We start from the raw sequence: 57,163 nt of genomic DNA on the forward strand, positions 1-57,163 counted from the left end.
GGGCCTCGATGGCGGCCGGCTGAACATCGGCGCCTGCTCGCTCGGCGGCGCGCAGCGCTGCCTCGACGAGGCGATCAAATACACCAAGGACCGCAAGCAGTTCGGCACTGCGATCGCCGATTTCCAGAACACCCAGTTCACGCTCGCCGACATGGCGACCGAACTCGAGGCGGCACGCGCGCTGCTGTACATGGCGGCGGCGAAGGTGACGGCCAATGCCCCAGACAAGACCAAGTTCGCGGCCATGGCCAAGCGCCTCGCCACCGACACCGGATCGTCCGTCGCCGACCGCGCGTTGCAGCTCCATGGCGGTTACGGCTATCTGATGGATTATCCGATCGAACGCTTCTGGCGCGACCTGCGCGTCCATTCGATCCTGGAGGGCACCAACCAGGTGATGCGCATGATCGTCGGCCGGGATCTGACGCGCCAATGACCTCCGATGTCCTTACCCAAGTTGACCGCAAGATCGCCCGCATCCGGCTCAATCGGCCCAAGGCGATCCACGCGCTCAACACCGCGATGTGCGCTGAGATCCTCGACGCGCTGGAGGCATGGCGGACCGATCTCGATGTCGAGGCAGTGCTGATCGACCATGCCGAAGGGCGTGGCTTCTGCGCAGGCGGCGACATCCGCATGCTCGCCGAAAGCGGCGCGAAGGACGGGGCCGAAGCGCGCGAATTCTTCCACACCGAATACCGGATGAACCACCGGCTGTTCACTTATGCCAAGCCGATCGTCGCCTTCATGGACGGTATCACCATGGGCGGCGGCGTCGGCTTGTCGCAGCCGGCGCGCTATCGCGTCGCGACCGAAAACACCCGGCTTGCCATGCCGGAAACCGGCATCGGCCTGTTCCCCGATGTCGGCGGCGGCTGGTATCTCTCACGTCTGCCGGGGCGCACCGGGCAGTATCTCGCCCTGACCGGCCACCGGCTCGACGGCGCGGAATGCCTCGCGCTCGGGTTAGCCAGCCATTATCTGCCGAGCGACCGGCTGGACGAAGCCAAGGCCCGCATCGCCGCCGAGCCGCAGCAGATCGCCGCGATCCTCGACGAACTGGCGACGCCCGCTCCGGACGCCCGCATCGTCGCGCACCGCGATGCGATCGACCGCCTGTTCGCCTCGGACCTGCTGGAAGACATCTTCACGGCGCTGGAAGCGGACTCCGGCGAATGGGCGCAACAGCAGCTCGCCACCCTGCGCACCAAATCGCCGCAGACGATGAAGGTCTCGCTTCGCCTGCTTCAGGAAGGCGCGATGATGCCGACCTTCGAGGACGAGATGCGTCAGGAATATGCTGTCGGCGCGCATGTCGTGCAGCGCCACGATTTCCTCGAGGGTGTTCGCGCGGTGATCGTCGACAAGGACAACGCCCCCCAATGGGATCCGCCCACGCCTGAGGGTGTGACCGATCACGTCATCGACCAGATCTTCGCCCCCTTGCCCGATGGCGAGGCGTGGACCCCCGCATAAGGACTCAACCCATGGCAGACTATGAAACCCTCCTCGTCGAGCAGCGTGGCGCCGTCACGCTGATCACGCTCAACCGGCCCCAGGCGCTCAATGCGCTCAACAGCCAGGTGCTCGCCGACCTGATCGCCGCGACCGCTGCGTTCGACGCGGACGAGAGCCAGGGCTGCGCCGTCATCACCGGCAGCGAAAAGGCCTTTGCCGCCGGCGCCGACATCAAGGAGATGCAGGCCCAGAGTTTTGCCGACATGTACGGCCATAATTTCTTCGCCGGCTGGGAGAAGTTCACCGCGACGCGCAAGCCGATCATCGCGGCGGTCGCCGGCTTCGCGCTCGGTGGCGGGTGCGAGTTGGCGATGATGTGCGACTTCATCCTCGCCGCCGACACCGCGAAGTTCGGCCAGCCCGAGATCAAGCTCGCCGTCGCCCCCGGCATGGGCGGCTCGCAGCGCCTGACCCGCGCCGTGGGCAAGGCCAAGGCGATGGAGATGTGCCTCACTGGCCGGATGATGGGCGCCGAGGAAGCGGAACGCGCGGGCCTGGTCAGTCGTATCGTCCCCGCGGCCGATCTGGTCGAGGAAGCGGTGAAGACCGCGGCTGCGATCGCGTCGATGGCGCCGCTCGCGGTCAAGGCCAACAAGGAAATGGTCAACGCCGCGTTCGAGACGGGGCTCGCGATGGGCGTCCAGTTCGAACGACGCCTGTTCCACGGCCTGTTCGGCACGGCGGATCAGAAGGAAGGCATGGCGGCGTTCGTCGAGAAGCGCCCCGGTAACTGGACGGGAAAATAACAATGGCACGCGTCGGATTCATCGGCCTCGGAAACATGGGCGGCGGCATGGCCGCGAACCTCGCGAAGAAGGGGCATGACGTCCGCGCCTTCGATCTCTCCGCCGAGGCGCTGGAACGCGCCAAAGTGGCGGGCTGCCTGCCCGTGGCCAGCGCGGAAGAGGCGGCTGACGGCGCCGAAGCGATCATCACCATGCTGCCTGCCGGCAAGCATGTAGAGCAGGTCTATACCGAAAGCCTGTTCGGCACCGCCCCTGCCTCCGCCATCCTGATCGACTGTTCGACGATCGACGTCGCCACCGCCAAGCGCATCGGCGAGGCAGCGCTCGCCAAGGGCCTGACCTCGGTCGACGCGCCGGTCTCGGGCGGCATCGGTGCGGCCAATGCCGGCACGCTTACCTTCATGGTCGGCGGCAGCGCCGAGGCGTTCGACCGCGCCGAGCCCTTCCTGTCCGACATGGGCAAGGCGGTGATCCATGCTGGCGACAGCGGCACCGGCCAGACCGCGAAGATCGCCAACAACATGCTGCTCGGCGCGACCATGGTCGCGACCTGCGAGGCGTTCCTGCTCGCGCAGAAGCTCGGGCTCGATCCGCAGAAATTCTTCGACATCTCCTCGGTATCGTCGGGCCAGAGCTGGTCGATGACCACCTATGCCCCGCTGCCCGGCGTCGGCCCTGACACGCCGGCCGACCATGATTATCAGGGCGGTTTCGCCACCGCGCTGATGCTCAAGGACCTGCGCCTCGCCATGGAAGCGGCGGCCGAGGCGCATGCTGACACGCCGATGGGCGCGAAGGCGGCCGAACTCTACGAGAAGTTCGCGGCCGAAGGGCAGGGCGGCCTGGATTTCTCCGGTATCATCAGGATGCTCGACCGGACGCAATAAACTGCCGCCAAAGACAGTTCCGACATCTTGCATGCAATACGAATAACATGCATCCATCCTGCGGCGCGACGGAAGACGCCAACAGGAGGGAGATTGCGATGAAGGTCTTGTTCTATCTCGGCGCGGCGGTTGTCGCGATATCCGCTGCCTGTGTGGTGACGGCACAGTCCGTGCCACAGACCGAACCCATGCCCGCCGGGCCGAAGATCGCGGAGAATTACTGGTCGGCCAAGCCGACCAGGCCGACGCCCTATGTCGCGCCCAACAAGGTCCATTGGAAGCTGTCGGAGATCCTCGCCGCGCATCGCGGCAAGACCGATTGGGTCCAGCCGATCATCCGCAACCAGGAACAGGACGCCGACTATATCTCGCTCGGCGCCGGCAAGAGGACCAAGACGCGCATGTATGCCGACGACCGGGTTGTCTGGATCGTGCAGGACGGGTCGATGAAGGTGACGATCGACGGCGTCGCGCCGTTCGTCGCGACCAAGGGCTTCATGGTCAGCGTGCCGTTCCGCCATCTCTACTCGATCGAGACCGTCGGCGATAAGCCGTCGCTCCGCTTCGAGGTGCGCCAGGCCGGCTCGCCGCCGCTCTTCCCGCTGTCCGAAACGCCAGATGCCTGGCCGGGCCGCACCTATGTGAAGGTGCGGGGAAATCCCGGGCCAGCGACGATCACGACCGGGGGCACCAGCAATCCGATCTGGGTCGACTTCCTCAAGGACGTCGCGGTCGGCGACAAGACCTATAACGGCAAGTTCGTGTGGGACGATCACTTCACCTCGAACATCCTGCGCGGCAAAGCGGCGCCGGTGCCCCCGGCAACCAACAAGGGTCACTTCCATGTCGACTGGACCGAATTCTGGTTCATCATGGAAGGCAAGATCGGCTACCAGATCGAGGGTTTCCCCTATTTCGAGGCGGATCAGGGCGATGTGGTGACCGCCGCCAAGGGCCGCTGGCACCGTGCCGGCAACAGCCCCCTGACGCCGATGTCGACGCGCATTCCGTTCAACCCGCGCCCGGTGATCCTGCACAATTTCGAGCCGGAATGAGGTCCGGCCCACTGCGGTAGTGATGGCGCGGGCGGGTATCACCCGATATCCTGCCCTGAACCCGAAGGAGATCGCAGATGACCGTCCTGATCCTGGCCCTGCTCATCGGCATCGTCGCCGGCCTCCGCGCGATGATGGCGCCCGCCGCCGTCAGCTGGGCCGCCCAGCTCGGCTGGCTGCATCTCGACGGCACCTGGCTTGCCTTTCTCGGATACCGCTTCACGCCCTGGATCTTCTCGCTCTTCGCCCTGGCCGAGCTGGTCGCGGACCAGCTGCCCTCGACCCCGAGCCGCAAGGTGCCGTCGCAGTTCATCACGCGCATCGTGACGGGCGGGCTTAGCGGCGGCGCGATCGGCGTTTCGGCAGGGTCGCTGGTCGCGGGCATTGCCGCCGGGGTGCTCGGGGCGGTGATCGGCACTTTTGGCGGTGCCGCGGTGCGGGCAAAGCTGGCGGCCCTGTTCGGCAGCGATCGGCCGGCGGCGCTCCTCGAGGACGCGGTCGCGATCATCGGCGCCTTCCTGATCGTCTCGGCCGCGGCATGAGCCGCCGGTTCGACGCGATCGTCATCGGCGCGGGCCAGGCGGGCCCGTCGCTCGCCGGTCGGTTGACGGCGGCCGGCATGACCGTTGCGCTGATCGAGCGCGACCGCCTCGGCGGCACCTGCGTCAACACCGGCTGCACACCGACCAAGGCGATGGTCGCAAGCGCCTATGTCGCCCGCGCGGCGGCGAGGGCGGCCGACTATGGCGTGGTCCTGCCCGGCCCGCCTACGACCGATATGGAACGTGTGCGCGACCGCGCGGCGGCGATCGCATCCGGCTCGCGCGACCGGCTGACGGACTGGCTGGCCGGCATGGAAGGGCTGACCCTGATCCGCGGCCATGCCCGCTTCACCGCGCCCGACACGATCGAAGTGGACGGCGAGGCGCTGACTGCCCCGAGGATCTTCCTCAATGTCGGCGGTCGCGCCAATGTGCCGCCGATGCCGGGGATCGATGCAATCGACCCTCTCACCAACGTCACGATCCTCGATCTGGCAGAGCTGCCGCGGCATCTCGTCGTGGTCGGCGGCAGCTATATCGGCCTCGAATTCGCGCAGATCTTTCGCCGGTTCGGCGCTCAGGTGACGGTGGTCGAAATGTCGCCCCGCCTCATCGCGCGAGAAGATGAAGAGATATCCGAACTTATCCGCGCGATGCTGGTCGCGGAGGGGATCGAGGTGCGCACCAACGCCACCTGCATCGCCTTCGCGGCCCATCCGGACGGCGCGTCGGTCAGGGTCGATTGCACCGAGGGCGCGCCCGAAGTGATCGGATCGCATGTGCTGCTCGCGATCGGGCGGCGGCCGAATACGGACGATCTCGGCCTCGACAAGACCGGCGTCGCGACCGACGCGCGGGGCTATGTGACGGTCGATGACCGGCTGGCGACCAGTGTGCCGGGCATCTGGGCGCTGGGCGACTGCAACGGCCGCGGCGCCTTCACGCATACCGCCTATAATGATTACGAGATCGTCGCGGCGAACCTGCTCGACGGCGCGGACCGGAAAGTGAGCGAGCGGGTGTCGGCCTATGCGCTCTACACCGATCCGCCGCTCGGCCGCGTCGGCATGACGGAGGCGCAGGCACGCGATACGGGCCGGCCGCTATTGGTCTCGACCAGGCCGATGACCCAGGTCGCCCGTGCGATCGAAAAGGGCGAGACGAACGGCCTGATGAAGGTCGTCGCGGACGCGGAAACGCACAGGATTCTCGGGGCGGCGATTCTCGGCGTCGGCGGCGACGAGGCGATCCACGGTATTCTCGACGCGATGCACGCCGACCTCGCTTATCCGGTGCTGCAATGGGCGGTGCCGATCCACCCGACCGTTTCGGAGCTGATCCCGACCCTGTTGGGCGGGCTGCATCCGCCACAGGTCTGATGGAACACCTGCCGTATCGGCGCGGGCGTCAGAATCCCGCGTCGAGCCTGACGCCGGCATAGCGGAAGCTGTCGCGTGCGGGCTGCCAGCTGGTGCCGGATGCGGTCACCCCCGGCGCACTGAAGCCCGAGGTCGTGTTGCCGATGCCGACTCCGTAATGCTTGTCGAACAGGTTGTTGACGAAGAGCGTCAGCTTGTACTTGCCGTCATTGCCGGTGAGGCCGAGCGACGCATCGAACACGCCATAGGCCGGCTGGACGGTAATCGGATCCTGGTTGAGCGAGAAGTTGATCCTGTCCTGCCAGCGATAATTGACCGCGACGAGGCCGCCGAGACCGGTGCCGCCCAGCGGGAAATCATATTCGCCGCCGATGTTGAACTTGAACTCCGGCGCATTGTTGAGGCGTTTGCCGGCGAGATTCTGGACCCGGCCGGGGTTGGTGGTGGTGCGCGGATCGAGGAAGCAGCCCTGGGCCAGCGTCTGGCCGCCATAACAGGGGCCGAACGGGAACTCGATGATCTTCGCGTCCATATAAGCGGCCGAGCCGTTGATGCTGAGGCCCCGGACCGGCCGGGCGAGGAAATCCACCTCGACGCCGCGAGTGCGCAGATGGCCGATCGAGTTGAGGAAGGTCAGATAGGTGCCGTCCGGCAGGAACGACTGGACCGAGGTCTGGAAGCCATAATAGTCGGTCCAGAACAGCGTTCCGTTCAGGAACAGGCGATTGCCGAACAGGCTGTTCTTCGTCCCGATCTCATAGTTTCGCGCTGTCTCCGGCGGCACCGGCATGCCGGCCGCGACCCGTGCGTTGAAGGTACTGACCAGATCATAGGCCTGGCCCTTGTAGCCGGTCGAATAGGTCGCATAGATCATGTTGTTGCGGGCGAAATGATATTGCGCGCCGACCTTTCCGGTGATGGCGTTGTCCGAATTATTCCCCGTCAGGGTGAACGCCGCCGGAACCGCCGTGTAATTGCTGAAGGTGTAGTCGATATCCTGCCGGTTCAGGCGGAAGCCCCCTATCAGGGTGAGTTTCGGCGCCACGTCCCATGCCAGATCGGTGAAGAAGGAATAGTTCGTGTTGTGGCTGACCGCGAGGTATTTGACGAACTGCAGCACCGGGCCGCGATCGAGATAGCGGTCGAGATTGTTGTGCGCGTACCATAGCCCGAAATTGTAGCGGAACGGCCGGTCGCCCGGCGACGTGAGGCGTAGTTCCTGAGTCACCGAATTGGCGTGGAAATAGCCGTGGATGCGCGCGCCGCTGTTGATGCCGGAGGGCGCGGCGACGGGGAAATAGAGCAGGAACGGCTGATCGGTGCCGTCGATGTCCTGATAATCGAACATCCGGTAGCGATCGAACGACAGGATGTAGCTGAGTGTCGAACCGCCGAGCAGCCCATCGGGGCCGATCGTATAGTCGGCGCGCAGGGTGCCGCCATAGGTGCGCGAATCGCCGCCCGCGCGTTCGTCGTTGCGCACCTTGACGTTGAACCGGTCGTTGATCGGGATGCCGGCCAGTACCAGCGATTCCGGCAACTGCGGCGCGCCCTGATAGTATAGGCCAGGCGACAGCGACGTGATCGGGCTCACGCAGCAGGTCGCCTGGGTGTCGTTGTAGCGCGGCTGGAGCATCAGCGAGAAATTGTCGGTCGGCTGCCACCGCAACTTGCCCGTCAGGGTGAAGCTCCTGCTCCCATTGAGCCTGTCGCCGGTGGTGATGTTCTCGACAGTGCCGTCATAGACGTTCCGCGCCGCGGTCACGCGAAAGCTCAAACTGTCGGAAAGGGGGCCGGAAATCGTCCCGCCGATGCGCCATTCATGGTCGTCGGTGACCAGGCCGGTCAGATGGCCGGTGAAGCGATCCGTGCTCGGGGCCTTGGTGACGATGTTGAGCACGCCCGCGATCGCGCTTTTCCCGAACAGGGTGCTCTGCGGTCCCTTGAGCGCTTCGATCCGCTCGACATCGATCAGATCCTTGAACGCCGCGGCCTGGAATCCGACGGGCACGTCGTCGATCACCACGGCGACGTCCGACTCCACGGCGATCCCGTTCGAGAAGGTGCCGATGCCGCGCATGTTGATGCTGAAATTGCCTGGCTGGGAACCATAGGTGATGGTGAGACCCGGGACGAGCTTGGTGATGTCCTGTAATTCGCGGACATTCTGCCGCTCGAGCGTCTCGCTCGTCACCGCCGTGACCGATACCGGCACGTCCTGCAGGCGCTCCGACCTCTTGGTCGCGGTGACGATGATGTCGCGTAGCCCGTCGTTGCCCGTTTCGGACGCCGTCTGTGCTGCGACCGGCTGCGCTGCCGACACCGCCACCTCCTGCGCCACGGCAGGCGCGGCAATCGCGAAGGACGCGCAGGAGGCCAGATAAAGGCACCGTGTCGAAATCATTGTCCCACTCTCCTGATCTCTCATTCGGTCGCACCGGCAAGGATGGCGTCGACCGTGTCAGGCGGTTCATAACACCAGCAATGTTGTATGACAACATTTGTCATACAACATTGCCGGTAAAGTCACGGACGGGGTGTGCATTGAGGGAAGGGCTGAGTCCTCAAGGCGCGGTCGGCACCGCGGCAGCCCGGATGGAGAATGCTGGAATAGGGAGGCGGCGTTCGTCTCCGCGATGGCGCTGACTCACGCCATTTGCACAGTCGTTGAGAGCAACCTCGCCTGAACGTCCGCCAGCGCGTCGAGATCGCCCGCGATCCGGGCGATGTCACTCATTGATTATTCCTGGAGTCGTTGGCGGAGTCGATGAAGCACGCGACAGGCGCTCATGTCTCGCGCGCGATCCGCCACAGCTGAAAGGAGCGATCGCCGCTGGAGCACCGGCGAAGCTGGAGATCGCGCCGGTGCCAGGGCTGTCCCGGCGTACGATCGCCGGCTTCGAACTTTTCCTTGCCGACGGTCAGGCATTTGCCCGGGTCGAGCAGGGGGTGGATTCGGCCCGTCCCGTCCAGCTCGAACCGCTGCTCGTCCTTGTCCGAGCAATCGGCCGCCACGATTTGCGCGTCGGTCCGAATCCCCGTTTCCTGAACATGGCCCGGGGCACGGACATTCTTGAACGTCAGCACTTCGGCGCATCGGTTCAGGCGGGAAAAGCGCAGTTGGCGCCTTTCCTTCAGCGCAGAGGCAAGGAACAGCTGGTCGATCGTCGCCACATTGGCATGGTCGATGCGCGTCTTGCAGGTATGAACGCCAAGCGGCCATGTCGATTCGCGATAGTCGGAAACCACGCCGGATGCCGGGAAGCCGGGGAAATCCACGCAAAATCCCCTGTCGTCGCCCAAATTCGAGACCAGCTTGATGAAAGCCTCATCCGGTGTGCGTGGCGCGTAGAGGGGGTTGCCGGCATCCTGGGCCGGAGCGGCCGCCGCGATTATCGCGGCGGCCAGCAGGCTCATTCCATTTCGAGCAAAATGCATGGGCCTCGCTCCTTGCCTGTACGAACGGCGGTGCGGTTCAGAAATGGACCGCGAAGGTGGCGCCGAAGCGCCGCGGCGGACCGAGCAGCTGATATTCGATGCCGACGCCGGCGCTGACGCCTTTGCTCAGGAAATAGCGCTTGTCGGCCAGGTTGGTCACGAACGCGCTGACCTCCCAGAAGGAGTCCCGGGGCACATAGCTAAGCCGTGCCGACAGTAAACCATAGCCGGGGATCAGACCGGAGGGGTCGTTGTCCGGTGTCACGAACGCCTTTGACCTATAGGCATAGTCGATGCTCGGCGTGACCTTGCCGCTATTGCCCAGGTCGACCGCGTAGCGCGCGGAAAGCGAATAGGTCCATTCCGGCGTGTACGGGATCACGCCAGCGGCAGTCACCGGCGCGCCCGGCTGGATCGAGGTGTATTTGTCGGTGGTGTAGCCGCCCGACGCGGCAAGCTCGAGGCCCGGGACGGGAAGGATGGTGAGTTCGCCTTCGACCCCCTTGATCCGGGAGGCGGCCACGTTGCGGATGTCGCTGACGATCCCCGTGCCCACGACGAGGATCTGGCGCTGCAGCTGGATGTTCTTGTAGTCGGCGATATAGCCGGCGACGTTCAGGCGGACATGGCGGTCGAGCAGATCGGCCTTGAAGCCGGCTTCATAGGACCAGACCGTTTCCGGATCGAAGGCGGACAGCGAGGCCATGTTCGACGGGCGGCCGTTGAAGCCGCCGCTCTTGAACCCCCGCGACGCCGACGCATAGACCAGGATGTTGCGGCTGACCTGATAGTCGAGCGCGAAGCGCGGCGTGAGGGCGTTCCAGCTGTCTTCCCGGGTCTGGGGCGGAACATAGATGATCCCGCTTTCCGCGCTTTGCGCGGTGATGACGGCGTGTTTTTCGTCGCTGGTGTAGCGCAGGCCCGCGGTGAAGTTCAGACCCTGCGCGATATGCCACGTCGCCTGGCCGAAGGCGGCGTAGCTGTTCGTCGTCTGCCGGTCGGACGTGGTGCGAGAGATGTCCGTCTGGATGTTGTGCGTGGCCTGATACAGGCCCGGAAGGACGCTGGCCACGTCGAACTGCGACGATGAGTCGTGCAGGTAGAAGCCGCCCAGGATGAAGTCGACCTTGCCGTCGAACAGGCTGCCCAGCAGCTGAAGCTCCTGCGTGAACTGCTTCGCGCGCATGTCCCGCGTCACTTCGAGATAGACGGCCGGGGCCGAATCCGCGTCGCGGGCGAAGGCGTCATGCGATTCCCGATAGGCGGTGATCGATTTGAAGGTCACGCCGCCAAGATCATAGGCAATGGTGGCGCTCGCCCCGCCCAGATCGTCCCGCACGCGCTGGGGATTGAGGGAATAATTGTCATAGTCGCCGGATCGGGCGACCTGCTGGGTCAAAGGCTTCCACGCGGGGGTTCCCACATTGGCGTTGTAGAGAGTCAGGAAATTGGCGGGGAAGACCCGGGTCTGGGACGGCGGCGCGGTGTCGCGATACCGCGTATAATCGGCCGAGAGATCGATCGACAGTGCATCGCTTGGCGTCCAGTGCAGGCGCCCGCGGACCGAGAAATGCCGCCGGTCCCCGAGCCGGCCGAGGAATTTGTTCGTGCCGACCGCGAGGCGATCGCCAAAGCCGTTCTCGTGCAGATAGTCGGCCGCCAGCGTGAAGCCGAGCTGATCGCTCGCGGCGATGTCGGTATAGCCGCGAAGGTGCACCATGTCATAGCTTCCGCCCGACAATTCGATGCGGGTGCCCGGGGACGCGCCCGGCGTGCGGGTGACCAGATTGACCGTGCCGCCGACGGCGTTCTTGCCGAACAGCGTGCCCTGTGGACCGCGCAGCACCTCGACCCGCGCGATATCCGGCAGGTCGATCGCGCCGCCCGCCGCCCGTGCCACATAGACCCCGTCCGCATAGACCGGAACGCCCGGGTCCGAATAGATCGAGGGATCCTGCTGGCCGATGCCGCGAATATAGATGACGGGCAGGGCATTGGTCGGCGCGGTATAGCCCGCGCTGCTGATCGCGAGATTGGGTACGGCCCGGCCAAGATCGGCGAGCGACGTGATGTTCTTTTCGCGCAGGTCGTTCGTGCCGAGAGCGGTCACCGCGAGCGGCGTGCGCTGGAGCGATTCCTCCCGGCGCTGTGCGGTCACGATGATATCCCGCACGCCAGTCTCTGCCTGGCCATCATCGGCTTGCGCGGCGGCGGCTGACTGGGCCTGCGCATAGGCTGTGGCAGGCGCCAGGAGCGCCGCCGATCCGAGCAATAGCGCGACTGCGCGGCGGGAAATTCCCTTGAAGTTAGTCATTTTCCTCTCCCCTCGATATGCTTGTTTTGTCGTTCATGGCCGCCTTGCCGGCGGGCTGTTTTTGCGAAAATTTCGTATCGGCAGGTGCCGAATAGTCCCGATGCCAGCGTGACCCGCACATCCCCCGAGCGCCACGCCGGTTCTATCCTATCGTTGAAACTAGGAGCGGCCGGGTCATTGCCGCCAATTCAAAATAACGACTGCATTGATTGCCAAACCACAATCAACGACCCGGCAATTTCTTGATCGCCTTTCGCGATCAATCGGGCATCGTTTTTGAATTGGCGCGAAAAAGGGATCGGGCGTCTTATGACGTGCGATAATGACGGGAGGGACTCTCGCACGACGGACAGGCCACGTGGCGGCGTCCGTCGCGAAAGGGTTCCCGGGGAGGACAGCGGATGAGCATCGAGAGTCTGGCGCCGACTGACGTAGCGGACGGTGAAGCGAGGATCGCGGGAGGGCTGCTTTCCGAACATCAGCGCCTGCCGACCTCGGGCGCCCGCACCGCGCTGCCGTTCGAACTCGAGGGCGATCTGTTGCTCGCCGTCCCGCAGCTCAGTGAGGATGTGCCCGGCCAGGACGCCCATATGAATGGCGGCAACAGCGATATCGACGCGATCATCTATCGCTGGGAGAATGGCCGGTTCCAGGAACATGAGCGCCTGTTCACGCCTGCCGGGGAGGACGTTCTTCTCTTCACGATCGGGGATCAGCTCTTTCTCGGCACGGCATCCGTCAGGACAGGCAGCGGCCCCTATGACATGAATGCGTTCGCGAACCTCTATCGCCGCGAAGACGGGGCCTGGGTCCCGTTCCAGGCCATTCCCAGCTTCGCCGGAAAGCAGCTCTATCACTTCGCCTTCGACGGCCGGGATTTCCTGGGTCTGGCGCAGGGCGTGACATTGCCGCACGCCCAGCCAACTCATCCCCGGGAATCCTGCATTCTGGAATTCAGGGGGGACCGGTTCGAGCAGTTCCAGGTGCTCGACGGCAAATGGGGCTATAACTGGCATTTCTTCGAGATCGATGGCCAGCGTTTCCTCGCTTATGCCGATCATACGAGTCCGTCGCTGGTGTACCGCTGGGACGGTTCAAGCTTCGCCCCGTTCCAGAATTTTTCCGAACAGGCCGGCCGGGCCTTCACGACCTTCGAGCAGGACGGGCGTTTCTATCTGGTCCATGCCGCGATCCAGGGCGACACGACACTCCACCGCTGGGATGGGGCAGCGTTCGTCGAACAGCAGGTGCTCGGCGGGGCAGGTGGCCGGGAGTTCGAGCTGATCCGCACGGAGGACGATCTCTATCTCGTCCGGATCTGCTTCATCCTTGGGACGCCCGCCGATCCCAAAACCGACCTCCTGTCGCAGATCTATCGCTGGCAGGACGGCGCCTTCGTTGTCGCGGGCGAATTCCCGACCTTCGGCGGTACCGATGCGAACGCGTTCGTTGCGGATGGAGAGCGCTATCTGGCAGTCTCCAACAGCCTGACCCCCGATGTCCGCTTTCGGCAGGACAGCATCATCTATCGTCTCCATCTCTGATACCGATCCATCGAAAGTCGACAGATTGACCTATAAACCCGATCCCGAATTCCAGCGGCTCTACGATGTCTTCACCGGCGCGTCCGACAGCATCGGGGCGCATGTGAACGCCTTTTCGGGCAAGCTCTCGGCGAACGACCCGTTGCTCGTGGTCACCGGAAGCGATTTCGTGATCTTCCCGGGCAATGGCCAGGCGCCGTTGCGGGAGAGTTTCCGCACCTCGATGCGGGGCTTTGTTGAGCTCACCGCGGTCTCGCATCTCGGTGTCGCGGTGCCGTTCCTGATTCGCCTCAAGGAGCTCGGCTTTCCCGAATGGGAAGAGGATGGACACCGTCTCATCGAGCAGACCGAGCGCGTCCGGGCGTTCAATTCCTTATCCTATTGGCGCGACACGGTCGCCGTCGAGGCCTGGCAAGGCCGCGAGGAGAAGATCACCGACCTGGTGGATTATAGCTGCGACGTGACGCTCGATTTCATGAGGAAGGGCTTTGCCGATCCGTCGCGCTTCACCTTTCCCTATCTGCGCGAGCATTTCCTGGACCCCGTCGGATCCGAATCCGTGCCGGTGCCGATGAACGACATGATGGCGGCCACGTTCGCGCTGGTGTTCCTTGATTCCGGCTTCCGTGTGACGCGGTGGTTGCGCGCGCAGGATATCGACTGGAGCCGGCTGATGGTGATCTTCAGCGGGCGCGCTGGGAGACAGACGGCGGGCCTGACCTGGCAGTCCAATTCCCAATGCTATGTCCTTCACAAGGCATCGGGCGAGCGATTGCCGCCCGAGCGCGTCTATATCGCGCCCCACGCGCCGAGCCTGAACCCTTCCGACCTGGCAACGCCGGAAAGCTGTGCCGCGGTCGAAGCCGAGTTCCGCAAGATCTGGTTCAGCACCCGGGCGACAGTGGAAATGGGACGCGCCATGTATGCCGATTATCCCGCTTACCGGCCGATGATCGACGCCGCCCCGGTCGTCGACCCGGCGACCCAGGTCCTGGGGGAATTGCCACGCGTGAAGTCGCCCGAGGATCGGCGCGCCTTCATCACCCTCCTGCGTTTCGTGATGGAGGATCCGCGCCAGCAGCTTGCCAATGCGTCGGCCCATTACATCACCGACCAGCTGATGGAGCATGACAATCAGCCTGAGAAGGTGGTCGTTCCGGGCTTCACCAACACGGTCTATCCCCGCCTCACGAAACGCCATTAGGGGTAGCGACGTGGCGGGCCGGGGCGCGCCGCACTCGTTTCGCGCCGGGGCTGACATGAGAAAGATGATGGACAGTCCAGAGACCATAGCCGCTTCCCCGGCACGCGCAGGCACGGTGCCGCTCGCGCCCGCTGACGCAGGCGGGTTGCGCCTGGTGTTCGCAGCGCTGATGATGGTCCTGATCCTTGCCTCGCTCGACCAGAGCATCGTCAACACCGCGCTGCCCCGCATGAGCAGCGATCTGGGCGGGCTGACCCATATTTCCTGGATCGTGACGGCCTTCATGCTGGCCTCGACGGTATCGACTCCCATCTATGGCAAGCTGAGCGACATGTACGGCCGGCGCCTGCTGCTGCTCGTGAGCATCTCCATTTTCCTGCTGGCGTCGGCGCTGTGCGGCACCGCGCAGACAATGTTGCAGATGATCCTGTTCCGCGGCCTTCAGGGGCTCGGCGCGGGCGGCCTCGTGACATTGACTCAAACGACGATCGGCGACCTTGTCGGGCCTCGCGAGCGGGGCCGGTACCAGGGGCTTTTCACTGGCGCGATCGCGATCAGCAACGTCGCGGGGCCGCTCATCGGCGGCGTGCTGACCACCACCTTGTCCTGGCGTTGGGTCTTTTACGTCAATATTCCCGTCGGTGCCGTGGCGCTGACGCTCATCGCCATCGGCCTCCATCACAAACCGCCCGTCACGTCCCACCGTGTCGACTTTCTCGGCGCGGCGCTCCTCACCGGAGCAACCGTGCCAGCGCTCCTCGCCCTCACCTGGGGCGGATCGGTCATGCCCTGGACTTCGCCCGCCGCCATCGGGCTGATCTTGACATCCTTCTGCCTGGCGACGCTGTTCCTGCTCCAGGAAACCCGGGCCGCCGAGCCGCTGATGAACCTCTCGATGTTCCGGATCCGGAGTTTCGCCACCGGCGTGACGATTGCCGGATGCATGACGTTCGCGATGACGGGCACGATGGTCTTCATGCCTTTATACTTCCAGCTGGTCCTCGGCCTCGATCCTGCGCGTGCCGGGCTGATGATTCTGCCGCAGATCGTGGTGATGATCATCACCTCCGTGATTGGCGGCCAGCTCGCCTCTCGCTCCGGGCTGGTGAAACCCTTCATGGTGCTTGGCGTCGGATGCGAGGCAGCGGCCATGGTCGGTTTTGCCATCCTTGCCTGGTCGGGAGCCGGCATCCCGGCGTTTCTGTTGGCTCTGGGCGTGCTCGGCTTCGGTATGGGTATGGGCATGCCCAATGCGACGGTCCTCATCCAGAATGCGGTTCCGCGCGCTCATCTCGGTGCGGCCACCTCGACCATGGGGTTTGTCCGTTCGCTTGGCGGCGTGATCGGGGTCGCGATCTCGGGCAGCGCGATGGCAGCGCATCTCGGACGCGACGTGGGCGGCGGGCCCCGGGACATCGCTCATATCGACGCCCTGGGCCCCGCCGTCAGCGACGCGACGATCGCCGCCTATCGTCATGCCATCGCCACCAGTTTCTCGATCACCAGCGCCGTGATGGTGTTCGCCTTCCTTCTCGTCCTGACCCTGAGCGCGGCCCGGATCGACGAGCGCCGGAACCCCTAGAGCGCATCCATATTCAACTGCCGGCGGTTCGCGGCATGAGACGCGTCCGACAAATATGGGCGACGTGCTGGCTGTTCCTGGCTGATAATTTTTTGCTGGCTGTTATGTTGGATTTCGGGTCGGGATTTACGGCCTGGTTTCAAGCGTTTGCAGCCATGCTGGCTGTTATCGAATAACAGCCAGCTAACAGCCAGCATGTTGGCTGTTCTGCCGGAAAAACAGCCAGCGCTGATCGTCCGGCATCTTCAAGCTGAGAAAGAGCGGAACGGCGCCCAGCGAGAGCGCCGTCCGATCCCGCCCTGCCATGGCTCGCCGTTAATTTGAATCGACGTGCGACACTCGTCGCTGAAGGCCAATCCAACCTAGCCGGGATTCCGGCGGTGCGCATTCGCGCTCAGGCGCGACGCGGCGAACAGCGCGACGCAGGCGACCAGTGCGGGAATGGCGGCGAACAGGAACAGGACGCCGGATCCGAACCCGGCACCGATCAGAACCCCGCCGAGCAGCGGGCCCACGATCGATCCAACCCGGCCCATGCCCACCGTCCAGCCGGCGCCGGCGCCGCGGACATGTTGCGGATAGAGCTCGACGGTCATGGCGGGAAAGTTCAGCTGGCCGCCCATCACGGCGACGCCCGCCAGGAACAAGAGCGTCATGGTAGCCAGTGTCGAGTGCAGGTTGAGGCCGAGCGCGGCGACCGCGAGCGTCCCGATTCCCACCATCGTCGCGACCGGTCGGTATGGGCCGAAACGATTGATCACCGGCGCGATGCCCAGAGCCCCGGCGATGCCGCCGAGATTGAGCGCGACCCCGGCGAGCGCCGCGACACCGGGCGTCGCACCGCTCGCGACAAGGATGCTCGGCGACCAGCTCACCAGGAAATAGACCAGCATCATCAGGCAGAACAGGCCGAGCCACAGCGCCAGCGCCGGCCATAACCGGCCCTCGGCGAATTGTTCGGTAAAGGTCGAGGTCAACCGCTGCAGCAAAGGCTGGCGGACCCGGGTACCGCGCGGCCGGTAGGTCTCGGGCAGCAGGAAGGCGATGGCGAGGGCGAAGGCGCAGGCCATAGCGGTCGCCATGAAGATCGCCGGCCAGCCATGATGCAACATTCCGGCCGTGACCGCGCCGCCGACCACCGCGCCGGTCGGATAGCCGATATACATGAGGGTGACGGTCCCGCTGCGTTTCGCCGGACGGGCATGTTCGGCGGTCAGCGAGCTGACCGCGGGCAAGGCGCCGCCCAGCGCGATGCCGGCGATGAAGCGGTACAGCATGAGCATGCCGAACGAGTCAGCCGTCGCGCACAGCGCCGTGGCGACCGTGGCGAGCGCGAGAGCGCTGATCAGCATCGGCCGGCGGCCGACCCGGTCCGCCATCGGACCCATGCCGACCGCGCCGATAATGGCGCCGACATAACAGGCCGCGAAGAGGCTGCCGATATCATGGGGCGCGAGGCCCCATCCTTTCGCGATGAGGGGGGCGATGAACCCGACCATGAGCGCGTCATATCCATCGATCATGACGATGAGGAAGCAGATCACGGTGACCCGCACCGAAATGTCCCTTTGGGGTGGGCCGTCTATGGCCGTGTCCACCTGTGCCGACATGATCGTCTCTCCCGGATATTATGTGCGTTGCCGGCCGTCGCGCCCCGGCCGGGCGGGTTGGTCAGGCGAAATCGAACAGCTTGCGCGGATTGTCCACCAGGATGAGCTTGCGGATCGTCGGATCCGGCGCCCAGTCGGCGAGCATGTTGAGCAACTCTCCGGTGTCGCGGTCGCCGTCCGGAATATGGGGCCAGTCGGACCCCCACAGCACCTTGTGCGGTGCAGCCGCCACGATCGCCTTGGCGATGGCGTCGACCGCTTCCACGCTTGAATGCCGGGCAAGCCTATAGGGTCCGCTGAGCTTCAGCCAGCCATTGCCCTCGCGCAGCAGGTCGAGCATCCGGTCGAAGTCGGTGCCGTTCAGCCCGTCCTTCTCGAGCATATAGCCCATATGGTCGATGACGAACTGGATCTCGAGGCCGGCAAGGAAATCGATAAGGTCGCGGATGATCGCGCCCGGCGTGTAGAATTGCAGGTGCCAGCCGAGCGGCCCCACCTTCGCCGCCATCGCGGCGATATAGTCCTTGATCTCGTCGCGGGGCAGTGCCGCGCGCTTGAACAGGTCGAGCCGGACGCCGCGGACTCCCTTTGCATGGAAGCGCTCCAGCTCGGCTGTCGAAATGTTGGGCTCGACCATGACGACGCCGCGCGCCAGATCGGCTGCGGCTGACAGCGCGTCGAGGAGACAGGTATTGTCGGTGCCGTAGAAGGAGGGCTGGACGATCACGAAATTGTCGATGCCGATCACCGGCATCAGGCGCAGATAATGGTCCAGCTTGCCGTCCGGCAGCGTGTAGTTCGGTTCCGGGATACTGGGATACACGTCGCGCGATTCGAACACATGAGTGTGGGCGTCGCATGCGCCGGCGGGAACCTCGAAGACTGGCCGTTCCAGCGTATCGGCCGGCCGGCAAGGCGTACAGACTTCATTGGGCATTCCGGGCATCGTCAATCCTTCCAGGGAAAATAGGCCGCGTCAGCGCGCGAAGCGCGCGCGCCAGTCGGCGGCACGCTGGGCGAGCGCAGCTGCGATCATGTCGGTGTCGATCCCGGCGAACACGAGCGGGGCAAACCCCATGTCGAGCAGCTCGTGCCAATGGTCCGCATCGCCGACGCCGCCGATCACGGCGATCTTGCCGTGGCGGCGGGCCGCCTGTGCGACTGCACGGCACGCATCCATGATCTCGGGCCGTCTAACCTCGCCCGGGCACCCATAATCGGCGGTCAGATCATTGGTGCCGATGCCGATGATGTCGACGCCCTCGACCGCGGCGATCTCGTCCACATTGTCGATGCCCTTGCGCGATTCCAGCAGCACCTGGAGGACCACATCCTCGTTCGCCCGCCGGGTGAGGTCCGATGCGGGCAGCTTCGCATAGCCATATTGCGGCAGGATCGCGATCGCCGAACGCTGCCCGAGCGGCGGAAAGCGGCAGGCGGCGACGGCATCCCGGGCGCCCTCCGCCGTTTCGATCTTGGGGGATATGATCCCGTTCGCACCGCAATCGAGCAGCCGCCCGATCACCCCATATTCGCGCTCCGGCACGCGGACCCAGGAGATCATGCCCAGGTCGGTCGCCGCCGCGGCGATCTGCGCAGCGCAATCGACCGACATGCTGCTATGCTCGAGGTCCACCCAGACCAGATCATATCCGGCACCGCTCGCCATCCGCACGATCTCGGCGGTGCGCGCGTTGCGGATGCCGAGCTGTACGACGGGATCGCCGGCGGCGAGCCGCTCGATCACCGACCTGATCGGCTGCCCCCCATGCTGCGGATTGTAACGAACCACGCCCTTCTATCCTCCCACTTCGCGGAAGCGCGAGCGATCGTCGCGGCGTCGGCGTGAAGCGCCGATCCTGTCGCACACGGGCCCACCAAGGCGCGTGCACCCTCCATCGCCAGATTGCCGCAAGCCTTTGTTGCGTGCTAATTCAATTGGCCTTAGCGATTGATTGGAAGCCAATATCAATGAACCTGCGGCAGCTGCGCTATTTCACTGTCCTTGCCGAGGAACTGCACTTCCGGCGCGCCGCGGAGCGGCTGGCGATCACGCAGGCACCGCTCTCGGTCGCGATCCAGACGCTCGAACGGGAGATCGGCGCCCTACTCTTTCATCGGACCCAGCGGCGGGTCGAACTCACCGAGATCGGCGTGGCGTTTCGAAGTCATGCCGGCGCCATCCTCGAGCGCGTCGATCTGAGCCTGAGCGACGTGCGGGATCTGGTTGCCGGCGAAGCCGGGCAACTGCGGATCGGCTTCACCTCCGCCTCCTCCCTGCTGTCCTTCTTCCCGAGCATGGTCTGCGCGTTCCGCCTGAAATATCCCAAGGTGCAGGTGACATTGCGCGACACGACGTCGGCCAATCAGATCGCGGCCCTGCAATCCCGCGAACTCGATATCGGCATCATGCGCGGGAGAAGCGATCACCAGCCCGCCGACATCTCCTATACGCGGCTGATCCGCGACCGGCTGGTCGTTGCGATGCACGTCGACAATCCGCTGTGCAAGCTGCCAAAGCTGAAGATCGCCGATCTGCGCGACGAGCCTTTCCTGTTCTACCCGTCCAAATCGGGCATCGGCATCTACGACCTGATTCGGGAGCTTTGCGCAAAGCGCGGCTTCTCGCCCAATGTCGTGCAGGAGGTATTCGACTCCTCCGCCATCGTATGCCTCGCGGCCACGGGGCTGGGGATCGCCGTCGTGCCGTCGGAATTGCAGCGGGTGAAGATCGACAATGTCCAGTTCAAGCCGCTGATCGACGGCGATGCGGTGACGGATGTCTGGCTGGTCAGCCGGGCAGGGGAGCCGAGTCCGCTCATCGCAAGCTTCCGGCACATGCTGCTCGCCTCGGTAAAGACCTGGAAGCTCGATCCGCACAACCTTGCCGCGCCGGATGACGATGTGCTCGCCGGCCAGGCGATCGGCACGTAACGCCCGATCTTCTTTGATACCCAATGACCATCAATCTCCCCTTCATTCTGAATTGGAGGCAATGGATCAACCGCGCCTATCATCGCTCTACAATGTGAGAGTCCGCCCTGACCCGCGGAATATCTCGGCAACGAAGCGGATGGGAGGGGACGGTGAAAACGGCACTGGTGATTTCCGCCCTATTCGTTGTCACCACGGCGACAGCCGGCGATGCCCAGGCGGATGCGCGTCGTACCTCGGGTTTCCCGCTCGACTTCGGCCGGCCCAATGACGGACTTCCGCTACCCGACGGGCCGCGCGGGCCGCCGCCGCAACGGGCGCCCTATGCAAGGGGCCCTTCGATGGACCTGGCGCTCGTCGCGGCCAAGGCCGCTGTCGCCGCCTGCAAGGGCTCGAAGGTCGGCGTGAGCATCATCGATTCCGCCGGCATGCCGAAGCTCTACTACATTCCAGACGGGACCACCGGCTATCATGCCTATACCGGCTTTCGGAAGGCCTGGACGGCCCTGACGTTCAGGATGCCGACTTCCGCAGTCGGCGCGCTCACCAGGACGGATCCTGCGGTTCGGGCGCGCATCACCGGCGACAGCAATTTCCTGAGCTTTGCGGGAGGCCTGCCGATCCTCGTCAAGGGCGAGCTGATCGGTGCGATCGGCGTCAGCGGCGCCGAGCCGAGTGCGGCCGACGAACGATGCGCGGTCATCGCGCTCAAGACGATTCAGTCGCGGCTCCGATAGCGCGATTCAATGACAGGCCGGCGGAAGACCGGCCTGGCCCAGATCCCCGAAGACGATCGGTCTGCAAGGGGGCGACAGGGCAACGACAAACCCGGGAGACGAGAAAATGACGACATTCAAAACGGCGACACGACTCAGAACGGCATTGTTGCTGGGGTCGACTTCATGCCTGATGCCGGTTGCGGCCTTCGCGCAGGCCCAGCCGACGACACCGCCCGCCGAGGCCCAGCCTGCTGACCATGATGGGGGAATCGCCGACATCGTCGTGACGGCGGAGCGTCGCTCGAGTTCGGTGCAGGATACGCCCATCGCGATCTCGGCATTCACCGGGACGGCCCTGGCCGAACAGGGGATCGTGAGCGTGGAGGGCCTCTCCGAGGTCACGCCAAGCCTGCAGATCTACGCCGAGCAGATCAACAACGAGGAATATACGATCCGCGGCATCGGTCGGTCGAACGAGGATCTGACGACCGACTCCGGCGTCGCGGTGAACATCAACGACGCCTATCTCGCCCAGCCGAGCGAGGCGAACGCGGCGCTGTTCGATATCGAGCGCGTCGAGGTGCTGCGCGGACCACAGGGCACGCTGTACGGCAAGAATGCCGTGGGCGGGGTCATCAACGTCATCACCCGCAAGCCGACCGACAAGCTCGATGGGCAGGTCTCGGCTGAAGTCGGCAGCCTTGGACGACGCCAGTTCGAAGCAGCGGTGGGGGCACCGCTGATCGATGGCCTGTTGTCCGGAAGGATCGCCGGCTATTCGCTGCATACCGACGGCGCCTATCGAAACCTGACCACCGGAGAGCGCGCGAACGGCCAGGACGTCCAGGCGCTCAGGGGTTCGCTCCGGTTCACGCCCAGTGAAAAGCTCGAAATCAACCTGATCGGCGATTATTCCGACATCACGCAGGACGGGGTTCTCAAAAGCGTCATCGTCGACACGCCGGGCCTGCCTTTCATCCTCAAGGACTTCTTCGCAGGACCTTATCCCACGCAGGAAATCGATATCCGCAGCGGCCGAAGCAACATGAACGGCGGGCAGGGTATTCGCCAATGGGGCGGGCTGTTCCGCGCCGACTACAAGGCCGATGCGGGCACGATTTCGTTCCTGAGTTCGTACCGGAAGGAGCGCAGCTATAATTTCGAGGATGTCGACCGCACCGCGGCGCAGATCAACGACTTCTTTGCCCGGCAGCGCACCTGGGCGACCAGCCAGGAATTGCGCTTCGTTTCGGATGACGACGGCCCGCTGTCGGCCGGGGGACGGCTGCACTGGTCGGGTGGCCTCTACTGGTTCCACGAACAGGGTTGGCGCAATCAATCCATCTATCTCACCGGCCGAATCCCTTCGAGCCAGCCGGGCGATCCCGACAATCCTGATGACGGCTTGGTCGGTCCCGGTTCGCCCGACGCCCAGGACAGCACGGCAAGCTTCCTGCAGCATCTGAATACCGACAGCTATGCCGCTTTCGGTCAGGCGAAATACGACATCACCGAGAAGCTCGGGCTTACGGTGGGGCTGCGCTACACCAGCGAGAACAAGGCCTTCACCCTCGACGCGTCATCGGTGGCGAACACGCCGGGGGGCGACCCCTATGCGCTGTTCCAGCCGGACGGTCCCTTCACCGCGTCCAACGCCAAGACCTTCAACAAGCTCACGCCGAAGGTCGTGCTCGAATATGAGCCGAGCGCCGACATCCATGCCTATGCGAGCTATGCGCGCGGGTTCAAGAGCGGCGGCTTCAACGGCCAGGCCGGCACACCGGCGGATCTCACGCCCTTCGCACCCGAAGTCGCCGACAATTATGAACTCGGCATCAAGACGGACCTGTTCGATCGCCGGCTACGCATCAACGCAGCCGCCTTCTTCATCAAGTTCAAGGATCTGCAGGTCAGCGGAGTCAATGCGCAGGGGCTGATCATCACCGAGAACGCCGCCGATGCGCGGATCAAGGGTCTTGAGGTCGAGGTCACCGCGCGGCCCTCGTCAGCGCTCACTCTGAGCGGCGGGCTGTCGCTGCTCGATGCCGAGTACAAGGACTATTTCATCGAGACGTTCGATCCCACGATCCAGGGCGGTCCGCCTTTCGTGACGCTGGATCTGAACGGCAAGCGGATGACCAGCACCCCCGTCTATTCAGCGACGGCGGGGGCCGATTATGTCGTCGATCTTTCCGGTGGGTCGAACATCAAGTTCAGCGTCGATGCGACGTTCAAAGGCGACACTCTTTCCAACGAACTGACCTTGCGCTCCAATGCCTATGCCGTCGTCAACGCCAGGATCGGCTGGACCTCGCCCAATGGCCGCTGGAATATCGCGGGTTGGGTGCGCAATCTCACCGACGCGGTCTATTATCGCGGCGGCGGCGCGTTGCCCGATTTCAACAAACAGACCTCGCGCATCGGCCTGGTGTCGGATCCCCGAACCGCCGGGGTGACGGTCAAGATCGCGTTCGGCGATTGAGGAACGTTCCGGAAACCGAGGCGTCGGCCGGTTTCCGGATCCTCCAGGCATCGGCCCCAACCCATAGGAATTGCATGACGAATATCTCACTCGATCTCGCGACACGGATCATCGATGCCGCGATGCGCAAGGGCGGCGAACTCGGGCTGAAGCCCCTCAGCATCGCGGTGCTCGATGCCGGCGGTCACCTGATTTCCTTCCAGCGGGCCGACCGCGCGTCGACGCTCCGCCCCCAGATCGCGATCGGCAAGGCGGCCGGTGCCCTCGCGCTCGGCATGTCCTCCCGCAAGATCGGCGACATGGCGGCGGAGCGTCCGACCTTTATCGGGTCGCTCGGCGTGATCGCCCCGGCCGGTATCATACCCGCTGCGGGCGGCGTCATCGTCATCGGCCCGGACGGCGGGCCGATAGGCGCGGTGGGCGTCACCGGCGACACGTCCGACAATGACGAAATCTGCGCGCTCGCCGGAATCGAGGCCGCCGGGCTCACCGCTCAACCATAGGTCTCGGCATCGACAGCCGATGCGCCGCGCCCGCCCGTTCCATTCAACCGGCGCGAGCGGCACGGCCCGGCACCGCAACACAGCCGCAACCCTGCCGCGGATCAGGCAGGCCAAAGCACAGGAAGGTTTGGCAATGCGTTCATTCACTGCGTTCATCGGGGCCGCCACCATCATGGCCACGGGGCTGCTCACCGTCGCCGCAACAGTGCCGGGTACACCCGCACCGGCGATTCCGACGGGAAGCTATGTGCTCGACCAGCACCATGCCAGCCTGGTCGCGAGGATCAAGCATCAGGGCTTCTCCTTCTATACCCTGCGATTCACCGGCCTGGATGCGCGCTTCGACTATGATCCGGCCAAGCTCGATGCGACCAAACTCTCCGTCACGGTGGATGCCCGGTCGATCGACACCGCAACGGGCGGCGACAGTTTCGGCAAGGCCTTCAACACCGAACTGCTCGGCGCCGACTGGCTCGATGGGGGGCGCTTCCCGACGATGACCTTCACCTCGACCTCGATCGACATCGGCGATGGGCGTACGGGAAAAGTGACGGGCGACCTGACGTTTCACGGAGTGACGAAACCAGTCACCCTCGACGTCCTCTTCAACGGCACCGGCAAGGGCGTGCCGGCCGGCGAAACCAAGGCGGGGTTCTCGGCCACCACGACGATCAAGCGGTCCGACTTCGGTGTCACCAAATATGTGCCGCTGATCGGAGACGAGGTGCAACTCGTGATCGAGACCGAATTCAGAAAGCAGTGACTCAGCTTTGGGCCGGCGCGAGGCTCCCTCGGCGGGGCCTCGCCTCTGCTCGCGAGGAAACCACATGACCATTCAGGATGCGGACGTCGTTTCCGCGGCGAAGCCTGGCGCCGCGACTGCCCCGGCCGCCACGATATCAGCGCGCCCCGCGACCTATAGTGGCGTTGCCATTGCACTCCACTGGATCATCGCGCTGGCCATTCTCGGCCAGATCGCCCTGGGATGGCAGCTCCACCGCGTTGCGGAAGGGCCTGCTCGATACGCCGCCTTTCAACTGCACAAATCGATCGGGATATCGATATTGCTGCTCAGCCTGGCGCGTGTCGCGTGGCGGCTCGTTCGCCCGGCCCCGCCCGAGGAAGCGCTGCCGCGCTGGCAGCGTCTGGCGTCGCGCCTCGTCCACTCGGGGCTCTATGCCATCATGATCGGCCTGCCCCTGACCGGATGGATCATGGTCTCGACAAGCCGGCTGCCGATCCCGACCCGGCTGTTCGGCGCGGTGCCATGGCCGGCCATTCCCGGGCTGGCCGCGCTGTCGCCGGAGGTGAAGGCGGGTTGGAACGCTGTCGGTGACGGCGGCCACTCATTGCTTGTCTATGTAACGCTCGTCATGCTCGTGCTGCACCTCGGCGCCGTGTTGAAGCACCAGCTTCTCGACCGCGACCGGGTATTCGCCCGCATGGCGCCGGGGGCTGCGCCTGGCTGGAGGGAATCTCGGCTATGGATCGCCCTGGCATTGGCGCTGGCCGCCATGTTGCTCGGTTGCACTCTCGTCGCTGGAGCAGGTGACCATCGGCATAGTGACGAGCAGGCCGTGGTTCGAGCCGTTCCGACGCCCGCAATCAGTGCGGCCCCGCCAGCGACGACGACCTCCCCCGCCGCGACCGTCACGCCGATAGCGTCGCCGACAAAAGCGGATGCCGGGCCGGTGCGCTGGATCGTGCGGAACGGCACGTTGCGCTTTGCCACGACATGGGCCGATGCCCCGATTGCCGGAGAGTTTTCCCGCTGGACATCGGACATCGTGTTTTCGCCGGATGCCCTGGACCAATCGAGTCTGATGGTCCGCATCGACCTTGCATCGGCTTCCACCGGGGATAGCCAGCGCGACGCGGCGCTGCCAACCGCGGATTGGTTCGACACCGCGACCCATCCGTCCGGGGTGTTCCGCAGCACGCGTATCCGGTCGACCGGAGCACAAAGCTATGTTGCTGCCGGCATGCTCGACTTGCGTGGCATCCGCCACAATATCGAAGTGCCCTTCACGGTCAGGATCAAGGGGAGCACGGCCGTGGCGCAAGGGGCGTTCACGGTGAACCGGACCATATTCGGCGTCGGTCGGGGGGAATGGGCGGCAACCGACCAGATCCCGGCCGGCGTCGCGGTGACATTTGCCATCACGGCCAGGGCTGCGGTCGCCGAATGATCTTGCCCGATCGCAACCTTCGGGATGCGTCCCAATGGACCGCGCAGCCGCAGTGCGGGATATGCATCACTCGCCCAGCCAGGCCATGGCATCTTCCTCCGTCAGGAAGTAATTGAAGCGCGTATCCGGCGCGAGACGCCGGGTCTGGATCTGCAGAAGCACGCTGGTGATGATATGCGCCGATCGGCGAAGCCCCTGATCGATATGCCATTGCATGCGATCCTGCAGTCGCTTCGTATCCTGCTGGGAAATAACCTGTGCTTCACGCAAGTCGACAAGAAGGTCAAATTCCCGCGCATGGCCACTCAGGCTCAATATATGCAATTTGAGTTCTTGTTCATATTGGGCCGCTTGATCGGCGTCGAGCAAGCCAACGATCCTTACCCGGACAAGTCGAAGCGATCGATCAACGCTGATCTCGTACACGGTCGCTCTCCCAAAATTCGAATGCCGCGCCCATGGCTGTTATATGCGGCGGCACGAATATAACTTCTTAATCGGCGCGCGTCGCCATCGGGCTTGACCGGATCAGGCTTGAGCAAGGCGCCATCGCCAAACGGCCTCGGTTCACCCTGCATCCTATCGTTCTCACGAGCCGTCGCCCGCCTGCGACGCGCCACGGTATCGCCGCCACAAATATACCACCAAAAATTGACCAACCGTTCGGTCATCTATTGCGCATCTCACTTCATGATAATATGACTGACCGGTCGGACTGTTAATTAGCAGGCGTTTATCCAGGATCGGGGGAGAGTAAGATGACCAAAGGCAAGCTTTGCGCGACGACGGCATTGGTGCTGGGGTTATGGGCGCCTGTGGCCGCGGCCCAATCTGCAGAGCCGCAAGCGACAGCAACCGGCGTCGCACCTCAAACATCGGACGGAACACCGGCTGACGGCCGACTTGCCGACATCGTCGTGACGGCCAATCGGCGCGAGGAAGCGCTCCAGAATGTACCCGCCGCGATCACTGCGATTTCCGGCGACACGCTGACGCGCGACAATATTTCGGATCTCTCCGGAATCGCCAACCGTACGCCCGGGCTGAGCTTTGCCGCGTTCGCGGCGGGCCAGCCGGAAATCGCGATCCGCGGCGTCGGCACCAAGGAAGACGGCCCGGGCGCCAGCGATTCGACCGTCGTCTCGGTCGACGGCGTCTATATCGCCGCACGGTCAGCCCAGGTGTTCGACCTGTTCGACCTCGAGCGCGTCGAGGTGCTGCGCGGGCCGCAGGGCACGCTCTACGGCAAGAATTCCATCGGCGGCTCGGTGAATTTCGTGACGCTGCAGCCGAGTTCGACCCCACGATTCAAGGCCCGCATCAAGCTCGGCAACTACGGGAGGATGGATGCCGCCGGCCTGGTGAGTGGCCCGATCACCGACAATCTCTTCGGTAAGATCGCCGTCAGTTACCGCTCCAATGACGGCTATCTGCGCAACGTGCTGGTCGGCAGCCCCTTTTACGGCCAGCGCTGGGGCGAGACCGAATCGATCAGCTATCGCGGAACGCTCCGCTGGGAGCCGACCGAGCGGTTCAGCGCCAGCGTCACCATCGATGGCGCGCATGACGATAACGGTGCGACCAACCGCGAGCCGGTGGGCAGCCGGGGTCCGCTGCACAATTGCGGTTGCGCCTCGGATCCCGTCGCGGTCAACGCGGCTTTCGGCGGCGCCGGCAGCCCCTTTACGACGCTTGCCGATGTCGAAGGCTATACCAAACGCAACATCTTCGGTGTGAACGTGCAGCTTGCCTATCAGTTCGAATTCGCAACCCTGAGTTCGATCAGCAGCTATCGCCGCACGAGCTACAACTATTTGGAAGATTCCTCGGGGCTGCCCGCATCGCGCGTCTTCACCGACCTTACCGGCGCATCCGGGAACCCGAACAACGTCCTGCTCTCCCCCGCGACGAACGGCTTTACCTTCAAGATCACCGATGCCGTCAACGAACGGCCGCGCCAATATACCCAGGAAGTGCGGCTGACGTCGCCGTCGGGAGAGAGCTTCGACTGGATCGCCGGTATTTTCCTGACCAAGGAAAAGAATTTCAGGATCGAAGGCTTCAACTTTCCGTCACTGGGCCGGGCCGATCGCCTGCCGAGCATATCGAATTCATACCAGTCCAATGACGGCTTCGCTTATGCCGGCTATGCCCAGGCATCCTATCGGCCGATCGACAAGCTGAAGATCACGGCGGGTGGGCGCTATTCGTACGAGCGGAAGGAGATCACCTCCGAGGCGCGAATCGTGTCGGGCCTTCCCCTTCTCCTGCAGGCCTATCCGCAGGTTTCGGCCAAGGCGAGCTGGTCGAACTTCAGCTGGAAGGTCATCGCGGACTATGAGCTCGCGCCGCGCCTGCTGACCTATGCGAGCGTGTCCACTGGCTTCAAGAGCGGCGGCTTCACCGGCACGGCATCGACCGCCGCGGTCGCGACAAAGCCGTTCGGGCCGGAGAAGGCGACCAACTACGAAGTGGGCGTCAAGAGCGAGCTGTTCGATCGCCGGCTCCGGCTGAACGTCGCGGCCTTCTATACCGACTATCGCAACCTCCAGGTGACCCGCTTCTTCCAGCCGGTCGGCACGACCTTCGGCCAGTTCATCACCGAGAATGCGGGCAAAGCCAGCATCAAGGGCGTCGAGCTGGAAGCGGCGGCAAGCCCGCTCAGCGGCGTCGAGATCGGTGGCACCTTTGCCTATCTCGATGCGCGCTACACCGAGTTCACCGGCACGCCGTCGACGATCGTGACCGGCGCCTTCACGAACAACCGCCTGCGGCAAGCGCCGGAATATACGGCCAGTGCCTATGCAGGATATACCTATCGCCTGGCCGGTGGCGAGAAGATCGCGGTCCGTGCGAACTACAAATATCAGAGCCTCAGCTATTACGACGCCGACAACAATCCGATCACCGTGATACCCGGCTATGACCTTGTCGATGCATCGCTGGCGTTCACGACCGCCGATGGGCATCTCGAAGTGAGCATCTGGGGCAAGAACCTCTCGAATACCGAGTACCGGACTCACGTCTTTTCCCAGCGGGACAGTCGCGTGGCTTTCGCCCTGTTCGGCGAACCGCGGACCTATGGCCTCACGCTGGGATTCAACTTCTGAAGCAGATACCCGGGCATGGCAGGCTGCCATGCCCGGGCCAACGATCCGATATTCACGACCCGGCGCACCGGGAGGATGATCGAAATGACTCGTATGGATGCCCCTTCGCCGCGCGACGTCACCGATCTGATGCGTCGAACCGAAGGCCCCACCCAGCTGCTTGGCATTGCGCTGGACTCAGTGGGGCCAGGTCATGCGACGGCGTCCCTGACGCTTGACGATCGCATGCTGAACGGGTTCGGCAGCGCGCATGGCGGCATCCTGTTCCTCCTAGCCGACCAGGCTTTCGCCTATGCCTGCAATTCCGAGAATATCGCGACGGTGGCCCAGGGCGGCTCGATCACCTTCCTGTCCTCCAGCAGAAACGGCGAACGGGTCGTCGCCGAAGCGCGACGGTCGGGCCAGGCGGGCCGAACCGGAGTCTATGACGTCCAAGTCACCGCAGGCGATGGCCGCGTTCTCGCGATATTCACGGGAGTCTCGCGCTCGCTCGGGCGACCGGTGATCGACACGAACGACGTTCGTCCGGCAGAGGCGCGAGACTGAATATTGGCTCCACTATTTCAGAAGGCTCACCATTGATACCGTAGCGAGCCCATCACGGTCCGTCCGGCGCCGAAATAGCAGCTGTTGCTGAACGGGCAGGCGGTCACATAGCTCTTGTCGAACAGGTTGGACGCGTTCAGCGCCAGTGAAAAACCCCTGAGCGACGGCGTCGCGCGACCAAGATCATAGCCCAGCAAGGCGTCGATCAGGATGAAGCTCTTCGTCGTGAAGCGCTCGAAAGTCGTGACCCCATTCACCACCTTGTAGCTGGTGGTGCCATCCGATCCGCCGACATAGCGAACGCCGGCGCCGAAACTCAGACCGCCGAGCGGCCCGGCGATCCGCTCGCCCTTCCCGAAATCATAGGACAGGAAGGTCGAGGCGATCCATTCGGGCGTGCCGAGCTGTCGCGTGCCGGTGGTTGTCGGCGTGCCGCTGTTGGTCGATGTGGCCGGAACGGCAGGCGCCCCTTGCGTGATGATGGCGTCGGTATAGGCCGCCGCGACCACCACGTCGAAGCCGGGCGTGACTTCGCCGCGCCCCTCGAACTCGATCCCGCGCACGCGGACTTCGCCGATCTGGATCTGCGCGGTCGAGGGGATACCGCCGGTGCCAGCGCGCGGATCGCCCACCGGCACCTTCTGGCGGCGCAGGTCATAGGCCGAGATCGTGAACAGCGCGTTGGTGCCGCGCGGCTGATATTTGATCCCGGCCTCATACTGGCGGCCAGTCACCGGATCGAAGGGAATGCCGTCCCAGGTGGTACCGGTCTGCGGCTCGAACGATTCCGAATAGCTGATGTAGGGCGAGATGCCGGCCGGCAGTTCGTAGAGCGCGCCGAGCCGGGCGGTGAACGCGGTCTGGCCGAACGGCGTGACCGCATTGTTGCGCTTGTTGAGCGTGGTCTGGTCGTACCAATCGTAGCGTCCGCTCGCGATCAGCTGGAGCCGTCCGATCGCCACCTGATCCTGCAGATAGACGCCGACCTGGTCGCGCTTGCTGTAGCTGTTGGTATAGGCGCTCGACAGAGCGGTCAGGTCGGCGGTGGGCAGCGTGCCGCCATAGACCGGATGGTAGAGGCTGAGATTGGGGATGCTGGTGAGTGGGTTGCTCGTCACGCCGGTGTTGAACTGCTGGAAATTCTCGCCCGAGATATGCTGATAGTCGATGCCCGCCAGCACATTATGCCTGAGCGGCCCGGTGTCGAACTTGGCATTGATGCTGTTGTCGAGCGTCAGCGTGTCGAAATCCTCATCCGCGCCACCACCGCCGCGAATGATCGTGGCATAATCGGTATTGCGATTCGTGCCTGTCCCCGTCGTCGCGAAGCCCGCGACATAGAGCTGGCGATAGCTCAGCCTGTTGTTTTGGTAGCGCGCGCTCGACCGGAACGAGAGATTGGCGCTGAAATCGTGGCGGAACAGCGCCTCGACCGATTTGGCGCGATGATCGTAGCGCTCATAGCCGGGATCGCCGGTGTTGATGTCGCGCGGCAGCAGGCCGTTGGGATTGGCGAGCACCGAACCATAAGCGGGAACGCCCGAATAGCCGCCGCCGCTCGGCGAGCGTTGATAGGTCGCGATCAGCGTCAGGCTGGTGCTGTCATCAGGCGCGAAGGTCAGCATCGGGCTGATATGATAGCGTTCGGAGAAGGTGCCCTTGGTCAGCCCGTCATTCTTCTGCCAACCGCCGACGATGCGCGCGAGCAACTTGCCGCCGGCATCGAGCGGCTGGTTGATGTCGCCCACCGCGCGGATCGTGTCGTAATTGCCGGCCTGCAGCTCGAACCGGCCCGACGCGAGCGGCTCGGGCATCTTGCTCGTCAGGTTGACCAGGCCGCCCGGGGTCGAATTGCCGTAGAGCACCGAAGCCGGACCCTTCACCACATCGATGTGGTCGATGCGGTTGAAGTCGATCTGCGGCATCGAATAGGGGCCGGCGAGCAGCCTCATACCGTCGAGATAGACGCCGGGGGTGAAGCCGCGCAGGATGAGCTGGTCGTAGCGCGTGACCATGCCACCGCGCTGGTTCGCCGAGACGCCGGCGACATAGCCGAGCGCCTGGTTGATCGACAGGGCATTGCGGCGGACCAGCTCCTCACTGTCGATCACGGTAATGGTCTGCGGCGTCTCCATCAGCGGCGTGTCGGTCTTGGTGCCCGACCCGGTCTGCTTTTCGCGTAGCCCGGTCACGACGATGTCGTCGCGCACGCCTGATTCCTGAGCTTGAGCATATGCCGTCGTCGGAGCGGTCAGCGCCGACACGAGCAGGATGGTGCGCCCGAGGCGCGAGCGCGGAGAAACAGACATTGAGAGGGCCCCCAATAGGTATTGATAACGATTCGCAATATCTGTTAGGGCGGCCTTGGCGCTCACGCAAGAGGCAAACAAAGGGAATTGGGGGACATGGCCACAGGGCAGCGAAGCGCGGGTCGCGGGCGGCTTGTCGTGCGAATCGCGACCGCGTTGATCGGCGGTTATCTCGCGACGGCGGGCGGCGCGGCACTGGCCGCGCGCCTGCTTCCGCTTGCTCGCGTCGAGGCCACCATCTGGTCGATGAGCCTTTCCTTCCTGTCCTATGCGGCCATCGGCCTCTGGGCATTCCACGAGCCGCGGCTGTCGCGCGTCACCATCGCCGTCTGGGGATTTGCCGGCCTGGCGGTGGCCGGCACCCTGATGCTGGGGGTCAGGCCGTGAAGGGCAACGGGCTCCGGCAATCGATGGCGTGGATCCATGGCTGGCTCGGCCTGCTGGCGGGATGGATCCTGTTCGCGATGTTCCTCACCGGCACGGCGAGCTATTTCCGGCCCGAAATCACCCGCTGGATGCAACCCGAATTCAGGCCGCACCAGGTCGCGCCGGTCGACGCGGCGCGAACCGCGATCGGCTGGCTGCAAGCGAATGCGCCGCATGACGAGCAATGGACCATCTATCTCCCCAATGATCGCACGCTGGCGACTCGCATCTTTTCGCGCGCGCGGCGCAATCCCGTTCCAGCGAGTACCCCGCGCCGGTCCGAAGTGCGGCTCGACCCCGCCACCGGCGTGCCGGTCGAAGCGCGCGATACGCGAGGCGGCGAGTTCTTCTACCGCTTCCATTTCCAGCTGCAGCTGCCCCATCCCTGGGGCCGCTGGCTTGCCGGCCTGTGCGCGATGTTCATGCTTGGCGCGATCCTGTCGGGGGTAATCACGCACAAGCGGATCTTCGTCGATTTCTTCACGCTGCGTTGGGGCAGGGGCCAGCGCAGCTGGCTCGATGCGCACAATGTCTCGGCCGTGCTCGCGCTGCCCTATCACGCGATGATCACCTATACCGGGCTCATCACGCTGATGGTCATGTATATGCCCTGGCCGATCCAGGCGAACTATACCAAACCGGCCACCTTCTCCGCCGAACTTTATGGCGAGACGCCCGGCTCGGCCCCTTCGGGGCATCCCGGCCGGCTTGCCGATATGGGGCGGCTCGTCGAGGCGGCCTCCACCCAGTGGCATGGCGGACGCGCTTCCCGGATCATCGTGAGCAATCCCGACGATGCGTCCTCGACCGTCACCATCATCCGGTCCAGCGACGACAGGCTGAACGCGCGAGGCGCGTCGGTCACCTATTCGGGCGTTTCCGGCGAGCGGCTCTCCGTTTCACCCGCGCCGGGGCCTGCGGCCGAGACCGCCGGGGTGATGCTCGGGCTTCACATGGCCTGGTTCGCCGGCCCGCTGCTGCGCTGGGTCTGCTTCCTGCTCGGCCTTACCGGTAGCGCGATGGTCGCGACCGGCCTGATCCTCTGGACCGCCAAGCGCCGCAAGCCGGGTGCAGAACCCTTTTTCGGGCTGGCGCTGGTCGACCGGCTCAACATCGGCGCGATCGCCTGCCTGCCCGCCGGCATGGGCGCCTTCTTCCTCGCCAACCGCCTGTTGCCCGCGACGCTGCCGGGCCGGGCGGATCTGGAGGTCGCGGCGATGTTCTGGGCCTGGTTCGGGCTGGCCGCACTCTCGCTCGTCCGTCCGGTGCACCGGGCGTGGCCCGAGACCCTGGCGGCAAGCGCGGTGCTGTTCGCGGCCATCCCGATCGCGGATGTGCTGGCCGATCCGGGCCTTGTTACTGACGGCCTGTTCCTCGCCTTCGACGTCACCATGCTTTTCCTGGCAGCCCTGCTCGGCTTCGCCGCGTGGCGGGCGTCGCGTCGCACGGCAAGTGTCGGTCGGCGGATACGCCGCGACGAGCCCGCCAGGCCCGACATCGCGGAGCTAGTCGATGTCGCTTGAAGTCGCGCTGCTGGGCTATGCCGGCCTTGCCAATCTCGCGCGGGCAGCTACCCGCTCCGCGCCGGCATCCCGATTGCTCTTGCGCCCTTCGCGCGCCAGGCTGGCGGGTGGCCTGCTGCTCCTGGTGTCGCTTCTGGCCGCCACGCACCGGTTCGGGCCCTATCAGGCCGTCATCGCCTGGCTCGGCATCGTCTCGGTGAGCGGGCTTGCCCTCATTCTCACGCTCTCGCGCTGGCCGGTGGCAGCCTTGTCGCTCTGGCTTCCCGCCACGCTCATCGCCGCGGTGTTGTGCCTGTTCTGAATGTCGGCCGCGCGATCATAGGACCGGCCGCAGGTCACGAACGTGCGATGCCTTGCCCTGCGAGCGCGCGAGCGCGCCGGGCTGGCGCAACGCCACGCGCGCGCTGATGCCGACATTTTCCTTGATATAGCCCGACAATATCGTCGCCTGTGCCTGGCAGCGCGACGGGTCGATGCCGACGCGCGGCTCCACTTCGATGATCACTTCATCCATGCGATCGGGCCGGGTGACCTCGATCACGAAATGGGGCGCGAGCTCGCCGCATTTGAGGAGCTGTTCCTCGATCTGAGTCGGGAAGACGTTGACGCCCCGGATGATCAGCATGTCGTCCGATCGGCCGACGATTTTCGCCATCTTGCGATGGGGAACCCCTTCGCCGGGCAGGAGGCGGGTGAGGTCCCGCGTGCGATAGCGGATGATCGGGAGCGCCTGCTTGGAGAGCGAGGTGAAGACCAACTCGCCTTCCTCGCCATCGGGAAGCGGTTCGCCGGTCTCCGGATCGACAATCTCGGGCAGGAAATGGTCTTCCCAGATCGTCGGGCCGGATTGTCCCTGGAATTCCTGGGCGACGCCCGGGCCCATGACCTCCGACAGGCCGTAGATGTCGGTCGCGGCGAGATCGAACGCGCCTTCGATCTCGCGGCGCATCGCCTCGGTCCAGGGCTCGGCGCCGAAGATCCCGATGCGCAGCGACGAGCTTCTGGGATCGATCCCCTGGCGCCGGAACTCATCGAGAATCGAGAGCATGTAGCTCGGCGTGACCATGATGACCTCGGGCCGGAAGTCCTGGATCAGCTTGACCTGTTTTTCGGTCTGCCCGCCCGACATGGGAATGACCGCGCAGCCAAGCGCCTCGGCACCATAATGCGCGCCAAGCCCGCCGGTGAACAGGCCATAGCCATAGGCGACATGGACCTTCATGCCGGGCCGCCCGCCCGCGGCATGGATGCTGCGCGCGACCAGCGAAGACCAGGTCCGGATATCGTCGGCGGTATAGCCCACCACAGTGGGCAACCCCGTCGTACCCGACGAGGCATGGATTCGCGACAGCCTGTCCTCCGGCACGGCGAACATGCCGAACGGATAGGCGGCTCGCAGATCGGCCTTGGTCGTGAACGGCAGGCGCGCAATGTCCGACAATGACCGGATATCGCCGGGGCCGACACCCTTCGCCTCGCACGCCGCACGGAATGAGGCTACGTTACGCCAGGCATGCTCGACCGACCATCGCAGCCGCTCAAGCTGGATGCGCGCCAGTTCCTCTTTCGTCGCGGGGCCGTAGTCCATCTCTCCGGTCGATCCTCTCAGAGCGCGTTCATGGTGAGCAGGTCATAGGTCGCGACCATATCGTCGCTGCCGTCGGTCACCACGACCGCCCAGCGGACCTCGCCATATTGCTCGTTGCGCAGTGTCTTGCTCCTCACCGTCAGCGCAACCTTGATGGCTTCGCCGGGCGACACGGGTTTCAGGAACCTCAGGCCCTCGAGCCCGTAATTGGCGAGAACCGGTCCGGGCGCCGGATCGACGAACAGCCCGGCCGCGAACGACAGGATCAGATAGCCATGCGCCACCCGGCCCGGGAAGAAGGGATTCGCCGCGGCCGCTTCCTCGTCCATATGCGCGTAGAAAGTGTCGCCGGTGAAATGCGCGAAATGCTCGATATCCTCCAGCGTGATCATCCTGGCTCCGGTCCGCAGCGTGTAGCCTAGCTCCAGTTCGCCGAAGTGCAGCCGGAACGGGTGCGCGGTCGCTTCCACTTGCGTCCCGCCCGGAAGCCAGCGTCGGGTGATCGCGCTGATCATGCGCGGATGACCCTGAACGGCGCTACGCTGCATATAATGTTTGACGCCGCGGATGCCGCCCATTTCCTCGCCGCCGCCGGCCCGTCCCGGCCCGCCATGGATCAGCATCGGCAAGGGCGAGCCATGGCCGGTGGATTCCCTGGCGCTGTCGCGATCGAGGATGACGATGCGTCCATGGAACGAGCCGGTACCGAGCAGGAATTGCCGGGCGGCCTGCGGATCATAGGTGAAGAAGGAAAGGGCCAGGGAGCCCTTGCCGCGATTGGCGAGAGCGATCGCATCATCGAGACTATCATAGGGCATGAGCGTCGAGACGGGGCCGAAGGCCTCGACGTCGTGCACTTTCCGCGCGGCCCAGGGATCGTCCATGCGGAACAGGAGTGGCGATATGAACGCGCCGGATCCGGGTGCACCGCCCTTGACGTCGACATGGTCGATATCGCCGAAGATGAGCCGCGCCTCGGTCGCCAGCTCCCGCGCCTTTTCGCGGACATCCGCGAGCTGGGACAGGCCGGCAAGCGCGCCCATGGTGACGCCCTCCGTGGCAGGGTCGCCGATGACGACCTTGCCGAGGCGGGCCTTCAACGCCTCTTCAGCGGCGTCGAGCCATTGGCGCGGCACGAAGGCGCGCCGGATCGCGGTGCATTTCTGCCCCGCCTTGACCGTCATCTCGCGCGCGACCTCTTTGACGAAGAGATCGAATTCCGGCGTGTCGGGGCCTGCGTCAGGACCGAGGATCGAAGCATTGAGCGAATCCCGTTCCGCCACGAAACGCACCGACTCGCGCGCGATCACCGGATGGGCCTGCAATTTCATCGCCGTCGCTGCCGAGCCGGTGAAGGACACCACGTCCTGGCAGGTCAGATGCTCGAACAGGTCGCCGACGCCGCCGACGATCAGCTGGACGGCGCCTGCCGGAAGGACACCGGCCTCGATCATGATGCGGAACGCATGCTCAGCCACCTGGGACGATGTCGTGCCGGGCTTCACGATCGCGGGCACGCCGGCGAGCAGGGCCGGGCCGAGTTTTTCGAGCATGCCCCAGACGGGAAAGTTGAAGGCGTTGATGTGGATCGCCGCGCCCTGAAGCGACGTATAGACATGCTGGCCGATAAAGCTGCCCAGCTTGCCGATCGGTTCGAAGTCGCCGTCGGTCAGGATGACGTCGTCGGGCAGCTCCTTGCGGCCCTTTGACGACATGGTGAACAATGTTCCCGCGCCGCCTTCGATGTCGACCCAGCTGTCGTTTCGCGTCGCGCCGGTCGCCGCCGACAGCGCATAGAGTTCCTCCTTGCGGGCGATGATCGCCTGGGCGAGCGCCTTGAGCAGGCGCGCGCGCTCATGGAAGGTCATCGCGCGAAGCGCGGGGCCGCCGACCTGGCGCGCATGCGAGAGCATCGCGGCGAAATCGAGCCCCGTGCTGCCGGCCTGAGCGACGGGATCGCCGGTGAGTGCCGACAGTACGGGCACTGCGTCGGTGCTCCGGACCCACCGGTCGGCGGAATAATTCTCCAGTATCTTCGTCATAAAAGCCTCTGCCAGAGCCTAGCGGCCGGTAAATTGCGGAGGGCGCTTGGCCATGAACGCGGCCACGCCTTCCTGATAGTCGGCGCTCCGCCCAAGCTGGCGCATCAGGTCGCGCTCGATCACCAACTCATCCTCGAACGAGTTCAGCGTCGCATTACGGATGGCGTGCTTGGTCGCGGCAAGGCCGCGCGTCGGCCCGTCCGCAAAGCGTCGCAGGAGGGTGTCGGCTTCCTGCCCGAGCTGCTCGTCCTCGACGCATTTCCAGATAAGGCCCCAGCTCTCGGCCTTCTCGGCGGAAAGCGGTTCGCCCGTCAGGGCAAGTCCCAGAGCGCGCGCCTGGCCGACAAGCCGCGGGAGAATCCAGGTCCCGCCTGAATCGGGGATGAGACCGATATTCGCGAAGGACTGGATGAAGCGCGCGCTTTTCGCGGCGATGACGATGTCGCAGGCAAGCGCGATATTCGCGCCCGCACCGGCCGCCACGCCATTGACCGCGCAAATGACCGGCTTTGCCATGCGCGCCAGCCTGAGGACCAGCGGGGCATAATAGGCCTCGACCGAATGGCCCAGATCGACGGGTTCGGCCCCGGGGGCGATCGAACGATCCGAAAGATCCTGGCCGGCGCAGAATCCCCGGCCCGCGCCGGTGAGCAGCAGCGCCCGGACGCTCTCATCGCCTGCGACGAGGTCGAGCGCGGCCGCAACCTCCTCGTGCATCTGCACGGTGAAGCTGTTCAGCCGTTCCGGTCTGTTGAGGGTCAGCCTTGCGGCACCGGCCCCGATCTCCAGCAGGATCGTGCTGTAGCTCATCCCATCTCCTATGCATTTCTTTTCATAGACTGACCGATCGGACAATTATTGGCAAGGGCAATTTTTGGCTCTAGGAGGTCGCTCATGCCGATCGGATCGGAACAGACCATCGGCGTCTTTGGTGCCGGGATGAGGGGAGCGGAGAAACAATGGCTGAGGCGTTCATCTGCGATGCGGTGCGGACTCCGATCGGGCGATATGGCGGTGCCCTGGCGACGATCCGGCCCGACGATCTGGCGGCGGTTCCGCTCGCGGCGCTCGTCGAGCGCAATCCCGGCATCGTCGGCAATGTCGAAGACGTCGTCCTTGGATGCGCCAACCAGGCGGGCGAGGACAATCGCAACGTCGCGCGCATGGCAGCCCTCCTTTCAGGTCTCGGTGAGGACGCGCCGGGCACGACGATCAATCGCCTGTGCGGATCGGGCATGGATGCGGTCGCCTTCGCCGCGCGTGCGATCAAGGCCGGCGAGGCCGACCTCATGATCGCGGGCGGCGTGGAGAGCATGACCCGCGCGCCGTTCGTCATGCCCAAGGCCAGCCAGGCGTTCGCGCGGGACAATGCCGTCTATGACACCACGATCGGATGGCGCTTCGTGAATGCCCGGCTGAAGGCGCAATTCGGGATCGATTCGATGCCCGAAACGGCCGAGAATGTCGCGCAGGAATTCGGCGTGAGCCGGTCCGACCAGGACCGGTTCGCAGTGGAGAGCCAGCGTCGCGCCGCGGCGGCGCAGGCGAGCGGCCGCCTGTCGCGCGAGATCGTGCCCGTTAGCGTCCCGCAGCGGAAAGGCGATCCGCTTATCGTCGCGTTGGATGAACATCCTCGCGAGACGACCCTGGAGGCCCTTGCCGGGCTTCGTCCGATAAGTCTGGACGGCACGGTCACCGCCGGCAATGCCAGTGGCGTGAACGACGGTGCCGCGGCCGTGATCGTCGCCAGCGCGCGCGCCGTCGACACATATGGACTTCGCCCCCGCGCCCGGGTCCTCGGTGCCGGCGTTGCGGGCGTGCCGCCCCGCATCATGGGGATCGGGCCCGCCCCTGCCAGCAAGAAGCTGCTCGACCGCCTCGGGCTGGCGGTGGGCGATATCGACATCGTCGAACTGAACGAGGCCTTTGCCAGCCAGGGTCTTGCCGTTCTCCGGCAGCTCGGCATTGCCGACGACGCCCCGCATGTGAACCCGAACGGCGGCGCGATCGCGCTCGGTCATCCGCTCGGCATGTCGGGCGCGCGGCTGGTCCTGACGGCGACGGAGGAACTCCAGCAGCGCGGTGCGAGATATGCGCTCTGTACCATGTGCATCGGCGTCGGGCAGGGGATCGCGATGGTCATCGAGCGGGTGTAGGATGGTCCATTCGCCCGGTGCGGATAATTTATTGACCGTCTGGTCGGTTAATTATATAGCCAGGGTACAGGAGATTCGAAATGTATACGACAGAGCTGGATAGGACCGCGGCCATCGCCGTCGTTCCGGTCGAGGCGGAAGATCCGGAGATGCTGGCCGCCTTCGAGGCGCGGGTCGCGGCGGATGAGTTCATCGAGCCAAAGGACTGGATGCCCGAAGCCTATCGGCGCACGCTTACCCGCCAGATCTCCCAGCACGCGCATAGCGAGATCGTCGGGATGCTGCCCGAGGCCAATTGGCTGACCCGGGCACCCAGCCTCAAGCGCAAGACGATCCTGCTGGCCAAGATCCAGGACGAAGGCGGCCACGGCCTCTATCTCTATTGCGCGGCCGAAACCCTGGGCACCAGCCGGGAGCAGATGATCGACGCCCTGCATTCGGGCAAGGCGAAATATTCGACGATCTTCAACTATCCGACGCTCAACTGGGCGGATATCGGTGCGATCGGCTGGCTGGTGGACGGCGCCGCCATCATGAACCAGGTGCCGCTCCAGCGGACCTCCTATGGCCCCTATGCCCGGGCGATGGTGCGCGTGTGCAAGGAGGAGAGCTTCCATCAGCGCCAGGGTTTCGACCTGCTGCTCTCGCTTGTGAACGGCACTGCCGCGCAGAAGGCGATGGCGCAGGACGCGCTCGATCGCTGGTGGTGGCCCGCACTCATGATGCTCGGCCCGCCCGACGACAATTCGCCCAACAGCGCTCAGTCGATCCGCTGGCGGATCAAGCGTGAGACGAATGACGAGCTGCGCCAGAAATTCATCGATGCGACCGTCCCCCAGGCGGAACTGCTCGGGCTCACCATTCCCGATCCGGATCTGCGCTGGAACGAGGAACGGGGGCATTATGATTTCGGCGCGATCGACTGGGACGAATTCTACGCGGTCGTCCAGGGCCATGGGCCCGTGGCGAAAGAACGGATCAACGCGCGCCGTGCCGCCTGGGATGCCGGCGCCTGGGTCCGCGCGGCGGCCGATGCCCATCAGGCGAAGCACGCGCGCTCCGCGGCAGCGGCATGATTGGGACAGGAGTTGCGGGAATGAGCAGGGATTGGCCTCTTTGGGAGGTGTTCGTGCGGGCGCGGGGAGGGATCGAACATCGCCATGTCGGTTCGGTGCATGCGCCCGACAGCGAGCTTGCCGTCCGGCACGCGCGCGATACCTATACGCGGCGGATGGAAGGCGTGAGCATTTGGGTCATCCGGTCGACCGACATCGTGGCCTCCGATCCAGGCAAGTCGGCCGCTTTGTTCGAGCCTGCCGAGGACAAGATCTACCGGCACCCGACCTTCTACGATCTTCCCGACGCCGTGAAGCACATGTGAGGCAGGAATGAACGACCCGCTCTTCCATGCTCTTCTCGAGCTTGCCGACGATTCGCTCATTCTTGGCCAGCGGCTTTGCGAATGGAGCGGGCATGCGCCGAGCGTCGAGGTCGATCTCAGCCTGTCGAACCTCGCGCTCGACCTGATGGGGCAGGCGACCCTCTTTCTCGACTATGCCGGCGACGTCGAAGGGAAGGGGCGTAGCGCCGATCGCCTCGCCTTCCACCGCGATGCCGACGCATTCCGGAATTGCCTCCTGGTCGAACAGCCCAATGGCGATTTCGGCCAGACCATCGCGCGGCAGTTCCTCTTTTCGACCTATCAGCTTGGGTTGCTGGAGAGGCTTCAGGGTTCCACCGACGCCAGGATCGCGGCGATCAGCGCGAAGGCCGTCAAGGAGGTCGCCTATCATGCGGAACTGGCGTCGGATTGGGTCATCCGGCTTGGCGACGGAACCGACGAAAGCACGCTGCGCATGACCAACGGCTTCGACTGGTTCTGGCGCTTCACGGACGACATGTTCGCCCGCAGCGACGCGCAGGCCAGCCTCTATGCTGAAGGCGTGCTGGTCGATCGTGCCGAGTTGCGGGCGGGATTCGACAGCCGAGTCGCCGAAGTGCTGTCCGTCGCGACGCTGCCTCCCCAGCCGGCAGGGCTCTGGCAGATATCCGGCGGTCGCGAAGGGCGCCATACCGAGCATCTCTCGCCGCTTCTTGCGGTCATGCAGGTCGTGCCCCGGGCCCATCCCGAAGCTGTCTGGTGACGGCCATGGGCGTACCAATGCCGCCTGATTCCGACCTGGCCGGTCGTCTCGCCGCTTTGCTGGCAACGGTGCCCGATCCAGAGATCCCCGTGGTCTCGGTGATGGACCTTGGCATCGTACGGTCGATCGAGACGGCGGGTACGCCCAGGGTCACGATCACGCCGACCTATACCGGCTGCCCGGCCACGCTCGTCATCGAGGCTTCCGTACGGGCCCGGCTCGACGATGCCGGCCTCTCCAATGTCGAGATTCGGACCGAACTCTATCCGCCATGGACGACGGACATGATCACAGATGCCGGACGGGAGAAGCTGCTTGCGTACGGCATTGCGCCGCCGGCGAAGAATGCTGCCCTGCATTCGCTGCGCGCTCGCGAGACCGTGCATTGCCCGCGATGCCATTCGGCCGGCACGCGCGAGATCAGCCGCTTCGGCTCGACCCCGTGCAAGGCCCTCTGGCAGTGCGACGACTGCCTGGAGCCGTTCGACAAATTCAAGTGCCACTAGGAGCGACAATGTCCAGCGGGTTCCATGCCCTCGAAATCGCCGAAATACGGCGCGAGACCGAAGACTCGGTCTCGCTTCGCCTGTCCGTTCCCACGTCGCTCCAGGAGGCCTTTCGCTATTCGCCCGGGCAGCATCTGACGCTCCGTGTCGAGCTTGGCGGTGAAGAGGTGCGGAGAAACTATTCGGTCTGCACCGCACCGCATGAAAGCGAGCTGCGGGTCGCCATCAAGCGCGTCGAAGGCGGGCTTTTCTCGACCTGGGCAAACAAGGTGCTCGCGGTCGGCGGCACGCTCGATGCCATGCCGCCGCATGGCAGCTTCACCTGGAGCTTCGATCCGGCGCGGACGGCCACTTATGCCGCCTTTGCCGCAGGCTCGGGCATCACGCCGATCCTGTCCCTGCTCAAGACCGGGCTCGCGACCGAACCGCGCAGCCGGTTCGTGCTGTTCTACGGCAACCGGACCTCGTCCAGCATCATGTTCCTGGACGAGATCGCGGCCCTGAAGAACCGGTTTCTCGGGCGGCTGCAGATCTTCCATTTCCTCACCGAGGAGGAAGACGACATTCCGCTGTTCAATGGCCGGCTCGATTCGAGCAAGCTCGGCGAGATCTTCGACCAGCTACTGGATCCATCGGAGGTCGATGCCGCCTTCATCTGTGGCCCGGGCAGCATGATGGATGCGGTGGAAGGCGCGCTGCTCGCTGCAGGCGTTTCTGCCGAATCGATCCTTTCCGAGCGATTCAATGTCGGCCCGATCAGCGAGGCCGACCGCTCCGCGGCTGAAGAACGCGCCCGCAAGGCGGAGGGCCGGAAGGTCAAGTTGACGCTCGACGGCCGCCGCCGCACGCTGACGTTCGACGCGAAGAAGGGGTCGATCCTCGAGAATGCGCGCGCCGCGGGGCTGCCGGCCCCGTTCGCCTGCAAGGCCGGCGTCTGCGCGACCTGCCGCGCGAAGATCGTCTCCGGCAAGGTCGCCATGCACCAGAATTTCGGCCTCTCAAAGGATGAGGTGGCGCGGGGCTATGTTCTCACCTGCCAGGCCGTACCGCTGACGGACGATGTCGAACTGGACTTCGACGCCTGAGCCTTTTCTGTTTTCCGACAATGAGAAAGAGCGCGCCGCTGCAATCCCGGCACGGGAAGGCATGCCAGATCCCGTGTTCTGGTTGAATCACGCCGGTGACAGGGCCGTGGGGACGAGCAGCAGGAGATATGGGACACCACCTTGTCCCATATCTTCCGCCGCCGCCTTTGGCGCGAGCGTCGCATAATATCATTATATAACAGATATTTAATCAGAAATCGGAGGCCTTGAGCGCCGCCGGTTGCGGGACGCGCGGAGGTTTCAGGGCATCGAGCCTTCCGCGTCAGCTTGCATTGACGGCAAGCTCGAACGCCATATCGGCAATGCTGTCCGGATCGAGCGGGCCAGCCGGATCATACCAGTTCCCGGTCCAGTTGATCATGCCGAACACCAGCATGGTCTTGGCGCGCGCCTTGCCCTTCTGATCGGCCAATGTCGGATCGAGCTCGACCAGCAGGGTCTGTACCGCATCGAGGATCCGTCGCTGTTTCGCGACGATGGAGGTGCGCCGTTCATCGGGCAGGTGCCGCAGGTCGTTGAGGAGGACCTTTTGCGGCGCGGCAGCGCCGACATAGTCGTTCATGAAAAGGCGCAGCAATGTCCTCAGTCGTTGCTCCGGGCCGTTCGGGGCAGACATGGCTTCCTCGACATCCGTGACAAGTCGGTCGATGTGGGACGCCATGACGGCATAAAGGACGTCCTCTTTCGAGGGGTAGTAATGATAGAGTAGCGACTTGGATGTCTGGCAGGCTTTGGCCAGCTCGAGCACCGACGCACCGAGAAAACCATTTTCGGCAAAAAGCTCCGCTGCCTTCGCGACTATCGCCTCGCGCCGTTCTTCGTAATCAGCTGCCTGCGTCCGCGCCATTCCAGTATCACCACCAATCGAGCCACTTTGAGGGACTAGCAGGCGCGACCGCAGCGTCAACCAACCGGCGCGGATCGCGCGTGCGCCGCCGATCGCCTGGAGCCCGGATCGCCGACCTCTCTAAATAATTACGCTTCCATGTCGGTTTACTCTCGCTAGATGGCGCGGCGTGAATGTCCGACACCGCAAGGCAGGAGGGCGGCACGGCAGGGGAGGCAGCGATTGGAAGGAATGACGACACGGCCTTGGGCGCCGGGCGAACCGGGGGCGCTATCCGGCGCGGGCCGATCGGGTGTTGACAAGCCGGCTGTCGAGCGCATCTTAGATGACACAGTGTCATTATGATTAGATGTTCAGTATTCATGTCGTGGCGGAAACGATGAGCGAGGAAGAGAATTTCAGGACGCGGAATGCGCGCATCAAGCGTACGAAGACGCGCGCGCGAATCCTGGCCGCCGCCTTTTCCCTGTTCGAGGAGCGCGGCATCGATGCCACGACCATCGACGACGTCCGCCACGCAGCCCATCTCTCGCGCGGCTCGATCTATAATTATTTCCCGACATTCGACGCCATGCTGCGCGAGATGGCGCAGCATATGATCATCCAGCTCAACAAGGAGCAATCGGCCAATTTCGACCGATTGGCGAGCCCGATCGAGCGGATCTGCTGCAACATTCGCTATTCCATCAGGCGTATTTCCTCCGACCGCGTCGGCGCGGAAATCCTGATGCGTGTCCTGCCGCTGATCGGGCCACCGACGCCCGAGATGCGGCAGCACGCGTTGCACAACATCACTGAGGCCGATGCGCAAGGGCTGGTGAATGTCCCGTCGCTGCAGATCGCGCTCGAAATAGGCTATGGTCTGGTAACGGCGCTTGTCCAGCGCGGCATGACGAGCGGCATCACCCCGAAGGAGATCGATGCCGGCGCGCAGATGCTCCTGCGATCCTTTGGCGTTGCCGACGAGAACGCCCGGCGTATCGCGAACCTGAAGCTGCCGACCCTGCCGGCCGAGCAACTGCGCCGGGCTGTCATAGGCGATCTCAGCGCGGAAGATGTGAAACGCGCTCCCGCCAGAGGCGAAACGACGGCAGACCGGCAAGCACCAGCCCCCCGATAAGCGAGACGTGTTCGATCGCGATCCGCAACTCTTCGGTCCGTTGGGGCTCGGCGAACCGCCAGAAGGCGTGACCATAGGGGATGGTGAGCGCGGTGAAGCCGGCAAGGGCGAAGGCCGCGGCCCATGTAAATCCCCTGATGTTGAAGATCAGAACGATCGGGCCGGCGATAGTCAGCGCAGTCGACGCTGCGGCGCTGAGAGCGGGGAACGGAACGCCCATCTGGCCAAGACCAGCGGCGAAACCCGCCGGTGAAAGCAGACCGCCGACGCCGGCCGAGAGGAAGATCACCGACAGAAGGAAACGGCAGGCAAGCTCAGGCTTGCCTGCCGCCCAACGCTCCCCGGCAGCCGTCATCCGGCTGCCCTGGGCGTCTCCCCCTTCGTCGTCACTTCGGATCATGCAGAAAGCCGACAATGATCTTCATGGTTTGCTTCGACGACCATGGAAGTCCAGCGGTCGGGTCCCCGGCAAAGGCCAGGTCGCCGTGCCCGGCCCCGTCCAGGACATAGCGGGTGCTGGAGACGCCGGCGGTGCGTAGCGCATTGTGCAGCCGCAGCGTCTGGCTCGGCGACACGATCCGGTCGTTGTTGCCATGGAAGATCAGGAACGGCGGATCGGCCCGATCGATATAGGTGAGGGGATTGGACGCTGGCGGGAAGGCCGCTCCTCCCTCGGTCAGGTAACGCGAGATCGGCGATCCCGGTGCGACAAAGCCTGCCATTTCCGGATTGAAATCCTCCGCGACAAGCGCGGTGTCCGACGTGCCGAACTTGTCGACCACAGCCTGGACCGCGCTGCTCTGGTCGAGATTGTCGCCGCGGTCGAAGTCCTTCACTCCGTTCGTCACGCCGGTCATCGCGGCGAGATAGCCGCCGGCGGATTCACCCCAGACCGCCACGCGCGTCGGATCGATGCCGTACTCGGCGGCATGGGCGCGCAGGAACCGGATCGCCGACTTCACGTCGGCGACGCCGTCACGGAAGGTCGCGCCGTCGATGGCCGTGCGATACTGGATGCTCGCCACCACGAAGCCGTTCTCGGCCACGAAGGTGCGCAGGGTCAGCCCGCTCTCCTTCGGCGCGATGACGAAGCCGCCGCCGGTGATGTAGACGACCAGCGGATATTTGCCGGGCGCGGCCGGCGCGAGGATGTCCAGGGCGAGATCGCGCGGTTGGCCGCCGGGGCCGGCAACATGCGCGAAGGCGATATTGGACAGTGTCTTGAGCGCGGTGCGGCCGCACTCGACCTGATCGGCCGGGTCTGGCTTGATCACGATGCTGGTGCTCGTGTCGCCCGGCTTGACGCTGGTCGCCATGGGGATCGGCGGCATGCTCGGCATGCCTGGGGGGATCGGCGTCGCCGGGCAGGCGGTGCCGGCGCCACCGCTCGCTGCCTGGGCGTCCGCCCCGGTCGCCCCACCCAGCGCCAACACGGCCATGCTGCCTGCCACGATCAACCTCTTTCTGTATCGGGTCATGAAACTCTCCAAAATTACTCGGCGGCGTTCGACATGATCGCCAGGGATTCGCGGGTATCGGCCGTGCCGATCATGAAAGGCTCAATTGGTCAGAAGTCGGCGCTCAGCGTGATGCCGTAGGTCCGCGGGGCATCGTACTGGACGATGGCGGAGGTGTCGGACTGGCCAAGCGCGGTGCTGACCGGCTTGTTGGTCAGGTTCTTGCCCCAGACCCGGACGCCGTAGCGCTTGTCCGGCGTCTTCCAGCCGATCGAGCCGTCGAGCAGCGCATAGGCCTTCTGCTCGAGCACATTGTCGGGCTGGCCGAAAAAGCCGCTATTGTAATAGCCGCCCACGTCGAACGACCAGTCGCCCGCTTTGGTCTCGTGCACATAATGCAGGTTGAGGTTGACCGTCGCGTCCGGCGTGATCGGAAGCCGGTTGCCTTCGGCCGATACCGTCGACCGGATCGACCCGCCCAACGGATTGGGGGTGTAGCGGTCGGCGTTCGGGAAGCTGGTGAAGCGATCGTGGAGGACGCTGACGCCGCCGTCGATGGTCAGCCCCTTGGCCGGACGCAGTTGGAGATCGAGGTCGAGGCCGTAGATCTCGGCGCCGGCGCCATTGTAGATGAAGATGTTGTTGAACTCGAACCGGCTCACCTGGATGTTGCGGTATTTGTAGTAGAAACCTGCGGCATTCACCCGGAGCAGCCGGTCGAACAGCTCCGACTTGATGCCCACCTCATAGGCGTCGAGCTTCTCCTGCTCGAATGCCGGTGCCCCGGCGTTCCGCGCATTGTAGCCGCCGCTCTTGAAGCCGCGATTGTACGAGGCGTAGATCATGTTGTTGTCGTCGAGCTTGTGATCGAGCGACACCCGCCATGTCGGGGCGGAGAAGGTCTTGTGCTGCGACACGTCGGGCCCGAACGGGTCGATGACGACACCGTTGATCAGCGTTGCCGCCGTCGTCGAGAAGATCGTGCGGCGTTCGGTGCTGTAGCGGAAGCCGCCGGTCAGCTTGGTCCTGTCGCCAAGCGGAACGGTCACCTGTCCGTAACCCGCCCAGGCACGGGTCGTGAGCTTGGCGTAGTTGGAAATCCCGGTGATCGGCGGTGCCGGGGGCGGCGGAATCGCCGGGCCGCCGAGCCGCAGTTCGTTCGGGTCGAGTTCGGCATTGGCGTTGAAGTAGAAGGCGCCCACCACCCACTGGATCTTCGATCCGGCGTCCGATTGCAGCTTCAGTTCCTGGCTGATCTGCCGATCGTTGAGCACCGAGACTGTCAGCGTCTGGGCCGGGGTCGCCGTCAGGTCGGTATCGAAGCCGATCGTGTATTGGGACTTGCGATAGGCCGTGATCGACTGAAGCTGGACGCCGCCCAGATCCTGCTGGATGTCGAGGCTCGCGCCGCCGCCGTTCAGGCGCTGATAGGGATCATAATCGGCTTTGATGTCCCAGGTGCGGATATTGTAGGCGGGGCCGAACACCGGCACCAGGCCCGGCACTTCCTTCGAGCTGATCGACATGTTGCCGACCCGCCGCGCATAATCCAGCGAAAGCTTGACTGTCGTCGCATCGGTCGGCGTGAACACCCATTTCGAGCGCAGCGCGAGGTCGAACTTGGTGCGATAGACGTCGTTACCGGTCGTGACGTTGACGCCGTACCCCTTGCCCTGGGTCGTTACCTGCCCGGCAATGTCCGCGGCCAGATTGGGTGCGATGCCGCCGGCGATATAAGCGCTGCCCGTAAAGGTGTCGTAATTGCCGTACCCCGCGCTCATCTTGGCGGTGAAATCCTGGGTCGGATCCCGCGTGATGATCTGAATGAGGCCGCCCGTCGCGTTACGGCCGAACAGGGTGCCCTGCGGGCCCTTGAGCACTTCGACCCGGGCGACATTGTTGAGGGAAAGCAGCGAGCCCGGCTGCGATGCCATATAGACGCCGTCGATATAGACGGCGACGGAATTCTCCAGGCCGGCCCCGCCCGCCGACGTGCCGATGCCGCGGATATGCGGCGACACGAAGCCGGTCGACGCCTGGATATAGAGGCCCGGGGTGATCGTGTTGAGCTTGGTCACGTCGGTCACGCCGGACGCCGCCAGCTGGTCGGCCGACAGCGCGGTGATCGCGATCGGCACGTCCTGAAGACGTTCGGCGCGGCGCTGCGCCGTCACGATGATGTCGGGCGTCGCGTCGGCATTCGATGTCTCCTGCGCCATCGCCGCGCAAGGCATCAGGCAGATCCACGCCGTCGATGCCGCCAACAAAGCCTTTTTCACGATCTCTCTCCCCATATGGCCGTCTTGGCGGCCGATTTAGAGAGTGGAGTAATGTCATAATGGAGTATCGTCAATATGACATCTATCAAATATCAGATGCCCTTATCCAGGGGGCCTGCCTCGGCCGGCCCCCGCCCCGCCTGACGCGCGCACCATAGCGGCGGTCATCCGCCCCGCGCGGCGAGGACCCTGGCGCGGCATTCGCCAAGGCCGATCGAGACGAATCCTTCGGCGTGCGCGTGCCCGGTGAAGATCACCTCGTCGCCATCCTCGAGGAAGCGGCGCTCCTCCCCGGTCGGGAGCGAGAGAGGCGTCGATCCGCCGCGCGTGATTTCCAGCAGGCTGCCGAATCCCGATGTGTCGGGTCCCGAAATCGTTCCAGTACCCATCAGGTCGCCCGGATTGAGGTTGCAGCCATTGGAGCTGTGGTGCGCCACGATCTGCGCCGGGGTCCAGTACATGTTCGACGCAGCGCTCCGGCTGAGTTCCAGCGGCGGCACCCCCTCGTTCCGCATGCGGCCGCTCAGCAAGGCGACGCGCAATTCGATTGCCAGGGCGCCTCCGGCCTGATCGCGGCCATCGGCGAGATAGGGAAGGGGAGGCGGATCGCCCTCCGGCCGGGGCGGTTGCGCGATCCGGAACGGCGCCAGCGCCTCGGACATGACGACCCAGGGGGCAATGCTGCTGTGGAAGTTCTTGGCGAGGAACGGCCCGAGCGGGACATATTCCCATGCCTGGAAATCGCGCGCCGACCAGTCGTTGAACAGGCTGAATCCGGCGATATGGTCGGCCGCGTCGCCGATCGGTATCGGCTGACCGAGTTCGTTCCCGCGTCCGATCCAGATGCCCAGCTCGAGTTCGTAATCGAGACGCGTCGACGGCCCGAAGCGCGGCCCGGCGTCGTCGGGACCTTTCGATTGACCCATCGGGCGGATCACCGGAACGCCGGACGGGCGAATGGAGGATGCCCGTCCATGATATCCGATCGGGATATATTTGTAGTTCGGCAACAGCGGATTGTCGGGCCGGAACAGCCGGCCGACATTGGTCGCGTGATGAATGCCGACATAGAAATCGGTATAGTCACCGATTGCCGCGGGCAGGTGGAGCGAGCAGTCACCGGCGCTTGCCAGGGCCGGACCGACCGAGGCCCTGTACCTGTCGTCGCAGAGCAGCTTCGAGATATTCCGCCGCAAGGCGCCCCGCTGCACAACCGACAGTGCGAACAGCCCGTTGAGGTGCCGCGCCGTCGCAACGCCTTCCAGGTCCGAAGGCAGCAGGTGGCGCACGGCCGACAGGTCGAGGATATGGTCGCCGATGGCGATCCCCGGCCTCGGCGCCTCGCCGGCACGCGAGAAGATCGCGAAGGGAAGATTCTGGACGGGGAATTCGGGATGGCCGTTCGCGTCCGCCACCCAGCTTTCAAGATTCGGCGCATGGGTTTCATCGATTGCGGCACGGGTCATGCGCTTGTTCCTCGGGAGCGGAGCGGGGTTTTGATCCGATCCGTGCGAAAACGGCCCGGCCAGATTCGGGGATGCCTGTCGCATGGCCGCCGGTGCAGCATCACTGGCGCCATTGATTGGCTAAGGCCATCAATCGACCGGTCGAGAGCAATTGGCAAAAAAATGACCTCGGGGCCTATCATCGCACGATATGGAGATGATGGGAGGAGCCAAGGCTGGTGACCGGGCAGGCGAGCGCCTCGCCGCGCGGCCTCGCCGTGTCCGGCTCCTCCCGATCGACTCATGCCTACCAGGATCGCGATACGGTGACGGAAATCGTCCGGGGCGGGCCGGCATGCCCGGTCGGATACGCCCCGGGCGCCGCGGCACTGTTGAGATATTGCTTGTCGGTGACGTTGCGGACGAGAAGCTGGCCGCGCCAGGCGCCACCCTGCGACCGCCAGCCAAGCGCGAGATTGAGCAGGCCATATTCGGGCTGGCTCAATATGTTGACGTTGGTCACGTCATAATAGACCTTGCCCTGCCAGCTGAATTCCGCGCGCGTGGCGATGGTGCCGATCGAGGTCGGGATGTCGTACTGGATCGCCTGCAAGGTCGAGAAGCGCGGCGCCGCGTTGAGGCGGTTGCCCGTGGCGTTGAACGAGGTCGTCGCCGGGTTGTACCGGGGATCGCCGATGACATAGCTCACGGCGCCGGCGACGACCGCTGCGTTGGTGAAGCTGCCATAGCGCGCGTCGAGATAGGAGGCGTTGGACGTCAGGGTGAGATTCGGCACCGGCTTGGCGGTGATCTCCAGCTCGATGCCCTTCACCTTCGCGCTGTCGGCATTGCCGATAAAGGCGTTGCCCGGGCTGAGCAGCGCCTGAACCTGCAATCCCTTGTAATCATAGACGAAGCCGGTCAGGTTGACGCGCAGGCGGCGATCGAGCCAGTCGCTCTTGATGCCCCCTTCATAACTCCAGATCGTCTCGGGCGCGAAGGTGAGCGCCGCGAGGCTCCGCGACGAATAGTTGAAGCCGCCGCTCTTGAAGCCCCGGGTAATCGATCCGTAGATCAGGAAATCGGGGGTGAGCCGGTAATCGATCCCGAATTTCGGCGTGAACGCGTGATATTGGCGCTCGGCGGACGTCGTGAACGGCAGTCCCACCAGCGCGCCGGTGGCAAGCAGTTTCGTATAGGCATAGGGATCGATGCTCTTGTCCTCCCAGGTGTAGCGAGCACCCAGGGTCACGCGCAGCGCGTCGGTGACATTGTAGCTGCCCTGCGCGAACACCGCCTTCGATTCAGCGACCACGTCCGGTATCGAACCGCGGATGAGTCCCGGACCGATCAGGATGGCCGTGGTCGATCCGACGATCCTCTCCCGGAAATAATAGGCGCCCGCGACCGCAGCCAGGCCGCCGCCATTATATTGAAGGGCAATTTCCTGGGAGAATTGGTGCTGGTCTTCCGTCTGGCGGTTCTGCGTCGAATTGAGTTCGGTCGCGTCGGAATCGTTGCTGACGATATAGTGGCTTTCGCGATAGGCCGTGATCGACTTGAGCGTCAGCGACGGCGCAAGGCCGATATTGATCTCCTGCGAGACGCCGCCGCCCCGCGCGTCGAGCAGCTGGGGAAGGTCGAGCGCCACCTTGCGGTAGGTGCCGACCGTCGAGTTGGCGAGCGGGGCCGGGACCGACACGCGCGCGAGCAGCTGATCGTAGCTCTCGATATATTCGTAGGTCCGGTACCAGTCGCCGCGCGTGATCGCCTCGACCGACCCGAGGACCAGCCGGACCTGGCCCCGCACGGCGCCCCGATTGGCGCTGTCGACGTCATGCCCGCCGGGCGCGATATTCTCGATATAGCCGTCATGCCGGAGATAATTGCCCGACAGGCTGACCTGGAGCTTTCCCGGGATGAGCGGACCGCTGACATATCCCTGGGTCTGGACCAGCCCATACTCGCCCGCGGTGACGGCGAGGCGCGCGGCGAATTCGTCTCCCGGTTTGCGCGAGATGACGTTGATCGTCCCGCCGGCGGCATTGCGGCCATAGAGCGTGCCTTGCGGGCCGCGCAGGATCTCGACCCGTTCGACGTCGAAGAAATCGCCGAGCTGCGCCGATGGCCGCGCGATATAGACGCCGTCGACTTGCGTGGTGACGTCGGGATCGGAGCCGGCATAAGTATTGGTCGTCCCGATGCCGCGGATGAAGATCAGGGCATTGGCCGCGGCCTGCGAGACCTGCAGGTTCGGCGTATATTGCATCATGTCCTTGATGTTGGTGGACTGACGGTCTTCGAGCTGCTGCGCGGTGAACGCGGAAATCGCGATCGGCGTTTTCTGCAGGGACTGGGCCCCGGTGCGTTGCGCGGTGACGATGATGTCCTCGTTCGCCGCCGTGGCGCTTGCGCTCGAATCCTGCCCGCCCGTGCTCTGCTGTGCCAGGGCGACGCTTGGCAGCAGGAGCGCGCCGATGGCGCAACCGGCGAGGTTCAGGCGCGTGGTGGTCCGCAGCGTCGCGGACCGAAGCGTGGTTGCCGTCTTCATCGAATATCCTCCCCCAATGGATTGCGGCCTGGTGCTCCAGTGCCGCGATGGTCGCAGCCTCTGGGGATCGTCGTGGCGATCCCGCATGGCTGGTCGACGCCGTCCGCAATGCGCGGACCTGGTTCGCCTAGAGAAAGCGGAGCGGCCGGGCAGCCACACGCGACTGTGACGAGCGCCCCCCGGACACATTGGCGTGTGACTGCGCCGGGAGGGCGCGCACCCTATCCGGTTGCCTCCCGCTTCGGATCGCCCGTGGGGCTCCCTTGCCTGTCCTGGGCAGGCGTGCGGGCACCGGTTGAATTCAGGAGGAGCGTGCCATGACCCTGTCCCTCACGCCGCTTGACGGTCGTGTGGCGGTGATCGCCGGTGCCACCGGCGGCATCGGCGCCGCGACCGCGCGCCTGATGGCGGAGGCCGGCGCCTCGATCCTGGTCGGCTATAATGCAGGTGAGGCGCGCGCCTCGGCGCTGGTCGACTCGCTTCCCGGCGGCGCGGCGCGCCACGGCGCGATTCCCATGGTCATCGGCGACAGCGCGACGCTGCAGGCGGCAGCCGGCGTGTGCGAGGGGCGCTGGGGGTGCTGCGACATCCTGGTGAACGCCGCCGGCCACACCAACGCCATCGCCCATCACGATCTCGATGCGCTCGACGACGAGACGTTCGACAAGATCATGGTTTCCAACGTCCGTGGCCCTTTTGCGTGCATCCGCGCCTTTGCCCCGCTGATGCGGGCAAGCGGGGATGCGGTCGTCGTCAATATCTCCTCGATCTCCGGCTTCACCGGATCGGGCAGCAATGTCGCCTATTGCGCCTCCAAGGCAGCGCTCGACAATCTCGCGCTGTCGCTCGGCCGCGCCCTGGGCCCCGAGATCAGGGTCGTTTCCATTTCGCCCGCCGCGGTCAACACGCCCTTCGTTCCCGGCCGCACCGCCGAGGCGCTTCAGGCGGCGGCGGCCAAGACCCCGCTCAAGCGCCTCATGGAACCGGAGGAAGTCGCCTGGGCTGCGCTCGCGGCGGTCACCCATCTGCGGATGGCGACGGGAACCAGGATCGTGGTCGACGGCGGTCGGCATCTCTAACAGGGCACAGGAGTTGGACATGGATTGGGAGAAGGAATCCCGCGAGGCCCGCGAGGAGCGCGGCATCACCGACTATGAGCCGCTCCGTCCGTTCGTCGCCGAACGAACGCTCGATCGCGCTTTGTGGTACGAGAGCCAGCTTCTCGTCATGTACGCCGACGGCCCCGCCGTGGGCCACAGCTGCTGCATCTGGGAAGGCAATATCCCGGAGGGCATGGGGCCGCCGCCGCACGTCCATCTCCACCAGCACGAGATATTCTTCATCATCGAGGGGCATCTGACCGCCTGGGTCGAGGGCGTGCGCTATGACGTTCCCAAGGACGCGATGATCTTCCTGCCCGCGGGACGGGCGCACTGGTTCCTTTCGGCGGCGCCCGTGACCCGCATGTTCTCGCTGACCGTCACGGCGACCGGCTTCACCTCGACTCACCAGCAACGCCGGTTGTTCGAATATGTCGGCGAGCCCGCCGGGGCGCTCACCCTGCCGCCTGCGGGGCGGTCGGAGCGCCGGCTCGACCCGGAGGTCCTGGCCGAAATTTCGGAATCGGACGGCTCGAAGCTTTTCGACGTGCGCGAACAGGGGTGGCGAAGGGCGTTTGGCGCCGAGGGCGAAGTCGGGCGGAGCGACCCCGGGCAATGATCGCCTGCCTCTCCCTCGTGCAGCACAGCCATGTGTGCGCCGCACGGAACGGGCCACAATGGATCACGGCCTGCGGTCTTGCGATCGACGAAGCGCACGTCACCCCGGCTCTCTTCGTCGCCGACGCATCGGACCCGACCTGTCCGCAATGCCGCCTCGGTCCGCCATCCGTCGAGCCGGTCGCGTCTCGGCCGGCGGTCGGGATCGACGGCTTTGCCCGCTGGTTCATCGAGACGGTCGTCGGATCGAACCAAGGCGGCGAAATCGACCGCCTTCTCGAGCCGGATATCGCCCGCTGGTTCACCAGCGACCGGATCCAGCGGCTGCACGCGCTGTTTCCCGGGCTCGACATGGTCGTGGACGAAGTACTCGCGCAAGGAACGAAAGCGCTCGTCCGCTACACCGTGACCGGCCATGACCAGTCGGGCCTGATCGGATCGGCCGGCGACCGGCTGAACCTGCGTCAGGCGGTCATCCTCGAACTGGCCGACGGCCTGGTTGCGCGCATCGATCCGCTCATCGACGATTTCGCCCTCTGGCAGCTTCCGTCGCCGGGAGGCCGGACGGCATGAAGCTCGCGACCTTCTTCCATGACGATCGGACGAAGCTCGGCATTGTCGACGGCGCGACGGTGTGCGACGCGAGCGCCGGTCGCGATTGCGCGCGGGACATGCACGCCGTCCTCGATGGCGGTGCCGAAGCCTTGTCGCAGCTCAAGCGCGCGAAGGCGGACCTGCCGCGCCTGGCGCTGTCCGAAGTGACCCTGTGCGCGCCCGTGCCCAGGCCGCGCAAATTCCTGGGCATCGGCCTCAACTACCATGGCCATCGCAACGAGCTGGCCGAGCGCGGCGTGCAACTGCCCCCCCTCGGCACCCAGATCTGGTTCAACAAGCAGGTGACCTGCCTCGCCGGGCCGAACGATCCTATCCATATGCCGCGCGTTTCCTCGGCCCTTGATTACGAGGGCGAACTGGCCTGCGTCATCGGGCGCCGGTGCCGGCATGTCTCGGTTGCCGACGCCGGTCGGGCGATTTTCGGCTTTATGGTGGCGAACGATGTCAGCGTACGCGACTGGCAGGCGGCATCGCCGACCGGGACGCTCGGCAAGTCGTTCGACACGCACGGACCGTGCGGACCATGGCTCACCACGGCTGACGAGATCGAGGATCCGCATGGCCTGACCTTGCGGACCTATGTCGACGACGAGTTGCGCCAGCAGGGCAATACCGGCGACATGATCGCGTCGCTGGCCGACATGATCGCGCATCTGAGCACGGTGTTCACGCTCGAGCCGGGCGACATCCTTTCCACCGGCACGCCCTCCGGCGTCGGCCAGGGTTTCGATCCGCCGAAATTCCTGAAGCTCGGCCAGAAGGTCCGGGTCGAGATCGACGGGCTCGGCGCGATCGAGAATCAGGTCGTTCCCGAGCCTCCAGGTGAAGGATTCCTCTCATGACCCGCCACCATCCCGAACCGGTTGTTGCCGGACAGGGTGCCAATCATGTGCTCGTCCTCCATGGCTGGTTCTCGGATCATCGCCTGTTCGACGATCTGGTCGGCGCGCTCGATCCCGGCCGGTTCACGACCGCGCGGTTCGACATCAGGGGTTATGGCAGGTCGCGCGAAATAGCGGGGCGTTTCGA

General features: G+C 64.7%; 50 protein-coding genes (2 of these 50 only partly in view). 33 read left to right on the forward strand and 17 right to left on the reverse strand.

Annotation, left to right across the window (positions count from 1 at the left end; genetic code table 11):
• The 7 genes from AC1RT8_RS10015 to AC1RT8_RS10045 form a co-directional block, all read left to right on the forward strand.
• A protein-coding gene (locus tag AC1RT8_RS10015; protein WP_493075457.1) for an acyl-CoA dehydrogenase family protein crosses the window boundary here: on the forward strand, positions 1 to 436 show its final stretch. Its footprint begins 710 nt before the window's first position; only the last 436 of its 1,146 coding nucleotides appear in the window; its start codon lies beyond the left edge, outside the window; it ends in the stop codon at positions 434 to 436.
• Positions 433 to 1,476, forward strand: coding sequence for an enoyl-CoA hydratase/isomerase family protein (locus tag AC1RT8_RS10020; RefSeq protein WP_493075458.1), 1,044 nt, complete (start codon positions 433 to 435; stop codon positions 1,474 to 1,476). The genes AC1RT8_RS10015 and AC1RT8_RS10020 overlap by 4 nt, the downstream gene beginning before the upstream one ends.
• Positions 1,477 to 1,487: 11 nt before the next feature.
• Positions 1,488 to 2,264 carry an enoyl-CoA hydratase gene (locus AC1RT8_RS10025; RefSeq protein ID WP_493075459.1) on the forward strand — a complete coding sequence of 259 codons (777 nt, stop codon included), beginning with the start codon at positions 1,488 to 1,490 and terminating at the stop codon, positions 2,262 to 2,264.
• Between the two features lie 2 nt (positions 2,265 to 2,266).
• Positions 2,267 to 3,151 (forward strand): 3-hydroxyisobutyrate dehydrogenase, encoded by an 885-nt coding sequence (gene mmsB / locus AC1RT8_RS10030; RefSeq protein ID WP_493075460.1) that lies wholly within the window; start codon positions 2,267 to 2,269, stop codon positions 3,149 to 3,151.
• Between the two features lie 98 nt (positions 3,152 to 3,249).
• Positions 3,250 to 4,206 carry a cupin domain-containing protein gene (locus tag AC1RT8_RS10035; protein ID WP_493075461.1) on the forward strand — a complete coding sequence of 319 codons (957 nt, stop codon included), beginning with the start codon at positions 3,250 to 3,252 and terminating at the stop codon, positions 4,204 to 4,206.
• 77 nt (positions 4,207 to 4,283) lie between these two features.
• Complete coding sequence (locus AC1RT8_RS10040; protein WP_493075462.1) at positions 4,284 to 4,748, forward strand: DUF4126 domain-containing protein; 465 nt, start codon at positions 4,284 to 4,286, stop codon at positions 4,746 to 4,748.
• On the forward strand, positions 4,745 to 6,127 hold the full coding sequence (locus tag AC1RT8_RS10045; protein WP_493075463.1) for an FAD-containing oxidoreductase: 1,383 nt from the start codon (positions 4,745 to 4,747) through the stop codon (positions 6,125 to 6,127). Before AC1RT8_RS10040 ends, AC1RT8_RS10045 begins: the two co-directional genes overlap by 4 nt.
• Before the next feature lie 28 nt (positions 6,128 to 6,155).
• Here AC1RT8_RS10045 and AC1RT8_RS10050 read toward each other — a convergent pair whose 3' ends face one another.
• From AC1RT8_RS10050 to AC1RT8_RS10060, 3 genes are all read right to left on the reverse strand, one after another.
• The gene (locus AC1RT8_RS10050) at positions 6,156 to 8,531 is read right to left on the reverse strand and encodes a TonB-dependent receptor (RefSeq protein WP_493075464.1); all 2,376 of its coding nucleotides are present in this window, start codon (positions 8,529 to 8,531) and stop codon (positions 6,156 to 6,158) included.
• Positions 8,532 to 8,914: 383 nt separating this feature from the next.
• Positions 8,915 to 9,565, reverse strand: coding sequence for a hypothetical protein (locus tag AC1RT8_RS10055; protein WP_493075465.1), 651 nt, complete (start codon positions 9,563 to 9,565; stop codon positions 8,915 to 8,917).
• Between the two features lie 37 nt (positions 9,566 to 9,602).
• The gene (locus AC1RT8_RS10060; RefSeq protein WP_493075466.1) at positions 9,603 to 11,879 is read right to left on the reverse strand and encodes a TonB-dependent receptor; all 2,277 of its coding nucleotides are present in this window, start codon (positions 11,877 to 11,879) and stop codon (positions 9,603 to 9,605) included.
• A gap of 401 nt (positions 11,880 to 12,280) precedes the next feature.
• Between AC1RT8_RS10060 and AC1RT8_RS10065 the strand changes: the two genes are divergently transcribed.
• The 3 genes from AC1RT8_RS10065 to AC1RT8_RS10075 all read left to right on the forward strand — a co-directional run bounded on the left by AC1RT8_RS10065 (position 12,281) and on the right by AC1RT8_RS10075 (position 16,209).
• Entirely contained in the window at positions 12,281 to 13,423 is a 1,143-nt protein-coding gene (locus AC1RT8_RS10065) for a hypothetical protein (protein WP_493075468.1), read from the forward strand.
• Between the two features lie 25 nt (positions 13,424 to 13,448).
• Positions 13,449 to 14,627, forward strand: coding sequence for a DUF5624 domain-containing protein (locus AC1RT8_RS10070; protein ID WP_493075469.1), 1,179 nt, complete (start codon positions 13,449 to 13,451; stop codon positions 14,625 to 14,627).
• Positions 14,628 to 14,694: 67 nt separating this feature from the next.
• Positions 14,695 to 16,209, forward strand: a complete 1,515-nt coding sequence (locus AC1RT8_RS10075; RefSeq protein ID WP_493075470.1) for an MDR family MFS transporter — start codon at positions 14,695 to 14,697, stop codon at positions 16,207 to 16,209.
• Between the two features lie 362 nt (positions 16,210 to 16,571).
• On the opposite strand, the gene AC1RT8_RS10080 is transcribed toward AC1RT8_RS10075, so the two are convergent.
• From AC1RT8_RS10080 to AC1RT8_RS10090, 3 genes are all read right to left on the reverse strand, one after another.
• Positions 16,572 to 17,819 carry an MFS transporter gene (locus AC1RT8_RS10080; RefSeq protein ID WP_493075471.1) on the reverse strand — a complete coding sequence of 416 codons (1,248 nt, stop codon included), beginning with the start codon at positions 17,817 to 17,819 and terminating at the stop codon, positions 16,572 to 16,574.
• Positions 17,820 to 17,880: 61 nt separating this feature from the next.
• Positions 17,881 to 18,765, reverse strand: a complete 885-nt coding sequence (locus AC1RT8_RS10085) for an amidohydrolase family protein (RefSeq protein WP_493075472.1) — start codon at positions 18,763 to 18,765, stop codon at positions 17,881 to 17,883.
• Between the two features lie 30 nt (positions 18,766 to 18,795).
• Positions 18,796 to 19,611 carry an HpcH/HpaI aldolase family protein gene (locus AC1RT8_RS10090; protein WP_493075473.1) on the reverse strand — a complete coding sequence of 272 codons (816 nt, stop codon included), beginning with the start codon at positions 19,609 to 19,611 and terminating at the stop codon, positions 18,796 to 18,798.
• A 179-nt stretch (positions 19,612 to 19,790) separates the two neighbouring features.
• Here AC1RT8_RS10090 and AC1RT8_RS10095 point away from each other — a divergent pair, with 179 nt between their 5' ends.
• The 6 genes from AC1RT8_RS10095 (at position 19,791) to AC1RT8_RS10120 (ending at position 26,646) form a co-directional block, all read left to right on the forward strand.
• Positions 19,791 to 20,753 carry a LysR substrate-binding domain-containing protein gene (locus AC1RT8_RS10095; protein WP_493075474.1) on the forward strand — a complete coding sequence of 321 codons (963 nt, stop codon included), beginning with the start codon at positions 19,791 to 19,793 and terminating at the stop codon, positions 20,751 to 20,753.
• Positions 20,754 to 20,905: 152 nt separating this feature from the next.
• Positions 20,906 to 21,490, forward strand: a complete 585-nt coding sequence (locus AC1RT8_RS10100; RefSeq protein ID WP_493075475.1) for a GlcG/HbpS family heme-binding protein — start codon at positions 20,906 to 20,908, stop codon at positions 21,488 to 21,490.
• Positions 21,491 to 21,596: 106 nt separating this feature from the next.
• Positions 21,597 to 23,954, forward strand: a complete 2,358-nt coding sequence (locus tag AC1RT8_RS10105) for a TonB-dependent receptor (protein ID WP_493075476.1) — start codon at positions 21,597 to 21,599, stop codon at positions 23,952 to 23,954.
• 74 nt (positions 23,955 to 24,028) lie between these two features.
• Positions 24,029 to 24,457 (forward strand): GlcG/HbpS family heme-binding protein, encoded by a 429-nt coding sequence (locus AC1RT8_RS10110; RefSeq protein WP_493075477.1) that lies wholly within the window; start codon positions 24,029 to 24,031, stop codon positions 24,455 to 24,457.
• Positions 24,458 to 24,590: 133 nt separating this feature from the next.
• Complete coding sequence (locus tag AC1RT8_RS10115) at positions 24,591 to 25,220, forward strand: YceI family protein (protein WP_493075478.1); 630 nt, start codon at positions 24,591 to 24,593, stop codon at positions 25,218 to 25,220.
• Positions 25,221 to 25,227: 7 nt separating this feature from the next.
• Positions 25,228 to 26,646, forward strand: coding sequence for a cytochrome b/b6 domain-containing protein (locus AC1RT8_RS10120; protein WP_493075479.1), 1,419 nt, complete (start codon positions 25,228 to 25,230; stop codon positions 26,644 to 26,646).
• A gap of 66 nt (positions 26,647 to 26,712) precedes the next feature.
• Here the strand turns inward: AC1RT8_RS10120 and AC1RT8_RS10125 are convergent, their stop codons facing one another.
• The gene (locus AC1RT8_RS10125; RefSeq protein ID WP_493075480.1) at positions 26,713 to 27,072 is read right to left on the reverse strand and encodes a hypothetical protein; all 360 of its coding nucleotides are present in this window, start codon (positions 27,070 to 27,072) and stop codon (positions 26,713 to 26,715) included.
• Between the two features lie 332 nt (positions 27,073 to 27,404).
• Between AC1RT8_RS10125 and AC1RT8_RS10130 the strand changes: the two genes are divergently transcribed.
• Together AC1RT8_RS10130 and paaI are read left to right on the forward strand one after the other, a co-directional pair.
• Complete coding sequence (locus tag AC1RT8_RS10130) at positions 27,405 to 29,756, forward strand: TonB-dependent receptor (protein ID WP_493075481.1); 2,352 nt, start codon at positions 27,405 to 27,407, stop codon at positions 29,754 to 29,756.
• Positions 29,757 to 29,840: 84 nt separating this feature from the next.
• Positions 29,841 to 30,302 (forward strand): hydroxyphenylacetyl-CoA thioesterase PaaI, encoded by a 462-nt coding sequence (gene paaI, locus AC1RT8_RS10135; protein ID WP_493075483.1) that lies wholly within the window; start codon positions 29,841 to 29,843, stop codon positions 30,300 to 30,302.
• A 26-nt stretch (positions 30,303 to 30,328) separates the two neighbouring features.
• Here paaI and AC1RT8_RS10140 read toward each other — a convergent pair whose 3' ends face one another.
• Positions 30,329 to 32,512, reverse strand: a complete 2,184-nt coding sequence (locus AC1RT8_RS10140) for a TonB-dependent siderophore receptor (protein WP_493075484.1) — start codon at positions 32,510 to 32,512, stop codon at positions 30,329 to 30,331.
• A gap of 237 nt (positions 32,513 to 32,749) precedes the next feature.
• Here AC1RT8_RS10140 and AC1RT8_RS10145 point away from each other — a divergent pair, with 237 nt between their 5' ends.
• Genes AC1RT8_RS10145 through AC1RT8_RS10155 form a run of 3 tightly spaced genes read left to right on the forward strand, consistent with a single transcriptional unit; the run spans position 32,750 to position 34,861 of the window.
• The gene (locus AC1RT8_RS10145) at positions 32,750 to 32,998 is read left to right on the forward strand and encodes a hypothetical protein (protein WP_493075485.1); all 249 of its coding nucleotides are present in this window, start codon (positions 32,750 to 32,752) and stop codon (positions 32,996 to 32,998) included.
• Positions 32,995 to 34,560 (forward strand): PepSY-associated TM helix domain-containing protein, encoded by a 1,566-nt coding sequence (locus AC1RT8_RS10150; RefSeq protein ID WP_493075487.1) that lies wholly within the window; start codon positions 32,995 to 32,997, stop codon positions 34,558 to 34,560. The genes AC1RT8_RS10145 and AC1RT8_RS10150 overlap by 4 nt, the downstream gene beginning before the upstream one ends.
• Positions 34,550 to 34,861, forward strand: a complete 312-nt coding sequence (locus AC1RT8_RS10155; RefSeq protein ID WP_493075489.1) for a hypothetical protein — start codon at positions 34,550 to 34,552, stop codon at positions 34,859 to 34,861. Before AC1RT8_RS10150 ends, AC1RT8_RS10155 begins: the two co-directional genes overlap by 11 nt.
• A gap of 15 nt (positions 34,862 to 34,876) precedes the next feature.
• Here AC1RT8_RS10155 and AC1RT8_RS10160 read toward each other — a convergent pair whose 3' ends face one another.
• The 3 genes from AC1RT8_RS10160 to paaG are packed head-to-tail and all read right to left on the reverse strand — an operon-like array spanning position 34,877 to position 39,000.
• Positions 34,877 to 36,148 carry an AMP-binding protein gene (locus AC1RT8_RS10160; protein WP_493075490.1) on the reverse strand — a complete coding sequence of 424 codons (1,272 nt, stop codon included), beginning with the start codon at positions 36,146 to 36,148 and terminating at the stop codon, positions 34,877 to 34,879.
• Positions 36,149 to 36,165: 17 nt separating this feature from the next.
• The gene (gene paaZ / locus AC1RT8_RS10165; RefSeq protein ID WP_493075491.1) at positions 36,166 to 38,190 is read right to left on the reverse strand and encodes a phenylacetic acid degradation bifunctional protein PaaZ; all 2,025 of its coding nucleotides are present in this window, start codon (positions 38,188 to 38,190) and stop codon (positions 36,166 to 36,168) included.
• A gap of 18 nt (positions 38,191 to 38,208) precedes the next feature.
• A complete protein-coding gene (gene paaG / locus AC1RT8_RS10170; RefSeq protein ID WP_493075493.1) occupies positions 38,209 to 39,000 on the reverse strand; it encodes a 2-(1,2-epoxy-1,2-dihydrophenyl)acetyl-CoA isomerase PaaG in 792 nt (263 codons plus the stop codon).
• A 149-nt stretch (positions 39,001 to 39,149) separates the two neighbouring features.
• Here paaG and pcaF point away from each other — a divergent pair, with 149 nt between their 5' ends.
• From pcaF to paaE, 6 genes are all read left to right on the forward strand, one after another.
• Positions 39,150 to 40,346 carry a 3-oxoadipyl-CoA thiolase gene (pcaF, locus tag AC1RT8_RS10175; RefSeq protein WP_493075494.1) on the forward strand — a complete coding sequence of 399 codons (1,197 nt, stop codon included), beginning with the start codon at positions 39,150 to 39,152 and terminating at the stop codon, positions 40,344 to 40,346.
• Between the two features lie 80 nt (positions 40,347 to 40,426).
• On the forward strand, positions 40,427 to 41,422 hold the full coding sequence (gene paaA, locus AC1RT8_RS10180) for a 1,2-phenylacetyl-CoA epoxidase subunit PaaA (RefSeq protein WP_493075495.1): 996 nt from the start codon (positions 40,427 to 40,429) through the stop codon (positions 41,420 to 41,422).
• Between the two features lie 20 nt (positions 41,423 to 41,442).
• Positions 41,443 to 41,727 (forward strand): 1,2-phenylacetyl-CoA epoxidase subunit PaaB, encoded by a 285-nt coding sequence (gene paaB, locus AC1RT8_RS10185; RefSeq protein WP_493075496.1) that lies wholly within the window; start codon positions 41,443 to 41,445, stop codon positions 41,725 to 41,727.
• A 7-nt stretch (positions 41,728 to 41,734) separates the two neighbouring features.
• On the forward strand, positions 41,735 to 42,490 hold the full coding sequence (gene paaC / locus AC1RT8_RS10190) for a 1,2-phenylacetyl-CoA epoxidase subunit PaaC (RefSeq protein WP_493075497.1): 756 nt from the start codon (positions 41,735 to 41,737) through the stop codon (positions 42,488 to 42,490).
• Between the two features lie 17 nt (positions 42,491 to 42,507).
• Positions 42,508 to 42,996, forward strand: a complete 489-nt coding sequence (gene paaD, locus AC1RT8_RS10195) for a 1,2-phenylacetyl-CoA epoxidase subunit PaaD (RefSeq protein ID WP_493075498.1) — start codon at positions 42,508 to 42,510, stop codon at positions 42,994 to 42,996.
• An 8-nt stretch (positions 42,997 to 43,004) separates the two neighbouring features.
• Complete coding sequence (paaE, locus tag AC1RT8_RS10200; protein WP_493075500.1) at positions 43,005 to 44,081, forward strand: 1,2-phenylacetyl-CoA epoxidase subunit PaaE; 1,077 nt, start codon at positions 43,005 to 43,007, stop codon at positions 44,079 to 44,081.
• Positions 44,082 to 44,364: 283 nt separating this feature from the next.
• Here paaE and AC1RT8_RS10205 read toward each other — a convergent pair whose 3' ends face one another.
• Complete coding sequence (locus AC1RT8_RS10205) at positions 44,365 to 44,949, reverse strand: TetR/AcrR family transcriptional regulator (RefSeq protein WP_493075501.1); 585 nt, start codon at positions 44,947 to 44,949, stop codon at positions 44,365 to 44,367.
• 349 nt (positions 44,950 to 45,298) lie between these two features.
• On the opposite strand from AC1RT8_RS10205, the gene AC1RT8_RS10210 reads away from it, so the two are divergent.
• Entirely contained in the window at positions 45,299 to 46,069 is a 771-nt protein-coding gene (locus AC1RT8_RS10210) for a TetR/AcrR family transcriptional regulator (protein ID WP_493075502.1), read from the forward strand.
• Here AC1RT8_RS10210 and AC1RT8_RS10215 read toward each other — a convergent pair.
• From AC1RT8_RS10215 to AC1RT8_RS10235, 5 genes are all read right to left on the reverse strand, one after another.
• Complete coding sequence (locus AC1RT8_RS10215; RefSeq protein WP_493075503.1) at positions 45,993 to 46,424, reverse strand: DoxX family protein; 432 nt, start codon at positions 46,422 to 46,424, stop codon at positions 45,993 to 45,995. The two genes, AC1RT8_RS10210 and AC1RT8_RS10215, sit on opposite strands and share 77 nt — an antisense overlap.
• 31 nt (positions 46,425 to 46,455) lie before the next feature.
• Positions 46,456 to 47,547, reverse strand: coding sequence for an alpha/beta hydrolase fold domain-containing protein (locus AC1RT8_RS10220; RefSeq protein ID WP_493075504.1), 1,092 nt, complete (start codon positions 47,545 to 47,547; stop codon positions 46,456 to 46,458).
• 89 nt (positions 47,548 to 47,636) lie between these two features.
• Complete coding sequence (locus AC1RT8_RS10225) at positions 47,637 to 49,805, reverse strand: TonB-dependent receptor (protein WP_493075505.1); 2,169 nt, start codon at positions 49,803 to 49,805, stop codon at positions 47,637 to 47,639.
• A 164-nt stretch (positions 49,806 to 49,969) separates the two neighbouring features.
• Complete coding sequence (gene fahA, locus AC1RT8_RS10230) at positions 49,970 to 51,271, reverse strand: fumarylacetoacetase (RefSeq protein WP_493075506.1); 1,302 nt, start codon at positions 51,269 to 51,271, stop codon at positions 49,970 to 49,972.
• 286 nt (positions 51,272 to 51,557) lie between these two features.
• Complete coding sequence (locus tag AC1RT8_RS10235; protein WP_493075507.1) at positions 51,558 to 53,801, reverse strand: TonB-dependent receptor; 2,244 nt, start codon at positions 53,799 to 53,801, stop codon at positions 51,558 to 51,560.
• Between the two features lie 317 nt (positions 53,802 to 54,118).
• Between AC1RT8_RS10235 and AC1RT8_RS10240 the strand changes: the two genes are divergently transcribed.
• The 5 genes in view from AC1RT8_RS10240 to AC1RT8_RS10260 are tightly spaced (at most 19 nt apart) and all read left to right on the forward strand, a layout consistent with a single transcriptional unit that may run on beyond the window.
• Positions 54,119 to 54,880, forward strand: a complete 762-nt coding sequence (locus AC1RT8_RS10240) for an SDR family NAD(P)-dependent oxidoreductase (protein WP_493075508.1) — start codon at positions 54,119 to 54,121, stop codon at positions 54,878 to 54,880.
• 19 nt (positions 54,881 to 54,899) lie between these two features.
• A complete protein-coding gene (locus AC1RT8_RS10245; RefSeq protein ID WP_493075509.1) occupies positions 54,900 to 55,520 on the forward strand; it encodes a cupin domain-containing protein in 621 nt (206 codons plus the stop codon).
• A complete protein-coding gene (locus tag AC1RT8_RS10250; RefSeq protein WP_493075510.1) occupies positions 55,517 to 56,092 on the forward strand; it encodes a nuclear transport factor 2 family protein in 576 nt (191 codons plus the stop codon). The genes AC1RT8_RS10245 and AC1RT8_RS10250 overlap by 4 nt, the downstream gene beginning before the upstream one ends.
• Positions 56,089 to 56,976, forward strand: coding sequence for a fumarylacetoacetate hydrolase family protein (locus AC1RT8_RS10255; protein WP_493075511.1), 888 nt, complete (start codon positions 56,089 to 56,091; stop codon positions 56,974 to 56,976). The genes AC1RT8_RS10250 and AC1RT8_RS10255 overlap by 4 nt, the downstream gene beginning before the upstream one ends.
• Positions 56,973 to 57,163, forward strand: partial view of an alpha/beta fold hydrolase gene (locus AC1RT8_RS10260; RefSeq protein ID WP_493075512.1) — the start only. It continues 580 nt past the right edge of the window; the window shows 191 of its 771 coding nt (coding positions 1–191); the start codon lies at positions 56,973 to 56,975; its stop codon lies beyond the right edge, outside the window. Before AC1RT8_RS10255 ends, AC1RT8_RS10260 begins: the two co-directional genes overlap by 4 nt.

The organism is Sphingomonas sp. GW821-FHT10F11 (assembly GCF_058809095.1).

What these genes read in the sequence shown, in the direction of transcription:
- paaC (WP_493075497.1), top strand. Translation starts at nt 41,735, where the DNA reads ATGAACGACCCGCTCTTCCATGCTCTTCTCGAGCTTGCCGACGATTCG.
- AC1RT8_RS10215 (WP_493075503.1), bottom strand. Translation starts at nt 46,424, where the DNA reads ATGACGGCTGCCGGGGAGCGTTGGGCGGCAGGCAAGCCTGAGCTTGCC.
- paaZ (WP_493075491.1), bottom strand. Translation starts at nt 38,190, where the DNA reads ATGACGAAGATACTGGAGAATTATTCCGCCGACCGGTGGGTCCGGAGC.
- AC1RT8_RS10130 (WP_493075481.1), top strand. Translation starts at nt 27,405, where the DNA reads ATGACCAAAGGCAAGCTTTGCGCGACGACGGCATTGGTGCTGGGGTTA.
- AC1RT8_RS10035 (WP_493075461.1), top strand. Translation starts at nt 3,250, where the DNA reads ATGAAGGTCTTGTTCTATCTCGGCGCGGCGGTTGTCGCGATATCCGCT.
- paaI (WP_493075483.1), top strand. Translation starts at nt 29,841, where the DNA reads ATGACTCGTATGGATGCCCCTTCGCCGCGCGACGTCACCGATCTGATG.
- AC1RT8_RS10055 (WP_493075465.1), bottom strand. Translation starts at nt 9,565, where the DNA reads ATGCATTTTGCTCGAAATGGAATGAGCCTGCTGGCCGCCGCGATAATC.
- AC1RT8_RS10220 (WP_493075504.1), bottom strand. Translation starts at nt 47,547, where the DNA reads ATGACCCGATACAGAAAGAGGTTGATCGTGGCAGGCAGCATGGCCGTG.
- AC1RT8_RS10095 (WP_493075474.1), top strand. Translation starts at nt 19,791, where the DNA reads ATGAACCTGCGGCAGCTGCGCTATTTCACTGTCCTTGCCGAGGAACTG.
- AC1RT8_RS10075 (WP_493075470.1), top strand. Translation starts at nt 14,695, where the DNA reads ATGGACAGTCCAGAGACCATAGCCGCTTCCCCGGCACGCGCAGGCACG.
- AC1RT8_RS10250 (WP_493075510.1), top strand. Translation starts at nt 55,517, where the DNA reads ATGATCGCCTGCCTCTCCCTCGTGCAGCACAGCCATGTGTGCGCCGCA.
- pcaF (WP_493075494.1), top strand. Translation starts at nt 39,150, where the DNA reads ATGGCTGAGGCGTTCATCTGCGATGCGGTGCGGACTCCGATCGGGCGA.
- paaE (WP_493075500.1), top strand. Translation starts at nt 43,005, where the DNA reads ATGTCCAGCGGGTTCCATGCCCTCGAAATCGCCGAAATACGGCGCGAG.
- paaG (WP_493075493.1), bottom strand. Translation starts at nt 39,000, where the DNA reads ATGAGCTACAGCACGATCCTGCTGGAGATCGGGGCCGGTGCCGCAAGG.
- AC1RT8_RS10255 (WP_493075511.1), top strand. Translation starts at nt 56,089, where the DNA reads ATGAAGCTCGCGACCTTCTTCCATGACGATCGGACGAAGCTCGGCATT.
- AC1RT8_RS10115 (WP_493075478.1), top strand. Translation starts at nt 24,591, where the DNA reads ATGCGTTCATTCACTGCGTTCATCGGGGCCGCCACCATCATGGCCACG.
- AC1RT8_RS10205 (WP_493075501.1), bottom strand. Translation starts at nt 44,949, where the DNA reads ATGGCGCGGACGCAGGCAGCTGATTACGAAGAACGGCGCGAGGCGATA.
- AC1RT8_RS10105 (WP_493075476.1), top strand. Translation starts at nt 21,597, where the DNA reads ATGACGACATTCAAAACGGCGACACGACTCAGAACGGCATTGTTGCTG.
- AC1RT8_RS10245 (WP_493075509.1), top strand. Translation starts at nt 54,900, where the DNA reads ATGGATTGGGAGAAGGAATCCCGCGAGGCCCGCGAGGAGCGCGGCATC.
- mmsB (WP_493075460.1), top strand. Translation starts at nt 2,267, where the DNA reads ATGGCACGCGTCGGATTCATCGGCCTCGGAAACATGGGCGGCGGCATG.
- AC1RT8_RS10060 (WP_493075466.1), bottom strand. Translation starts at nt 11,879, where the DNA reads ATGACTAACTTCAAGGGAATTTCCCGCCGCGCAGTCGCGCTATTGCTC.
- AC1RT8_RS10045 (WP_493075463.1), top strand. Translation starts at nt 4,745, where the DNA reads ATGAGCCGCCGGTTCGACGCGATCGTCATCGGCGCGGGCCAGGCGGGC.
- AC1RT8_RS10025 (WP_493075459.1), top strand. Translation starts at nt 1,488, where the DNA reads ATGGCAGACTATGAAACCCTCCTCGTCGAGCAGCGTGGCGCCGTCACG.
- AC1RT8_RS10210 (WP_493075502.1), top strand. Translation starts at nt 45,299, where the DNA reads ATGTTCAGTATTCATGTCGTGGCGGAAACGATGAGCGAGGAAGAGAAT.
- AC1RT8_RS10040 (WP_493075462.1), top strand. Translation starts at nt 4,284, where the DNA reads ATGACCGTCCTGATCCTGGCCCTGCTCATCGGCATCGTCGCCGGCCTC.
- AC1RT8_RS10020 (WP_493075458.1), top strand. Translation starts at nt 433, where the DNA reads ATGACCTCCGATGTCCTTACCCAAGTTGACCGCAAGATCGCCCGCATC.
- AC1RT8_RS10085 (WP_493075472.1), bottom strand. Translation starts at nt 18,765, where the DNA reads ATGCCCGGAATGCCCAATGAAGTCTGTACGCCTTGCCGGCCGGCCGAT.
- AC1RT8_RS10240 (WP_493075508.1), top strand. Translation starts at nt 54,119, where the DNA reads ATGACCCTGTCCCTCACGCCGCTTGACGGTCGTGTGGCGGTGATCGCC.
- fahA (WP_493075506.1), bottom strand. Translation starts at nt 51,271, where the DNA reads ATGACCCGTGCCGCAATCGATGAAACCCATGCGCCGAATCTTGAAAGC.
- paaD (WP_493075498.1), top strand. Translation starts at nt 42,508, where the DNA reads ATGCCGCCTGATTCCGACCTGGCCGGTCGTCTCGCCGCTTTGCTGGCA.
- AC1RT8_RS10110 (WP_493075477.1), top strand. Translation starts at nt 24,029, where the DNA reads ATGACGAATATCTCACTCGATCTCGCGACACGGATCATCGATGCCGCG.
- AC1RT8_RS10080 (WP_493075471.1), bottom strand. Translation starts at nt 17,819, where the DNA reads ATGTCGGCACAGGTGGACACGGCCATAGACGGCCCACCCCAAAGGGAC.
- paaA (WP_493075495.1), top strand. Translation starts at nt 40,427, where the DNA reads ATGTATACGACAGAGCTGGATAGGACCGCGGCCATCGCCGTCGTTCCG.
- AC1RT8_RS10235 (WP_493075507.1), bottom strand. Translation starts at nt 53,801, where the DNA reads ATGAAGACGGCAACCACGCTTCGGTCCGCGACGCTGCGGACCACCACG.
- AC1RT8_RS10050 (WP_493075464.1), bottom strand. Translation starts at nt 8,531, where the DNA reads ATGATTTCGACACGGTGCCTTTATCTGGCCTCCTGCGCGTCCTTCGCG.
- AC1RT8_RS10160 (WP_493075490.1), bottom strand. Translation starts at nt 36,148, where the DNA reads ATGGACTACGGCCCCGCGACGAAAGAGGAACTGGCGCGCATCCAGCTT.
- paaB (WP_493075496.1), top strand. Translation starts at nt 41,443, where the DNA reads ATGAGCAGGGATTGGCCTCTTTGGGAGGTGTTCGTGCGGGCGCGGGGA.
- AC1RT8_RS10065 (WP_493075468.1), top strand. Translation starts at nt 12,281, where the DNA reads ATGAGCATCGAGAGTCTGGCGCCGACTGACGTAGCGGACGGTGAAGCG.
- AC1RT8_RS10155 (WP_493075489.1), top strand. Translation starts at nt 34,550, where the DNA reads ATGTCGCTTGAAGTCGCGCTGCTGGGCTATGCCGGCCTTGCCAATCTC.